Annotated in this window: 55 protein-coding genes and 3 pseudogenes (1 of these 58 running past the window's edge); 34 read left to right on the forward strand and 24 right to left on the reverse strand. The window is 55.8% G+C overall.

From position 1 onward, the window contains the following. The 5 genes and pseudogenes from DJ73_RS13350 to DJ73_RS13375 all read right to left on the reverse strand — a co-directional run. Positions 1-789, reverse strand: a pseudogene (locus tag DJ73_RS13350) (hypothetical protein); the annotation flags it as partial. A 32-nt stretch (positions 790-821) separates the two neighbouring features. Next, complete coding sequence (locus tag DJ73_RS13355; protein ID WP_094558222.1) at positions 822-1,019, reverse strand: hypothetical protein; 198 nt, start codon at positions 1,017-1,019, stop codon at positions 822-824. 782 nt (positions 1,020-1,801) lie between these two features. Continuing rightward, on the reverse strand, positions 1,802-2,218 hold the full coding sequence (locus DJ73_RS13360) for an SHOCT domain-containing protein (RefSeq protein WP_094523931.1): 417 nt from the start codon (positions 2,216-2,218) through the stop codon (positions 1,802-1,804). Between the two features lie 588 nt (positions 2,219-2,806). Continuing rightward, positions 2,807-3,286 carry a DUF3592 domain-containing protein gene (locus DJ73_RS13370; protein ID WP_094523933.1) on the reverse strand — a complete coding sequence of 160 codons (480 nt, stop codon included), beginning with the start codon at positions 3,284-3,286 and terminating at the stop codon, positions 2,807-2,809. A gap of 445 nt (positions 3,287-3,731) precedes the next feature. Then, positions 3,732-5,408, reverse strand: coding sequence for an ATP-binding protein (locus DJ73_RS13375; RefSeq protein ID WP_094558224.1), 1,677 nt, complete (start codon positions 5,406-5,408; stop codon positions 3,732-3,734). A gap of 307 nt (positions 5,409-5,715) precedes the next feature. On the opposite strand from DJ73_RS13375, the gene DJ73_RS13380 reads away from it, so the two are divergent. From DJ73_RS13380 to DJ73_RS21035, 3 genes are all read left to right on the forward strand, one after another. Further along, positions 5,716-6,687, forward strand: coding sequence for a DUF3592 domain-containing protein (locus tag DJ73_RS13380; RefSeq protein ID WP_094525985.1), 972 nt, complete (start codon positions 5,716-5,718; stop codon positions 6,685-6,687). 771 nt (positions 6,688-7,458) lie between these two features. Then, entirely contained in the window at positions 7,459-8,118 is a 660-nt protein-coding gene (locus tag DJ73_RS13395) for a hypothetical protein (RefSeq protein WP_254921661.1), read from the forward strand. A gap of 250 nt (positions 8,119-8,368) precedes the next feature. Further along, positions 8,369-8,596 (forward strand): DUF5684 domain-containing protein, encoded by a 228-nt coding sequence (locus DJ73_RS21035; protein WP_241881410.1) that lies wholly within the window; start codon positions 8,369-8,371, stop codon positions 8,594-8,596. A gap of 358 nt (positions 8,597-8,954) precedes the next feature. Here the strand turns inward: DJ73_RS21035 and DJ73_RS19855 are convergent, their stop codons facing one another. The 7 genes from DJ73_RS19855 to DJ73_RS13435 form a co-directional block, all read right to left on the reverse strand. Beyond that, on the reverse strand, positions 8,955-10,478 hold the full coding sequence (locus tag DJ73_RS19855) for a DUF6498-containing protein (protein ID WP_249269037.1): 1,524 nt from the start codon (positions 10,476-10,478) through the stop codon (positions 8,955-8,957). A gap of 993 nt (positions 10,479-11,471) precedes the next feature. Continuing rightward, entirely contained in the window at positions 11,472-12,923 is a 1,452-nt protein-coding gene (locus tag DJ73_RS13410) for an amidohydrolase family protein (protein ID WP_094558225.1), read from the reverse strand. 104 nt (positions 12,924-13,027) lie between these two features. After that, a complete protein-coding gene (locus tag DJ73_RS13415; protein ID WP_094523940.1) occupies positions 13,028-13,348 on the reverse strand; it encodes a hypothetical protein in 321 nt (106 codons plus the stop codon). Continuing rightward, the gene (locus DJ73_RS13420) at positions 13,345-13,968 is read right to left on the reverse strand and encodes a class I SAM-dependent methyltransferase (RefSeq protein ID WP_094558242.1); all 624 of its coding nucleotides are present in this window, start codon (positions 13,966-13,968) and stop codon (positions 13,345-13,347) included. Before DJ73_RS13420 ends, DJ73_RS13415 begins: the two co-directional genes overlap by 4 nt. A 278-nt stretch (positions 13,969-14,246) precedes the next feature. Further along, entirely contained in the window at positions 14,247-15,170 is a 924-nt protein-coding gene (locus DJ73_RS13425) for a helix-turn-helix domain-containing protein (protein WP_094527954.1), read from the reverse strand. A 112-nt stretch (positions 15,171-15,282) separates the two neighbouring features. Next, positions 15,283-15,555 (reverse strand): hypothetical protein, encoded by a 273-nt coding sequence (locus tag DJ73_RS13430; protein WP_394338320.1) that lies wholly within the window; start codon positions 15,553-15,555, stop codon positions 15,283-15,285. Then, entirely contained in the window at positions 15,552-17,192 is a 1,641-nt protein-coding gene (locus DJ73_RS13435; RefSeq protein ID WP_094558226.1) for an NADH-quinone oxidoreductase subunit D, read from the reverse strand. The genes DJ73_RS13430 and DJ73_RS13435 overlap by 4 nt, the downstream gene beginning before the upstream one ends. A 113-nt stretch (positions 17,193-17,305) precedes the next feature. Between DJ73_RS13435 and DJ73_RS13440 the strand changes: the two genes are divergently transcribed. The 4 genes from DJ73_RS13440 to DJ73_RS13460 all read left to right on the forward strand — a co-directional run bounded on the left by DJ73_RS13440 (position 17,306) and on the right by DJ73_RS13460 (position 20,839). Continuing rightward, positions 17,306-17,962, forward strand: coding sequence for a helix-turn-helix domain-containing protein (locus DJ73_RS13440; protein ID WP_094558227.1), 657 nt, complete (start codon positions 17,306-17,308; stop codon positions 17,960-17,962). 234 nt (positions 17,963-18,196) lie between these two features. Beyond that, positions 18,197-19,096, forward strand: coding sequence for an alpha/beta fold hydrolase (locus DJ73_RS13445; protein ID WP_094558228.1), 900 nt, complete (start codon positions 18,197-18,199; stop codon positions 19,094-19,096). Positions 19,097-19,533: 437 nt separating this feature from the next. Then, positions 19,534-19,950, forward strand: coding sequence for a hypothetical protein (locus tag DJ73_RS13455; protein WP_198948007.1), 417 nt, complete (start codon positions 19,534-19,536; stop codon positions 19,948-19,950). Between the two features lie 133 nt (positions 19,951-20,083). Further along, a complete protein-coding gene (locus DJ73_RS13460) occupies positions 20,084-20,839 on the forward strand; it encodes a transcriptional repressor (protein ID WP_094523945.1) in 756 nt (251 codons plus the stop codon). A 92-nt stretch (positions 20,840-20,931) separates the two neighbouring features. Here the strand turns inward: DJ73_RS13460 and DJ73_RS13465 are convergent, their stop codons facing one another. The 3 genes from DJ73_RS13465 to DJ73_RS13475 all read right to left on the reverse strand — a co-directional run bounded on the left by DJ73_RS13465 (position 20,932) and on the right by DJ73_RS13475 (position 23,231). After that, positions 20,932-21,498, reverse strand: a complete 567-nt coding sequence (locus DJ73_RS13465; protein ID WP_094523946.1) for a PH domain-containing protein — start codon at positions 21,496-21,498, stop codon at positions 20,932-20,934. Then, on the reverse strand, positions 21,491-22,126 hold the full coding sequence (locus DJ73_RS13470; RefSeq protein ID WP_094523947.1) for a PH domain-containing protein: 636 nt from the start codon (positions 22,124-22,126) through the stop codon (positions 21,491-21,493). Before DJ73_RS13470 ends, DJ73_RS13465 begins: the two co-directional genes overlap by 8 nt. A gap of 343 nt (positions 22,127-22,469) precedes the next feature. Then, complete coding sequence (locus DJ73_RS13475) at positions 22,470-23,231, reverse strand: CPBP family intramembrane glutamic endopeptidase (protein ID WP_094523948.1); 762 nt, start codon at positions 23,229-23,231, stop codon at positions 22,470-22,472. A gap of 252 nt (positions 23,232-23,483) precedes the next feature. Here DJ73_RS13475 and DJ73_RS13480 point away from each other — a divergent pair, with 252 nt between their 5' ends. The 3 genes from DJ73_RS13480 (at position 23,484) to DJ73_RS19860 (ending at position 26,386) form a co-directional block, all read left to right on the forward strand. Next, positions 23,484-24,245, forward strand: a complete 762-nt coding sequence (locus tag DJ73_RS13480) for an ArsR family transcriptional regulator (protein ID WP_254921663.1) — start codon at positions 23,484-23,486, stop codon at positions 24,243-24,245. 251 nt (positions 24,246-24,496) lie between these two features. Then, positions 24,497-25,759 carry an RNA-guided endonuclease TnpB family protein gene (locus DJ73_RS13485; protein ID WP_094523950.1) on the forward strand — a complete coding sequence of 421 codons (1,263 nt, stop codon included), beginning with the start codon at positions 24,497-24,499 and terminating at the stop codon, positions 25,757-25,759. 66 nt (positions 25,760-25,825) lie between these two features. After that, positions 25,826-26,386 (forward strand): hypothetical protein, encoded by a 561-nt coding sequence (locus tag DJ73_RS19860; RefSeq protein WP_141211996.1) that lies wholly within the window; start codon positions 25,826-25,828, stop codon positions 26,384-26,386. 44 nt (positions 26,387-26,430) lie between these two features. Here the strand turns inward: DJ73_RS19860 and DJ73_RS13490 are convergent, their stop codons facing one another. From DJ73_RS13490 to DJ73_RS13500, 3 genes are all read right to left on the reverse strand, one after another. Continuing rightward, positions 26,431-26,913: a hypothetical protein gene (locus DJ73_RS13490; protein WP_241881405.1), complete on the reverse strand. Its 483-nt coding sequence runs from the start codon at positions 26,911-26,913 to the stop codon at positions 26,431-26,433. A 183-nt stretch (positions 26,914-27,096) separates the two neighbouring features. Next, a complete protein-coding gene (locus tag DJ73_RS13495; protein WP_094523952.1) occupies positions 27,097-27,297 on the reverse strand; it encodes a hypothetical protein in 201 nt (66 codons plus the stop codon). After that, positions 27,297-28,037 (reverse strand): DUF4097 family beta strand repeat-containing protein, encoded by a 741-nt coding sequence (locus DJ73_RS13500; RefSeq protein ID WP_094526491.1) that lies wholly within the window; start codon positions 28,035-28,037, stop codon positions 27,297-27,299. The genes DJ73_RS13495 and DJ73_RS13500 overlap by 1 nt, the downstream gene beginning before the upstream one ends. A 383-nt stretch (positions 28,038-28,420) precedes the next feature. On the opposite strand from DJ73_RS13500, the gene DJ73_RS13505 reads away from it, so the two are divergent. Then, a complete protein-coding gene (locus tag DJ73_RS13505; RefSeq protein WP_241881403.1) occupies positions 28,421-29,164 on the forward strand; it encodes a hypothetical protein in 744 nt (247 codons plus the stop codon). Between the two features lie 103 nt (positions 29,165-29,267). On the opposite strand, the gene DJ73_RS13510 is transcribed toward DJ73_RS13505, so the two are convergent. Both DJ73_RS13510 and DJ73_RS13515 read right to left on the reverse strand, forming a co-directional pair. Beyond that, positions 29,268-32,180 carry a PAS domain S-box protein gene (locus tag DJ73_RS13510; protein ID WP_094558230.1) on the reverse strand — a complete coding sequence of 971 codons (2,913 nt, stop codon included), beginning with the start codon at positions 32,178-32,180 and terminating at the stop codon, positions 29,268-29,270. Positions 32,181-32,984: 804 nt separating this feature from the next. After that, positions 32,985-33,838: pseudogene (locus tag DJ73_RS13515) on the reverse strand (IS5 family transposase). Between the two features lie 144 nt (positions 33,839-33,982). Between DJ73_RS13515 and DJ73_RS13520 the strand changes: the two are divergent. The 8 genes and pseudogenes from DJ73_RS13520 (at position 33,983) to DJ73_RS13555 (ending at position 40,633) form a co-directional block, all read left to right on the forward strand. Continuing rightward, positions 33,983-34,279 carry a hypothetical protein gene (locus DJ73_RS13520; RefSeq protein ID WP_074796968.1) on the forward strand — a complete coding sequence of 99 codons (297 nt, stop codon included), beginning with the start codon at positions 33,983-33,985 and terminating at the stop codon, positions 34,277-34,279. Between the two features lie 523 nt (positions 34,280-34,802). Continuing rightward, positions 34,803-35,273: a hypothetical protein gene (locus tag DJ73_RS19865; protein ID WP_141212061.1), complete on the forward strand. Its 471-nt coding sequence runs from the start codon at positions 34,803-34,805 to the stop codon at positions 35,271-35,273. A gap of 3 nt (positions 35,274-35,276) precedes the next feature. Further along, positions 35,277-35,509 (forward strand): annotated as a pseudogene (locus DJ73_RS13530) (RNA-guided endonuclease TnpB family protein); the annotation flags it as partial. A gap of 140 nt (positions 35,510-35,649) precedes the next feature. Further along, a complete protein-coding gene (locus DJ73_RS20420; RefSeq protein ID WP_254921668.1) occupies positions 35,650-36,192 on the forward strand; it encodes a TlpA disulfide reductase family protein in 543 nt (180 codons plus the stop codon). A 263-nt stretch (positions 36,193-36,455) separates the two neighbouring features. Continuing rightward, positions 36,456-36,959, forward strand: coding sequence for a hypothetical protein (locus DJ73_RS13540; RefSeq protein WP_094525121.1), 504 nt, complete (start codon positions 36,456-36,458; stop codon positions 36,957-36,959). A 936-nt stretch (positions 36,960-37,895) separates the two neighbouring features. Next, positions 37,896-38,396: a hypothetical protein gene (locus DJ73_RS13545; protein ID WP_141212059.1), complete on the forward strand. Its 501-nt coding sequence runs from the start codon at positions 37,896-37,898 to the stop codon at positions 38,394-38,396. Between the two features lie 273 nt (positions 38,397-38,669). Continuing rightward, complete coding sequence (locus DJ73_RS13550; protein WP_094525119.1) at positions 38,670-39,506, forward strand: hypothetical protein; 837 nt, start codon at positions 38,670-38,672, stop codon at positions 39,504-39,506. 251 nt (positions 39,507-39,757) lie between these two features. Further along, entirely contained in the window at positions 39,758-40,633 is an 876-nt protein-coding gene (locus DJ73_RS13555; protein WP_141212965.1) for a hypothetical protein, read from the forward strand. A 305-nt stretch (positions 40,634-40,938) separates the two neighbouring features. On the opposite strand, the gene DJ73_RS13560 is transcribed toward DJ73_RS13555, so the two are convergent. Then, positions 40,939-42,627: a hypothetical protein gene (locus DJ73_RS13560; RefSeq protein ID WP_094525117.1), complete on the reverse strand. Its 1,689-nt coding sequence runs from the start codon at positions 42,625-42,627 to the stop codon at positions 40,939-40,941. 261 nt (positions 42,628-42,888) lie between these two features. Between DJ73_RS13560 and DJ73_RS13565 the strand changes: the two genes are divergently transcribed. From DJ73_RS13565 to DJ73_RS13600, 8 genes are all read left to right on the forward strand, one after another. Then, on the forward strand, positions 42,889-43,248 hold the full coding sequence (locus tag DJ73_RS13565) for a hypothetical protein (protein ID WP_094525116.1): 360 nt from the start codon (positions 42,889-42,891) through the stop codon (positions 43,246-43,248). A 131-nt stretch (positions 43,249-43,379) separates the two neighbouring features. Beyond that, entirely contained in the window at positions 43,380-43,895 is a 516-nt protein-coding gene (locus DJ73_RS13570; RefSeq protein ID WP_094525115.1) for a helix-turn-helix domain-containing protein, read from the forward strand. A gap of 6 nt (positions 43,896-43,901) precedes the next feature. After that, complete coding sequence (locus DJ73_RS13575; RefSeq protein WP_217900448.1) at positions 43,902-44,447, forward strand: hypothetical protein; 546 nt, start codon at positions 43,902-43,904, stop codon at positions 44,445-44,447. Between the two features lie 179 nt (positions 44,448-44,626). Next, a complete protein-coding gene (locus DJ73_RS13580) occupies positions 44,627-44,815 on the forward strand; it encodes a hypothetical protein (protein WP_094525114.1) in 189 nt (62 codons plus the stop codon). A 105-nt stretch (positions 44,816-44,920) separates the two neighbouring features. Beyond that, positions 44,921-45,145: a hypothetical protein gene (locus DJ73_RS13585; RefSeq protein ID WP_094525113.1), complete on the forward strand. Its 225-nt coding sequence runs from the start codon at positions 44,921-44,923 to the stop codon at positions 45,143-45,145. Continuing rightward, positions 45,145-45,864: a hypothetical protein gene (locus tag DJ73_RS13590; RefSeq protein WP_094558231.1), complete on the forward strand. Its 720-nt coding sequence runs from the start codon at positions 45,145-45,147 to the stop codon at positions 45,862-45,864. Before DJ73_RS13585 ends, DJ73_RS13590 begins: the two co-directional genes overlap by 1 nt. 37 nt (positions 45,865-45,901) lie before the next feature. Continuing rightward, the gene (locus DJ73_RS13595; RefSeq protein ID WP_094525111.1) at positions 45,902-46,741 is read left to right on the forward strand and encodes an ABC transporter ATP-binding protein; all 840 of its coding nucleotides are present in this window, start codon (positions 45,902-45,904) and stop codon (positions 46,739-46,741) included. A gap of 89 nt (positions 46,742-46,830) precedes the next feature. After that, positions 46,831-48,351, forward strand: a complete 1,521-nt coding sequence (locus DJ73_RS13600; protein ID WP_254921664.1) for a hypothetical protein — start codon at positions 46,831-46,833, stop codon at positions 48,349-48,351. A 72-nt stretch (positions 48,352-48,423) separates the two neighbouring features. On the opposite strand, the gene DJ73_RS20655 is transcribed toward DJ73_RS13600, so the two are convergent. Together DJ73_RS20655 and DJ73_RS13610 are read right to left on the reverse strand one after the other, a co-directional pair. Continuing rightward, positions 48,424-49,236: a hypothetical protein gene (locus DJ73_RS20655; protein ID WP_198947989.1), complete on the reverse strand. Its 813-nt coding sequence runs from the start codon at positions 49,234-49,236 to the stop codon at positions 48,424-48,426. Next, positions 49,233-50,333: a PQQ-binding-like beta-propeller repeat protein gene (locus DJ73_RS13610; protein ID WP_198947988.1), complete on the reverse strand. Its 1,101-nt coding sequence runs from the start codon at positions 50,331-50,333 to the stop codon at positions 49,233-49,235. Before DJ73_RS13610 ends, DJ73_RS20655 begins: the two co-directional genes overlap by 4 nt. Before the next feature lie 216 nt (positions 50,334-50,549). Here DJ73_RS13610 and DJ73_RS13615 point away from each other — a divergent pair, with 216 nt between their 5' ends. Continuing rightward, positions 50,550-51,065, forward strand: coding sequence for a hypothetical protein (locus DJ73_RS13615; RefSeq protein ID WP_094525108.1), 516 nt, complete (start codon positions 50,550-50,552; stop codon positions 51,063-51,065). Positions 51,066-51,127: 62 nt separating this feature from the next. On the opposite strand, the gene DJ73_RS13620 is transcribed toward DJ73_RS13615, so the two are convergent. Beyond that, on the reverse strand, positions 51,128-51,451 hold the full coding sequence (locus tag DJ73_RS13620; RefSeq protein WP_094525107.1) for a hypothetical protein: 324 nt from the start codon (positions 51,449-51,451) through the stop codon (positions 51,128-51,130). Between the two features lie 191 nt (positions 51,452-51,642). Here DJ73_RS13620 and DJ73_RS13625 point away from each other — a divergent pair, with 191 nt between their 5' ends. The 6 genes from DJ73_RS13625 to DJ73_RS13650 all read left to right on the forward strand — a co-directional run. Then, complete coding sequence (locus DJ73_RS13625) at positions 51,643-51,906, forward strand: AbrB/MazE/SpoVT family DNA-binding domain-containing protein (protein WP_094525106.1); 264 nt, start codon at positions 51,643-51,645, stop codon at positions 51,904-51,906. After that, positions 51,903-52,316, forward strand: coding sequence for a putative toxin-antitoxin system toxin component, PIN family (locus tag DJ73_RS13630; RefSeq protein ID WP_094527686.1), 414 nt, complete (start codon positions 51,903-51,905; stop codon positions 52,314-52,316). The genes DJ73_RS13625 and DJ73_RS13630 overlap by 4 nt, the downstream gene beginning before the upstream one ends. A gap of 426 nt (positions 52,317-52,742) precedes the next feature. Next, positions 52,743-54,200, forward strand: a complete 1,458-nt coding sequence (locus tag DJ73_RS13635) for a DUF6498-containing protein (protein WP_094525104.1) — start codon at positions 52,743-52,745, stop codon at positions 54,198-54,200. Between the two features lie 689 nt (positions 54,201-54,889). Further along, the gene (locus DJ73_RS13640; protein ID WP_254921665.1) at positions 54,890-55,753 is read left to right on the forward strand and encodes a hypothetical protein; all 864 of its coding nucleotides are present in this window, start codon (positions 54,890-54,892) and stop codon (positions 55,751-55,753) included. 245 nt (positions 55,754-55,998) lie between these two features. Beyond that, complete coding sequence (locus DJ73_RS13645; RefSeq protein WP_254921666.1) at positions 55,999-57,138, forward strand: serine hydrolase; 1,140 nt, start codon at positions 55,999-56,001, stop codon at positions 57,136-57,138. A 305-nt stretch (positions 57,139-57,443) separates the two neighbouring features. Next, a protein-coding gene (locus tag DJ73_RS13650) for a hypothetical protein (protein WP_094558232.1) crosses the window boundary here: on the forward strand, positions 57,444-57,671 show its 5' portion. 93 nt of this gene lie beyond the right edge of the window; only the first 228 of its 321 coding nucleotides appear in the window; the start codon lies at positions 57,444-57,446; its stop codon lies off the right edge, out of view.

A 57,671-nucleotide genomic window follows, 5' to 3' on the forward strand; every position in this document is an offset into this window, starting at 1 on the left:
GCGCGGGGAGGATGTCAAAAACGTTCCGGCTCCGACGACAGCGGTGATTAAACAGCCGGCAATCCACTCGGCGACGAGTTGACCAACCCGGTAGTCGGATGTGAGAACTTGAGGGCGGATCCCATGGCGAGCGGTCTGTGAACCGATTTGTGACCAGACGAAGAGCGGCCAGACCGCAACCAACGAGAGCAGCCCCCGGGCAGCCCCTTCGGTGCCACCACCAGTGAGGGCGATTCCAGTTGGCACAAGCACCAACAGACCGGCACCGAGGTACCACCAGCGCGGTTGCCCGCGGAGAAGGCGTCGGAGTTCCACTGTGAGAACGCGTCGGAATCCGACGGCATTACGACGGGTAACAGGAGGAATCGTGACATCATCACCAACGCCCGAAGTGGACACAGCCGAATCAGTCGTGTCTGTTGAGGTTTGTGGATTGGACGCTGTCTGTGTCGCAGTCTCAGGGGGAGTCTCGTCGAGGGGGAGACGCTGACGTGCCTTTGTCACAACCCCGTCGGTCGCTTGGAACCAATTAAACGGCAGTGCCGCGACCAGCGTCACAGCAAGCCCGACGACGACCGTACCCAATCGCTGAGCGAAGAACCACGCCGGCCACGGGCCTCCCTCATACCGGAACGTTTGCGCGTTGGATCCACCCGTTCCGAAGTTCGCGAAGCTACTCTCGAATCCCGGCACAGCGGCCTGTATTGATTCGAAGGTGAGATCGTACGCGAGGGTGAGCCCCACAATATCGAGCGCTTTGGCTCTGTTGAACTCCTCTCTAAGTGACATTTCTAATCCCGGGTTTGCTCAGCAGTATAGGTTTATTTCCCGTAGAGAAGATACGACAATACCAGAAATCCCACTATTGGGCCGAGAATAAATCCACCCACCGCCGCGATCTGTCCGCTGACGGATCCACCGATCCCGGCCAGAATGACTCCGATAACGACGCTACCGACAAGAAGAAACGCGCCTGTTTGCCATTCTTCCACCAGGGCTACCCCGCTTGTGTGGGACATAGAGTACGATTGAACTGCCTTCCACTTAATCAGTCCGCGTGTATACGCAGCTCTCATCAACCGGTTGTCTCACGCAAAAATATGTCTGAAGAATAGGATTTCAACAGAGCCCTCGAACCCCCCAAAGGCCCCCCGAGTACTGCTTACCGAACGATTCTATCTCAAGTCGAATGTTTGCCCTAGTGTATTGAAGTGGCATATACCCGGGTCCAATGTTTCTGGGTCAGTGACAGGGTCGACACAGATCGGCGAAGTAGTAGAATCCGTGTTTCACGTTCCGTAACGGTGACTCAACTTATTACGGACTGGACTTCCACCGTCCATACATGCCCGCAAAACAGGCTTATCGCGCTGAGCATCGCACAACCGACCACTCAGGAAACCCAGATACACGTCGGGTTAGTGGTGAGAGTCTATGCCTCAGGAATTACGACGATAGTACCCACAATGTTCACATCACAATCACCGACGACAACGGCGAAACCGCGTTCACCCGGACCGTCTCTGTCGGTCCACAAGACACCGTCAGCATCCAGACTCGTCTCGAACGCGCAGTCTACCGAGTAGACGTCCGACTGGATAACGGTGTGGGTGACCGCGCAGACTGTCTTCTCGGCAGCGATCCGAATGAGTGTGCCAAGATCGAAACTGGAAACGGAGTGGTTAGCGTCGTTGAAGGCTATTTTTGATCGGCTGGCGTGTGTGGCGGAGAGCTAGTGAGAGTTGAGAGTTAGTCTCGTTTTAAAGGACAGATGACTGGCTCTATATCGTCACCAGAGTTGTTACTTTTCCGACTCTTCCAAGACCGAATCCTCTTCCAGATGCGATGGCGCGTCATCTCTGTCGGACTCGAGGAGTCGTTCGACTGTGTCTTCAAATTCCGCATCGCTGAGCTCTCCGCTGGTATATCGCTCTTGTAGTGTTGACAGCGCATCATCCGCAGAGCCGGTGTCGTGACTGTCGCTCGGAACGTCTCCCGAAGCCGCGGCTGCCCATAGCGGGTACTGTTCCGGGTCATACTCGTCGGTATCGGGCGGTACCTCCTTAATCGTGAACTCAAGAACGCCAGACGCGACCATCCCCGCGGTCAGTGCCACGTACCACACTGCCGGAGTGAGTACATACACTCCGGCGACGGTCACAAATCCGGCCACAAGTGAGACCGGATGATCGTCCAGTTGATCGAATATGGAGGGCATCACCGTGTCGACAATTATGGGTCACGGCCAAAATACATACGGCTAAATGTTCTTGACCAGAGGCATACTACCAGCGTAGAAAACGCTGATGCCCCCCCATCCCTCCGGCCCTCGAAGGAGGTTTGTCCCCGTAAATCTGCGGAGGGCATCAGCAACTGTGTGTATGCTACTCTTTCACAAAAATCGATCGACGCTCAGGCGCTTGGTGTAGACCCTGTATAACTGAGATACGCTAATACCGAAGATACGCTCCGCTACCGATACAGATCGTAGCGATGAGTAACAATCCACCACTGAAAACATTCCTCAGCGTGCCTGAAACTCCAGGATTTGCGACAATATTGAAAGCCTGCTGAAACACAATTAGTTGGAATACTAGCAGAAGACTTCCTCCAGAAACCAACAACTGACTCTTCGAGCTTCTGTCCATAATTCAGTCAGCATCCGGCAATTGTATAGGTGTTATTCACGCTCTCTAGCTCAGAAACAGAGGCATAGTATTCGATTCTCAGGCCAAATAATTCTGATGCGCAACGTATTTAACCTGACTCACGCCCAACTTATCACCCCGAGCGCAGTTTCAGCGTGTTAGAATTTCCTTACGGCGGAAACTGCTGCGAAGAGAGTGAATACTCCACTGAGCACAATCGCGATGATCGGTGCGTTTGACGTTTGATCTTTCAAAAACGCATCTCCCGGCTGGTCGGGAGAGACATATGCGGTTGTCTGTATCCCCTGTTCGTACTCTTCAATAGCTGATTCGGCGCCTGACTGCGTTTCGTAGTTCTGTTCAATATCTGCGGGATATATTTTTGTTCCAGTATATTCATTCCCATTATAGGTGTACTCAAACTCGACCACTGAATCGAAATTCGCACCTGGATTTGATGACGTTCCGCTGTCCGTCTCGATGTCGAGTTCAGCGATAGTCGCATCAACCTCGACTGACTCTCGAACTGCCTCTGTCTGTTGAACGTAATCGTATCCCCCGTAGCTGATGATAGCAATCCCAATGAGGATGTACAGTAACGCACCTTTGAGACTATCCAATGGGACCGGCGGAGCCACAGAGGAACACCGCGTGTGGGTAGGTCGTGTCAGAGGTAGATGAAACGGCTGGTCATTGAGGGTTGCTTACTTTTTGTCCCAGTTTATTCAATCTCATACACTTGTTCGTTGATACTGTAGAACTTTCGTTCAGTATACATTCCAGAAGTATATCAGCCCACCATAGAAGATCGCACTTATAATTGCCACTAAAAGTGCTGAAAATAGTGTGCCATCGGTAATCAGATATTCGTATACCAAGACAACAACGAACCAGAGGAGACCATGTACTATCGGTTGCCGGAGTGACTGGATATTGGTGTTAGTGGAGGGCATCATTGTTAATTGAATTAGCCGAAGAAAGACCTCTGCTGATATTGTACTGACACCAACTGCGTCAGAATATACAACTTGGCGAATGTTTTAATAGAGTACATTCCTCTAGAAGTATGGCGTCAATACGCCTTCACCGATTATCACTGCCGTCTGAGTCTTGCGGCATCGACTCTTTGTTCCGATAAAAACGAACGACTACAGTAGTGCCTGTGGAACCAGTTGACTGGAACTCAAGTTCAGCGCCCAGTTGGCTTACGGCCCAATTGACGAACCAAAGTCCGACTCCAAGTCCGTGCTCGAGTTGTGTTTCGCTCGATTCGGTCAATAAGTCACGCTCTCGGTCTGGGATCCCGGGACCATTGTCCGCGATGCGGAGCTGCGGGATATCATCAGCTGTTCGTTCCACCTCGATATCGACTCGTGCGGGGTCATCTGAGTGAACGATAGCGTTCTCAACGAGTTCAGTCATGAGCCGGCGCACAACAGTTCGATAGGAGGTCAATTGCAGCCGCTCCGGTGCGGTGACTGAGATGCTGCTATCCGGATAATCATCACGTGCCGTCGCAGCGACTTCGTGGGCGACAGCAGCAATGTCGACCGTTGACGGAGCGCTAACGCTATCGGTCATAACCGCTTCAGCCTCTCGTGCCTTCCGGCTGACCGAGGCAAGCTCGCTGGCACTATTTTGAATGGCTGTCTGGTGCGTGTCGTCTTCTACGTGATCCGCATGCGCTAAGATCACGTCGAGTTTGTTCCGGGCGTTGTGTCGAAGCACTCGGTTGAGTACTGAGAGCCGCTGTTCCCGGGTTCGTTGATCGGTCACGTCTCGAAAGACAATTGTCCGCGCCACAGGCTCCTCGTCGCTGTCACCCATGTCGCGTTCGACGTCGGAGACCGTGTACTGAAACGGATGTCGGCCCTTTGTCGTCTGAAGCGAGGCGACCTCTGTGGTACCTCCTGATAGATCTACCCCGCCGAACCCGTCAACGGCCGCGTTGAGTGGTGTCCCAATCACGTCTCGTGTCGTCCACCCAAACAGGCTTTCAGCTGTCACGTTGGCATCGAGGATATTTGCTTCCCAGTCGACAACGACAACCGCCTCCTGAAGCGATTCGACGACGCGTGACCGGGCGACATAATCTGCTTTCGGGAACCCCGTCAATACCGGATAGCGTTGAATCGCAACGGCAAGTAACACTCCCGAAACTAACAACCCGCCAGTGACTCCATCGATGATCAAACTCCCGTCCAGCCAGCCCCCAATAACGTATGGTGCTGAGATTGCTCCCAGCTGGATCCCAACCTGTGTCCTTGAAACACGCCCGTGGTTCCAACCGTACCTGAGGAAGAGAAACGCTGCGTAGACGTAAATTATGAACAATAAGAATAATTCAGTACCGACGAGCGACGCGAGTGAGCGACGAATTTCCTCTCGCATTGGGTCACCCTCGAACGTGGCTGCTGCCCCAATCAGCGGGAGCGTAAGGAGAACAAACACCGCCCCTCGGAGAAGAGTAAAGCCTGTCTCTCGGCCGATATATCCAAGCACATAGACTAGCCATATTGCGGGAAGAAACACAACCGGGACAACCTGCGCGATAGCAGCCAAATTCGATCCGACCCCCCACGCGTTCGGAAATTCAGATATCAGCGAGAGGAGCGCCCACAGCAACAGACTGGCGGTTATTAGCGCAAAGGGGACCGCATTTGGGGGGGACCGATCCTTCGCAGTTTGCCACGTTACCCACGCCAGCAGGCCTACAGCAACGACATCAACGGCAACTGAGAGTCCTAATGAGAGCAGCATTGGCGGAGGGGATTCGCTTTCGGATTTTTATATGGAACAGCGTTGAACTGCTGGGCAGTTACTGGTGTCATTGCGCTCACTCACGCTGGTTGTTCAAGTGATTCATCCATAATTTCATTACACCCGTTACTGGCCCGGAAACACGGATATGTCGAGTGGTATAGCCGACTCTGAGGATAGTTGTTTCGTAAGTTTATTTCTAAGTTTGTCGGCTTCGTCCAGCGGTATAGCGATCAACTGACTGCTGTTGCTGCTGTTGAAACACTCCGTTCAGGCTTATTGGTTCCCCTAAAAATATTCAGGTGAAATGCAGTTTACTCTCCGTGGGGTGGCTGTCACGGTTACGCCGCTGATCCTTCTCGCGCTCATTCTCGGACTTGGTATCGCTGGGTATGGAGGTTATGACTACGTCCAGCAATCGAACGCTGTTGACGATGCTGTCGCTGTTGAAACAACTGTTGTTGGCACCGATATCAGCAGATCTGATGGGCGTCGCTTCTACTACCGCGTCTCAGTTGAGCACACCTACGAATATCAGGGGCGTGAATATACGAGCAAACAGGTGTTCCCAGGCTCAACGAGGCCGATATACACCGTCCAGAGCGACGCTCAGCGTATTATTGAGCCGTACGAACCGAATGAGACAGCTACAGCCTACGTTACCCCCGACAACCCTAGTGGAGCGTTTCTCAAGCGACAAACGATATTTGCTCCATTCAGATTCATTGGTTTCGGGAGTCTTCTGGCGCTCTTGACAGCACTTCATGCGATTGGGGCGCGTAATCCTGGCCAAAATACAGAGATTAGTCAAACGAGTGAGCGCGAGCCAACTCGATATAACACGGTGTTCGGGCTCAGTCGGGATACACTGTCTCGAGTTAGTAAGCGTCTCATGCTGTTTACACCAGCTGTGTTTTTTGTTTCTCTCGTAACCATAGTAGCACTTCTGTTGAATTCGGAGGGATCATCACTACAGGTCAGTGTGACTAATCCAGTCGGATTCGCGTTACTTGCGGCGCTTCTATCGGTTTTAGGATTTGTCTTTGGGCTCACACTCTATGGCATTTGGTCATTTACCGAATACAGACGACTGCGTGAACGTATTCCAGACCCACGGCCACCGAGTCCGTTCCGACATCCGTCTCGCCTCGTTACAATCATGTACTCCCGAGAAGAACTCAACGCCTATGGCCGTCGAGTGAAACTGACCGGCTTCGTGTTCACACTCATCGTGTTCCTCATCAGTGTCGTCGCGTTCGTGCTCGTGACGGCGTCGTGATAAAAAAGAATTAGCTCGATCGGTACAACGAGAGGAGAGAGCCTATAAATAGGAATGTACCGACGGCGATTAATGCGGCCCCTATTCGTGTTGACTCTGTGATTTTTATCGCTCCGACTGCCGTCATTGCGATCCCGACCACACTCAGCAGAACCTTCCATACCGCGTTTGGGACCAACTCCAGCAGTAGTTCGATAATGAACTCAAAAATGTCATCTATCATGTGTATTAATCACCACGACGTTGCTTAGTTCGTCAGTTAGCAATAGTGCTGGTTGGTACATCCATTTGCTTGTTTTTACTTCTGTGTTCAGCATTTCAACCTCTCGGCTCTGTTGAAATCCTCAGCAGTTGATACAAACAGGCTGCCGAATACAGGGCGCGAGTCTGTCACCCATCTACAGACTGGGTGGTATGACGGTTGTACAACCACCATGGAATATGGAGTACCATTGCTAAGATAACTGCCACACCAAACTCCAAGAGAACTCCATCAGTAACCTGGGACGCAAGAAAGACTGCAGCGCCAGCTATGACGGCAGTTATGAACCGACTCGGGTTCCAATTGAGGAGGGCAGACTGAAGCGCGGACATTACTTCCTTAGCCGGAAGCTACGAAGATATGTGTTCTGGAAGTCTGGGTTCGGTATGATAAACTCACCCCCTGTATCTCGCGTGGAGTTTGTATCAGAATCTAAGGATTTTAACAGAGCTAACTTCTTTTAATGTTGAGAAATTGTATCAAAACGCAAAAGTAAATTTCTGTCATCAATGGTTTCCACGATACCCTCCACGGATTCTGAGCGCTCACAAAAAGCGGTTGATGTCGCACAGCAATATCTTAGACGCGAACGTCCACTCAACGCGCTTGTCGTCGTCCTCGCGGTGTCGGTATTCCTCGGCACATATCTCCTAACAGCATTGCTACCATCTGTTCTCGTCGCAGCTATCCTCATTATTGGAGTACGACTTCCTATTTTTCAGTCAAACGGGACGTTCCGACTTCGAACTAGTGACGACCTTGATACTGTTATTGACGAATTTTCCGGGCCCCTACCGCCTGTTCTCGCACTTCAATGGGGTGTGGCTGATAAGGTCTCCATAGAGGGTGACACAGCAATATATTCCGTTTCGTACCTGTTTGGACTCCGATCGGCCGACGTGACTGTCCACACGAAAACGGATTCGACAGCAGGTGGTGGCTACCTAATTGAGTCAGAAGTCACGGTTGATGGACAACCATGGGCAACATATACGTCGACGATTAACAGCTCAAGGGAATACACAACCATCGACGTAACATACAGCTCAAATCGGCGGTTCGGACTACGACGTGTCCCACAACAGCTGATCGCGAATCGGTATCGTGACGAGGTGCTCTCGGTTCAGGGATACACTGTTGTCACACGTGAATCGCACTTCGGGATATAACTATTCTAACGGTTGTGGTTCAGTGCCTGAAACGCTGACTTGGATTTCTTATTGATATAGGAGAATCAGTTGAGTGATGCGATTAGCGTTGAGTTCATCCGTTTCGATACAAGGAGCAGGTAGTACCAATATTGAATTGTTCGTTACACTAGGACTCACTGTTTTGATTTTTGCCGGATTTTGGAAAGTATTTGAGAAAGCTGGTAAGCCGGGGTGGGCTGAGATTATTCCGATATAAAACCTCTACGTCTTGGTCAAAGTAAGCGGAAACGCATGGTACTGGTTTGCTCTGTTCTTCGTCCCGGTGATCAATTTCTTCGCCACGCTGAAGATTAGTATCGATATCGCTGGCAAATTCAATAAGGGAATCCTGTTCGGCCTCGGACTCACGTTTATTTCGTTCATCTTCTACCCACTTCTTGGGTTCGGTGGCTACCAGTATAACGATGCCACTGGCTCAACTGAGAGCGTGGCCTGACACTCAAAAAATCTGATTCAGGCCCAACTGCGCCGTGTTTCTCCCGATGAAACGCTGCTATGGGCTTGATACTATTCCCAGTATTATATACAGGTAGCCGCCGGCCGGAGGCGGTCTTGAACAAATATCCGGTCGCTGAGCCTCTCCCATCGCTCACCTCTCCCCCCGACGGATGGGAGGCTCACCACCTCCCCCGCGACGTTCCATCGATCACCCCCCGCTGGAAGGACGGCCCTCCACCCTGTCCACCAGCATTCATCTGTCAAATAGAGTATGTAGCACCGACACCTCACCAGTAGAAGTTAGTGTCACAAATTCGTGGAGCCGCAGTCTAACACTGGAGGGTCAACAGCGTTAGTTATTGTTTGATCTGATAGATGATAAGCCCGACGAGCGGAATCGCAGTGAACAAAAATACGAAGACGCCCGCTGCTACGCCGCCTTCAAACTGAGCAGCTATCACCAACGCAATCAGTGAGACGACTCCGAACAGAGCCACCGACGCAAGCGAGATACGAGGTGCTGTACCGTCTAGCCGCAGCAATTCGATGCTAACTTCCACCATAGTGTCTGGCTCGTGTGTATTCGCATTCCAATTCGCACCAGCGTCATTGTCTGCGGTACTCGCGTCGACAAGTGAGTTCGTGATTGGGGTCGTATCTTCGAGTCGTGGTAGCTTGGTCGGCCTGCCACCGCGGTCAACGAGTACCGTCGAGGTGTCCAACCACCTGTCGACGGCGTCACGTTCGATTCGGACCTCATGATCAGCTAGCGATTCGTACCGCCAAAGAGGGGTTTGAAACAGGGTATCAGTCGCAACAATGGTGTCCGAATCTAGCCGGTATTCAACACCAGCGTACCGGATCCAGTAGTCGAGATGGATGAGACCAAGCGGGACGCCGATCCCGAGAAGCATGATGCCACCCGCTATTTGGGTAGCACCATCAAATACAGCAAGTGATGCGGCGAGAAAGGCGAGTGGTGTCAGCAACCATAGTCCAGGGTGTGTCCGGAAATGTGAGGCCGTAGGCAGCAGCCGTCCCGACAGCGACGGCCGCAAAACTGTGGGATTGCCTGATAGCGTTGTCTCAATTGTCTCACGCTCCGGGGGACTGTATGCGTCTCCACGGCCGACAAGTGACCACAATCCCGCACCGAGACGGCCATCGTAGTAGTATTCTGCGAGATCGGTGAGGAGCCTAATTGAGACTACCACTGCGACAAGTGGTCCCGTCGCAACCCGTTCAACCGCACGAGAGGTCTCTCCACCCCCGCCGTTAGAGACAACCAGAGCTGCGGTGAGCAGCGCGATGATGCTTGCGAGGAGTACTGTTGCGCCTTCCGTGACAACACTCTGAAGAGCGGTTGCGACGTTGTGATCTTGGTAATCACCATCTCGAAAGTACGTAGTGGCTGTTCGCCATCCTGCTGCGATGAAAATTCCAAACGCACCAGCAATAAGCCACGACGAGATGTTGGCATCCGGATTCACACTTGCTACGGGGCCGACAACTAATGCCCCGACGAACAGCCACAGTCCGATGAGGATCGGTACCACGAACAAAAGTGTCGGAATCGTCAGTAGTCGGACGTTAGCACCGATCAGCGGGACTGAAATGGAGGTCTGTTTTGTGGCAATCGCCCCCAACAGGATTGGATCCCCGTTCCGTTCCATTGGCCGCCCGGCAAACGTCGCTCGAACAACCGCCCAAAAACAGACAACACCGAACTCAAGCCAATATAACGTCAGCAGTTCTAAAACCGACAGGTTGAAAACAACAATCCCGACAACCGGAACCAGATTCGCCACAAGGAGGGCCGATAGTTCGGGATCCGGGAGGCGACTATCTCCCGTATTGTGAGTTGTCGCTGCTGAGCTCATCTACGGATGTGGTGACAAAGCGACCCGCTGCGCGTACCCTGGGCGTGGAACACAGACCCATCAGGATCAATCACAGTTCTGTCTCGTGACTTTTGAACAGATGCTGTGGAGGGCATTCATGTACCTAACCGGTAGCGGATCTAATAGTAGTAAGCCATCGTTGCTGGAGTCAGTGTTGATCACTGAGTACGGGTTTATACCGACTGAGAGTACTTCCTATTGAGGTGAGGATGACAAAGACCCCAACCACGACGACAAGCCCTCCTAGGACCGGCTCAGATAAGTAATAAAGCAGCCAGCCTATTGCAATGTTGGTACTGGCCAGTCCGATCGGATAGAGTGTCTGTTGTAAGTACATGGCTCTCAACGCTGTCGGTACTGAGTTGCCGCAGGTAGTGCTGAAAGATCCGTACCGAGCGGGCGACAAGCAACGTGATTTCGGGAACTGGCTTTTAGATGATCTCTAGGTCGTCGGATCTGGTGGTCTATTTCCGACAACAGCCTGTCGAGGGCTCTTCCCCGCCAGTCCTTGTGGATGCTAACTTCGAGTTGCTCGTGGAACTTGTGTCTCCGAGGAATTGGATATTGAAATACGTACACCATCGTCTTCTGTAGTATCTGTGCGTTGATTCCCCCTGTAACCAAGAGCTAATAATACAGACTTGACGAGAAGCATTGGTCTAAGTATACAGAGTCACCAAGGTAGGATATCTGGTCGTTTTATGACTATAGCACCGATGGTGGAGAATATCGGTGACTCTCAATGTATCAAGTTAGGACATACAGGTCCCGACAACACTAGTGATAGTATACTCAAGAATGTGCCTCTGATGTGGTGTCCCCGTTACACCAGATCAAATTGGCTGAGATACTCAAATAAATTTAGTGATGTCATACCGCGGTTTTACTGAACACAAGGAGAATGCCCTGGTACTTGACCCCGAGGCGATTCACCTGTCTGTGTTCCCGATCCATCAGCTACTGACCTAATCTTCACAGGTATTGGTTGACAACGCCGCGGCCATACTGTTTTATCGCTCTCAATAGGAGCCGTCCAGACACGCGTCGAAGTATCGATCTGTCCGGCGGTGTACTGCCAGCGAGGGACGTTTCCCAGCCAGTACATCGCTGAAAACGTTTTCGCTCTCGGATTGCGGCTGTTTGAACGGTCTCGACATCCATAGATTTGATCGACCGGTCCTCCATCAGGATGTCACCTTCTACGACAACCGTCTCAACGTCTCCCGCAGTTACGGTGTTCATCAGTACTGAAGGAATGTTGCTGTACGGCTGATGGCGCGGCGTATTGACGTCGATGACGACGAGGTCGGCGCGTTTTCCCTGTTCGAGACTCCCGATCTTCCCGCCGAGGCCAAGTGCGCGTGCGGCATTAATGGTGAGCATTTTGAGGAGATCGTACGACAACCATTGCTGAGCACCGTATTCGAAGTTCGCCAATAACCGGGCGTGTTTGGATTCCTGAATGAGATCCCAGGAATCGAACCAGAACGGATCATCCAGGCCGATGACAACGTTCGCGCCGAACTCTTGGAGTGCGGGGAGTGGGAACCAAGTTTGTGTTCCAGCTTGGAAGTAACTGTAAACGGTTGGGCAGTGAAGCACGTGTGCGCCGGCATCGGCGATCCGCTGTGCGTCGTCTCGGCTTGCGTGTAGTAGATGGGTGAGTAATGTTCGCTCATCAAGGAGGCCGTACCGGTCGAGTAAGTCGAGTGGGTCATCGGTGCCGCTTCCCGCAGCCATCGTGTCGGCCGCGGCGGAATCATACAGATGTGTATGAAGTCGCAAGCCGGGATAGTCCGCCCGTAGCTCGGCCACACCCTCCCAGAGCGTCCGTGAACAGCCGGCTTCGCCCCCCGGTGCGATACTCGCCGTGACTCGTCCCTCGAAAGTATCGTGATAGGTTTCGATGAACCGTCGGGCGTCTACGAGCTGTTCGGCTGCGGACGCAGGGGTGAGGAAGTCAGCGAGTTCCGGTCCGATCACGCCGCGTAATCCAGTCTCACCGATCGCTTCCGCCCCGAGTTCCGGCGTGAAATCCATCGCGTTGACGGTTGTGACGCCGTGTGTGAGTTGGCGTAGGCAGGCGAGCCGCCACGCGGCCTCGAAAAAATCGTCCCCCAGAGTCGATTCGGCCGTGTGATACAACGCGAAGGCTTCCTTGAGCAATTCGTCACCGGGGAGTTCACTGAACAGTCCTTGCACAAGGGTGAAATCGGTGTGACGGTGGGCGTCGATGAGACCAGGGATCACGACCTTGCCGCTCGCATCGATCACGTGTTCCGCGGTCGATCGGCGATCTGCGGGCTCAGTCGGTTCGACCGACAAGATGGTTCCGTCGGTCACTCGAACGGAGCCATTCTCCAGTATCCGGTTTTCGTGATCCACCGTAACCACGATCGCGTCGTGAATCAGGAGATCAGTCATGATCGGCACACGGTAGCCGAACCGCGAAAGTCGTTCGGGAACGGTGACCGCTCGGCAGGGAAAGCTCCCGGCCTCCGGTCGCTGGTGCGGTCGTCAGCATCCGCTCAGGCCGTCCGTGGCGACCACGTGTTCAATCGGTAGATCATCCGCAGCACGGCCAGTACGATTCCAGCGCCGACCAAGACACCGAGATACGACGGTGGGTTCGTCACGGAGACGAGAATACCGATCGCGAACACGGCAAGGCCGACACGGAGAACGGAGTTCCCCGCAATATCCTGTACCACGTCGTCCGGAATCTCTCCAGTCTCGTCGTACCCTGCGAGGAGAAACGTCCACCCGTGGAACTTGATCAGTGCCCCCGCGAACGTCAGGAGGACACCGACTGCGAGCCACTCAAACGCGCCGGAAGACGGCTCTATCACCGGTCGTCACCCCCTCCGGGCGTGATCTCGAAGGTAGTTATCATACCGAACAATCCGGTGTCGGTCTCCTCGATCGAGAGCCCCGCTTCATCGACGATTTCGCTTGGTTCTTGCGTCCAGCGACATCCGCTCTTCGCGTAGTGGGGATCGGCGCGCCACTCTTGGAACCGGGCGATCGGCCTCACATCGCTCCGCCCGTGTTCTATGAGACGGATCGTCCCGGCCGGCTTACAGACTCGATCCATCTCCCGGAGTGCGGCAACCGGATCCGGAAACGTACACGTCGATAGCGCCGAGATCACCGCATCGAAGCTATCGTCCGGAAATGCGAGATCCTGTGCGTCCATCTCCAAGAGCGTCCCGTCTCTCCCGAGATCGGCGAGCTGTTCCTCGGCGTTCGACAGCATCTCCGGGCTGATATCGATCCCCACGAGTTCGACCGTCTCGGGCAGGTACCGAAAGTTCGTTCCGGTGCCGCAGGCGACATCTAACACTCTGCCGTCCACGTCGCTGAATCGGTGGCGGCGACGGCGTCCGATGACGATCCGATCGAGCCATTCGAGCCGACTCATCCCGTCCGCGAACTCGGCGTAGGACGCTTTGATCTCCGAGACTGACATCGGCCGGTTCGCTACCGTGCCGCGGTCAGTCCGCTTCGCTTCTCGATGTCGGTCACGTTCCGTGTGTTCTGTTGACGTCATCTCGTTGAACACCGTGTTCCACACTCGGATCGTCGCGCGGCCCACCCATAATATTTATCGAAGTATTGATATATTATTGGAACCGTTTCAAAATCGAATTTGAGCGATATAGCGCGAACACACCTATACGAGTCGAAATCCTCGATTGATGTCAGAAACGGCTCGTTTCGCTAAACGGAATTTTTGTAGTAATTCTATTACGAATTGCGTTTGCTCTGGTCTCTGCGTCGCACGCGCTCAGTGCGTGTGACGGTGGTACTCTCGTCGAGGAACAGTCGGAGCGTGGAGGTGTCACGCCGTAGCTCGACGCGATACTCGTGGGAGTTAGTGCTAACCCGTTCGGAGGTCCACCGGCCGTCGTGAAGATAACGGTTGAACTCCCACACGCCGGATCCCAGAACGTCGACGCCGTGCTCCCAGTGAAACGATATCGACTCCGGATGGTACGCCGCGGCGACGGGCAACGGGAGGCTCAGGAACCGTAAACAGTCCCGACATTCGCTCGTAGTGATGAACGAGACGGGCCGTTCGTCCGGGAACGGGATGTCCGCGGCGTCCTGTACTCCAGTTTCGATACAGCCACCGCAGTCCGGGCACACGCCGCGACGGGCCTTGAGCAGGTCACCGGCTTGCTCTCGGGTTACGGCGTCGATCAGGTCCTCTCCGGTGCGCTCGCGGACCTGGGCCGGCCTGACCCGATACGCGTTTACACCTCGATCGCAGGCCGTACAGTACACCATGAAATACTGGTCTTCAATCACCGCCCGAACCGTCGTCTCACCGCAGAACAGACAGCCACCGTCCGTCTCGATCGGGCTGATTTCAGAAGGCTGACGGTAGTTCTCAGCGAGGACGAAACGGACCAGCTGTTCCCCGGCGTGAGTGAACGCATAGCCGTCGTTATGTTTTCGAAGGAACACCCCTGTGAGTTCTCCGAGGTGGTACGATAGCTTCGACGTGCTGTCGACGTCAACGCGGTCGTAGATGTTGGAAAAAGACAGCGAAGCGATGCCCGTCCGTTTTTCCTCGTGTTGTGCGTACGCGACCGTTCGGAGGATGTCGAGTCGTATCTCGTCGGCCAAGAGGTTGAAGACCTCGTCTGCTGTTCGTTCGGTCTCCATAGGGAGTGACACGTCGCTGTGTTATTGAAACATGATCATGAGGTGTCACGACTGGCACCCGATATCCGTACAATGCGAACTCCACTGACAAGCCCACGACTTCAGTCGTGGGTCACTGACAGAACCGTCTGAGGAACGTCTCGCGGTCGACTCGTCCGGCTCCAGCCGCTAGGAGCGCCTCTTCGAGTCCGTCGCGGGTCTGGTGACAACACTCACGATCACAGGGCTTACAGAGGTACTCGAACTCCTTGCCTTCGCGGCTCCAGCGGTCGCCGTGTTTATAATACTCTCGGGCGTCCTCGCGGTCGAGCGTCGCACCGCAGGCGATACAGGTCACTTCTTGGTTGGCGTCGTCTCCCCACACCCTAGAATCGGACATCGTCATCGATCCACCTCCCCCATGATGGTGTCGAGACTTCCGAGGGTTGCGACGAGATCGGCGACATACTCTCCCTCTGCCATCGCCGGAAGTGCCGACAGGTTCGAGAACGATGGTCCCCGGATTTTGAACCGTGCGGGAGTCTCAGTGCCGTCTGCGCGGATGTAAATTCCGAGTTCACCCTTGGCACCCTCAACGGCCCTGTAGCACTCACCGGACGGTTTCAACGTCCGCGGCACGTTGGCCTGACAGGTTCGACCTGCTTCCGGCCAGTCTGTAAGGAGATCGACGCACTGTTCGACGATGGCTGCCGACTCTTCCATCTCTCGTAGCCGGACAAGCACGCGGGCAAAGTTATCACAGCCGTCCTCGGTGACGATGTCCCACTTGAGACGATCATAGTAGCCGTACGGGTCGTCTCGTCGGAGGTCGTAGTCGATACCGGAGCCGCGAGCGACTGGTCCAGTGACTCCGTACTGCTTTGCCACCTTCGCTGGAAGCTTGCCGGTGTCAACACAACGCAGTTGGAAGACCTCGTTGCTCGTCAACAGGTCGTGGTACTCTTCGAGCTTCCGTGGCAGATCGTTGGTGAAAGCGCGTACGTTCTCGAAGAACTCATCGCGTGGCTCCGGAACGTCCCAGGCAACGCCGCCGACCCGGAAGTAGTTGAACATCATCCGCTGGCCGGTCAGGTCCTCTAATAGATCCTGAACGCGGTCCCGATCTCGAAAACCGTACATAAATGTGGCATTGAACTCGCCGCTAACATCCAGCGCGTACATCGCAGTGAACAACAAGTGCGAGAGGATGCGCGACAGCTCAGCGCTCATCGTCCGGACGACCTGTGCGTACTCCGGAACTTCAATATCGGCTAGGTCTTCGATGACGCGGGCGTACGCCCACTCGTTGAGTAATCCCGCTCCGCCCCAATCCCATCGGTCGGGGTATGGCATGATCTGATGACGATAGGTTCCCCGCTGACACATCTGTTCCTCACACCGGTGGATGTACCCGATATCCGGCTCCACATCGATCACTTGCTCACCATCTAGGACTGCCTCCAGATGGAGCACGCCGTGGGTCGAGGGGTGATGTGGTCCGATGTTGAGAAACATCGTATCACCCTGACGACTGTCCTCTTTGATGGGATTGGCGTGCTCGGAAAGCGACACAATCTGGGGCTGGCTCCGATCGTAGTTCATCGACAGCGGGTGGCCCTGCCAGGTCTCCGGCAGGAGAATCCGTCGCAGGTTCATGTGCCCTTCGTACGTAATGCCGACGAGGTCGTAGGCCTCCCGTTCGTGCCACTCAGCCGTCCGATAAACCGGCGCGGCCGATTCAGACACCGGGTTATCCTTCGTTGTCGGGACGACGACGGACAGCTCGCACGTCCGGTTGTCGTAGCTGGTGAGGTGATACACTGTCTCGAAGCGGTCTTCGTACTCTTGGGCAGTCACACACGAACAGTGGTCGAACCCCACTTCTGAGCGAAGTACTGAAAGGGCCCTGCGGACCCGGTCGGCACGGATCACGACCGCGGGGGCGTTCTCGTGTACTTCACGGCTGACGACGGCGTCGTCGGGGAGGGCCGTGACCGCCTCATCCGCGAGTCGATCAGCGGTCAAGCGTTGTTGCCGTTGCATCGTCTAGCGGGTGTCAGTTCACGTCCCAGTCTGGTAGGAACGCTGCCTCACCAGTGGTGGTGTATAAATACGGAATCCATGATAATTTAGTCAAATACACTGTATCTCGGTACATGCGCTATCTCACAGTGTTAGTTAAACCAAGTGACGGTGGTGCGTTTCATCCGCTCGGAGAGAAGCTAACAGATGACCCTTCTATTAATCGGCGAGCCATTCACTACGTTGAGCTTCTCGCTGATGACACTGTGCTGTTGTTTGCCGAGGCAAGTGGTAGTCAAGAACGGTACAGACAGATTATGGAGGAGTCATTTCATGTGATCAGTTATCTGACTGCCGGAGCGGACCGTTGGATGGCTGTGAGTCAATTCGAACCGACAGAACCGGTACGACGGGCACTGGAATTACAGCGAGAATCATTTTTGGTGGTTGATACACCTATCCGCTTTACCACTGATGATTCGCTTAAGATAACGTATCTGGGGACTGATGAGATATTCAGAAAATTGTACGAGTACGTCGAGAATGTAGAATATATGTCAGTTGATGTCCTTGAAACGGGTGATTACGAAGCCGACGGATCAGCGTTTAGCAGGATGATTACGTCTCGGCAAGAAGAAATTCTGGAGACGGCGGTTGATTTAGGGTATTATAGGGAACCTCGACAAGCATCGCTTGAAGACATCAGTGAGGTCGTTGGAATCACTCCAGGAACGGTCGGTGAACATCTTCGAAAAGTCGAAGAACGTGTATTTAACGAAATCATTCAGTAACTTAAACACTGTTCTATTCTGAGGTACTGCTACGCAGTGTGAGTTAGGGCGTCTATGAGGACAATAGGTCGGTCCGTGCCAGACCCAGCCGATCATTTTCTGTATTCAAAAGTGACCTCATGGGTGCGGCAATTATCGTATTCGGTTACGTACCGTATCCTCGCTCACACGAGAGTACAATTCGATGATCGTGGGATATATTCAAAACACGGTTGGCGTTTCAACCCTCCACTGATGTCAGTCACAACAACCCCCCCGAGTACTGAGGTATCGCTACCAGCCGATCACGACCTGGAATCGACCTATCGCAGCGTTAACGACGTCCAGCTACATGTGGTGGCGGCCGGCGATCCCGATGCTCCACTCGTCGTCCTTCTTCACGGGCACCCCGATTTCTGGTACGGCTGGCGTGACCAGATTATTCCGCTGGTCGAAGCAGGTTTTCGTGTCGTCATTCCTGATCAGCGGGGCTGTAATCTGAGCGAAGCTCCCGATGGGGTTGATGCGTACCGGCTCTCGAATCTCGCATCTGATGTCTGTGAACTGATCTACAGCGAAGGTAGGGAGTCAGCCCACGTAGTCGGACACGATTTTGGTGGCTTTGTCGCTTGGAATGTCGCCCTCCGGCACCCATCGATGGTCAATCACCTCGGGATCTTGAATGTTCCCCACCCGACAGTGTATCAAGAGACCCTCCGGTCGAGCCCCCAACAGATCCTTCGGAGCTGGTATGTGTGGTTCTATCAGGTTCCGAAACTCCCCGAATGGCTTCTGGGCCGAAATGACATGGCCAACATGGTTGATTCCCTCAAAATCACGTCAAATGAGGGTACATTTGATACAGGAACGATTGAGCGCTATAAGGAAGCTTGGCAAAATACCGGCATCAAGCCACGGATCAACTGGTACCGGGGATTCCGTCGGTCAGACAATCCTCCACGCGACACAATTGCCCACCCAACGCTGATTTGCTGGGGGAAGGATGACATCGCTCTCCGCCCTATAATGGCCGAAAAGAGCCTCAATTACTGCGAGAATGGGCAACTTCGGATGTTTCCCGATACATCACACTGGGTCCACCACGAGCGGGAAGAGGTGTCTGAAGAGTTAGTCCAGCATCTCGAATCAAGATGAACGCACAATCATGCTCTCAACTCAGTCACGCCGGAAGCTACTACTGCCCGCCGGAGGCATGCCCTCGATTTCACTTGTTGGGTGTTCGTCTGTCTCGGAGTTCACCCGGGGATCGAGCCCTGTCTTTATTCGTACCCGCAAGGGACTTCGGAATGCCATCGAACGTGTTTTTTGAAAAATAGAATGACAAAATTCTCGGCTACAAATAGTTTCAGCAACGTCGCGCTAGAGACAGCTCAAGGTTGGCTGCGAGCCTTCGCTGTCTCCCACAATTCACGCCTAGCTTAATACGACTGGCTGGTGACCGCCTGGCGCGCAGCCCGTGACGCGATACCTCTGCTTTCCGGGTACAAACCCTCTTTCGTGCCCGGAAAGCCCACCTCTGTGAACGCAAAATTCTCGGCGCTGCTTTACCGGTTGCTATGCTATGTGGGTGCGTGGACATGACGCCACAAATACGCGAAATCGTACGTACGGAACTGCTACGAAGTATCGTCTGGTTCGGAGTCGGACTCGTCGGCTGGCCGCTAGTGACGATGGAAGTTAGTTGGCTCAACACGACACCCCTGACGGTCTTCGGACTTCCCGTGGTCACCTGGGCCGTGCTGACGGCAAGTGCTATCGGAATCCGGACCGTGACCGAGTCGGATCTTCGCGTCCAGACGACAGGCGGAATATCCGTAAGCCTTGCCCTCGGGATCATGCTCGGGGGTGTCGCCGCGGTGTATCTCGTCATAAGAAGTGGATACCCCGCTCGGTGGATCACCCTCGGTTACGTCGCGGTCACGGCCGTGACTTCCCTCTGGTACTGGTACGTTCACCCGACGGGCAGAGGCTCGACAGCGACTACCTGACTCTTCTGGCCAGCCTCACGGTCTCCAAAGCGGTCTCGCTTGCTGAAACAGCACCGCACCGCTCTGTGGCCCCGCCAGAGCAAAACATACAATTTGACTCGCTAAGATATTGCGCGTGACCGACCGATAACACATGGCCCTCCCACCTTGGATCGCAGAAAAGCTGCCCCAGGACAAGCGGGTAAACACCAAACTCACCCGCCGCCACGTCGTCGAAACGATGTATCGAGCAGATCGGCCGTTCTTCTCGCTCCAGCAAATTCAACAGCAGATCAAGCCAGACGTCTCAAAGGTGACTGTCCGGAACCGGTTAACGGAACTCGAGGAACACGGGGTCGTCACGACGGAGTCGTTCGCTGATTCACTGACCTTGTACTATCTCAACCATCCTGAGTCGGAGTGGCCGCTGTCGCCGGAAGGAAAACAAGCGCTGACAGCTGACGAGACTACTCCGACGCATCCCCTCCGCGAATTCCTTGACCACCCACGCGTCCGTTCAATCTTCCGAGAAGAGCTCTTGCGGAGCATTGGCTGGGCGGCACTCGGGATAGTCGGGTGGCCAATATTGCTCAGTGAGTCTCCACAGTTACCGGTCACCATATGGACAGTGTTCGGGCTCCCGGTCTTGACCTGGGCGACACTTACTGTGGCGATGATCAGCGTCCGGTTGATGACGGGGAGCGACCTCCAAGTTCAGTCACAAGAAGGGTTACATGTCGTCTCACTGTGTGGGATTCTATTAGCCGGATTCTGGGTAGCGTTCGCGATTTTTATTTTGGACTGGCCGCCACTGCCGACAGTCAGTGTGTATCTTCTCGCGACAGTCTCCTACTTGATCATCTATATACGGGTTGTCCTACCGCAAACTGATCTCCCGGTCACCACGTAATCTCTCGCCGACGCTGGTGGCGCTGACGACTCACAGTAACTGACAGCCCCCCAGACTGGCGGCGGACAATTTAAAACCCAGTATGAGTTCTTTTACTCTCGGCTTACAGGCTCGCTAGCATCTCTGGTGGGTGCCACCGTTGCGCGGATTTCACGGACAAGACTGAGGACAGATTCCCACTGCTCTCGAGACCCGGGGATTGCGTACTCTTCACTCCCCATGTACTCCGCGAGCGTTGTCTGGACGTTCTTCGGGTTATCAACCCGCCGAAACTCCAGATCGCGTCCTCCGGCGACCTCAACGGACACTTTCCCATAACCGAAAAACGAGCCTGTGACGGACTGAGAAAACGAAGTGTTCTGGATTTTATCGACATGGACACGACGAACGGTTCGTCCGAGGACGCCCCGCTTTGCCCATACTGCTCGGGTCGTCAAGAGATACTGCGTCCGTCGTACCCTGAGTAGCCCCCAACTGAGAACCGCAACGCCGATGGGCACCCCCGCGAACAACCAGAAGTCGACGCTAACAGCGCCGACAAGGGCAAACACAGAGATGGCGCTTCCGACGATTATGTCTGGAAGAGCCGCTGAGAGACGCGGGCGACCCTTCCAGACAACGCGTTCATCGTCGTGTTGATACCACCAGCTGTCACTCATCTGTGTTACTTGTGTCAGTATGGATTGCCTCGTCAGTAGACGGGGCAGTCGAATCGGCCTGGGACCCGCTCTGGTCGTCGGCGACCGCCTGCCGAATGACGCGCAGTTCCATAAGAATCGAATCAAGAACATCCTCTTTCGTCGAGTCGGACTCGGTCTGCTGTCGGCTGTCAATTTCTCTGGCGATCAGTTCCTGAACTGCTGCCGGGGCAGGGATACTCCGAAACTGAAGTTCGATCCCAGATCCGCCCGCTGTACTGACGTCAACGGAGCCGTATCCAAAGTACGAGCCGAGCGCCGACTGTGAGTACGAGATGTTTTGGACTTTGTCGAACCCAATCTGTTGGACGTCACGTGAGAGTACCCCACGTTTGCTGTAGAGGCCGCGATTGGTGACCACGTAGTTCGTATTGGTGTACTGAAGATAGGACGCAGCAACGATTGGGATGCCAATAAGGACGAGTGACAGCGGAATCCCGATGATAAACGCAGGAAGGACGCTGTACTTGTGCGGGGTACTCGACCACTGGATAGACTCGCCGTCTTCAAGCGTGAGCCAGTCGAGATCCAGCTCTGAGGAATCCGTTGAGCCGTCTTCCGATATGTCCTGGAGGGCCGTATCAGACATACATTATCCCAGATGACCGACCCTCAAAATAGTGGGGAAATCCACGGTTCGAAACGCAGTGTCGCAAGAGGTAGCTGAACGGGTATCGAGGAGACGGAACACGACGCCAAATGCCCGGCCACATCGCTGGCGCAGATCGGTCAAAAACCGCCCCAGAAGCCAGTGGAGAGCGCGAGAAATGATGGGTGATCCCACCAGACTATGCCACGGCGATGGGATATGCTCATCAGTCGGATACTTATTTGAATACCGCCTCCGACCGGCGGCTACCTCAACGGTGTACCCTTTCGAATGTTAATCCCAGAGCAGTGTTTCAATCCCCGAAACGCGAATCCACTGGATCTTAGGTGAGTAGGGGCGCGACAAAGATCACGGCATTAAAAACACCGTGAACGAGCGCAGGGGCGACGAAGGTACTGGTCCGTTCGAACACCCACCCGAATATCCCTCCCATCACGGAGTAATAAAGCGTCATATGGGCAACTGCGGCAATCGGCGGCGACAGAAGGAGGACCGGGTAGACGTGAAACAGCGCAAACACGAGGCTGGCCGTACCGATCGCGGTTCTAGCCGAGAACGACGCACGGAGTCGCTGCTGGATGACGCCCCGGAAAAAGAACTCCTCGACAGGACCGATCAACGCAAGCGACAGGACTGCCGCGATGACGAGGCCGACACCCGTCGGTGCTGCGAGATTTGTGTACTGCATGAATCCAGGAGAGAGTTCGACGCTCGGAAGAACCGCGTCAGTGCTTACAAGCGAGAGGAACGCGGTCGCGAAACTCAGCCCCAGTCCGCCGACAAGAGCAGGAACGCCGTCTCGGTCTGGAACGTGAATCGGGACTTGGAACGACGAGCGAAATGAAACGTACCCGATACCAACGAGCAGGAATGAAAGTTCGGTCGCGATGCTTCCAGCGATAAATATGAGCGTCGCTCCGGCATCGGAACCGACGGCTGAGACAGCGGCGAGTGAGGCAGCCAAGTTCAACACGACAGTGATCGGTATCGTGAAGGCGAGAAACGCCACCGCACTGGCGACACCAGTCTCATCATTAAGTTGATTCGGAACGGTCGCTTCTAGCGTGGAGGGCAAATCGACCATAGATGACGGAACGGGTGACTGGGTGGTAAGTGTTATCTGGACGACCATTAAGTTGGTTCAGTAACAAATCAAATACCCGACCGGAAACAACAGCACTATCATACACCAATGACGGGTGAGCGTGAGGCAAGTGAGTCGGCGTATGCAGCGTTGACCGACGAGACTCGGGTCCGAATCCTGCTAACTCTCGCAGGTCGGTACGACGAAGCGTGGTCGTCCGGGTGGCCAACGTTCTCCGAGTTACGAGAGCAAGTGGGCGTCGAGGACACAAGCCGATTCAGTTACCACCTGTCTGAGCTTCAAGACGGCTTCATTCAGAAGGTGGACGGGCGGTACCGTCCCCGAATAGCCGCCTTGGAAATCGTCGCCGCAATTCGGGCGGGGAGTTATAAGACACAAAATGGCGACAAACGGTACGAAATCGAAGAGCAGGAGACGGAGTATGGGTGTCCCCACTGCGATCGGAATCTCGTCGCCGCGTACCGAGAGCACTACCTATATATCGGCTGTCCGGACCACGGCGCCGCTGTGGCGTACCCGACGCCGCCGCGAGCAACTGAAAACCGGTCACTCGACGCAGTTATCGATGTCACGCTCCGAAACCACGCGTGTGATATCCGGCTCTTGCGTAACGGGGTTTGCCCGCACTGTTGGGGATCAGCGGGGTTGTCGCTCCCCCGTGACTCCGTTCCAGAGACGTATCTCCACCAAGACGTACCGTATGCCACCGCGGCATGTGACACCTGCTGGCTGTCGTATCCGATCCCGATCGCACAGACGGTCCTGGGGCATCACGCCGTTGAGGCACTGTACGCGACACACGGCCTGCGTCCGCGTGATGCGCAGATCGGACCGCACAGTCTTACGGAGGTAAGCAACGTGCGTACCGGTGACGCGGTGCCGACCGCCGCACAGGTTGTAGTCCGTCTCGCTGACGGGTCAGTCGAGTTCGATCTCGACGAAAACTGTCGCATTCGTCGCTACGACGCGAGCGATACAGGACTGACACAGTGACCACGGCGACAATACCGTTGGAAGCTTCACAGAGACACTGATTTTAGCTGAATACAGGCGGTAATCCCCCTTCCTCAACGAGCAGCGCAGTCCGCCCAAGCGGACAAGCAGCGCAGTAGGGAGAGGATACACCGCCGTCATCGTCTCTCAGACACGTGCTTGTTGCCGGGGCACAGGCCCACGGGGCGACTACTTTCACTCCGGACGGCCAGGGTTGATACGTCTGTCACGCCTCTCTCGAAGTGCGTGGAATGAACTACAACTACAGGTATCGCCTCAAGCCAACCGAGCGGCAGCGAGAAACGTTGGACTACCACCGCGATACCTGTCGACAACTCTACAACCACGCCCTGTACCGGTTCAACCAGACCCCCGAACACGAGGGCACCGTTAAACAGCGTGTGCGGAAGATTCGTGACGAACTTCCCGACCTCAAAGACTGGTGGGATGCACTCACCGACGTGTATTCGAAAGTACTTCAGCCCACAGTCATGCGGATTGCCAAGAATATCACCGCTCTCGGGAAGCTCAAAGAACAGGGCTACACCGTCGGTGAACTTCGGTGGAAGTCGCCTCGGGAGTTTCGCAGTTTCACCTACAACCAGTCTGGCTTCGAACTCGACAAGAAGGGTGGTCAGACCGTGTTGTCTCTGTCGAAACTCGCGGATATCCCCATCGAACACCACCGATCGCTGCCTGACGAAGCCACGATCAAGGAAGTCACGCTCAAACAGGAGAAAACCGGCGAGTGGTTCGCTATCTTCGGTATCGAGATGGACACAGACCCGCCGGCCAAGCCACCGTTGGAGGATGTTGGCACTGACGAGATGGTCGGGGTCGACGTGGGCATCCTGAAGTATGCCCACGACACTGACGGAACGGCAGTCGAATCGCTCGACCTCTCGGAAGAACGCGACAGACTCGAACGGGAGCAACGGAACCTCTCACGCAAAGAGTACGAGTCGAACAACTGGAAGAACCAACGTCAGCGTGTCGCTGCGTGTCACCAGAAAATCAAGCGCAAACGGCGTGATTTCCTACACAAACTCTCGAACTACTACGCTCGGGAGTACGAACTGGTGGCCGTCGAAGACCTCGATGTCAAAGGGATGCTCGAATCACCGCGAAACAGCCGCAATACGGCGTCAGCGGCGTGGAATATCTTCACCGATATGCTCGAAACGAAGTGTGAGCGTGAAGGCACGCACTTCGTGGAAGTTGAACCCGAAGGAACCTCCAAAGAGTGCGCTCAGTGTGGTGTCGAAACCGACAAGCCGCTGTCGGTGCGTGAACACTCCTGTCCTGCCTGTGGTTTCAAGGCGGACAGAGACGCAAACGCAGCGTGGAACATTCTTTCTCGCGGACTCACCAAACTAGGAGTGGGCCACTCCAAAGGAACGCCTGTGGAGACTGCGCTCCCTGCGGACACCGCGGTTGTGTCTACAAAGCGCGTCGTAGAAACAGGAAGCCCCTGCCTCAAGGAGCCGCCGAAGGCGGTGAGTAGGCAGGGGTAGTTCACCTGTGTTTCTCCGCCCGAGACACGGAACAGGAAGTATACGGGAGACGACCGATCAGCCGGTATGACAGACGACGCCTCAACGGGCGGGCCTAGCTCCAAGGTTGACCGAGCTACGTCACACTCTGACACTTACTCGGATCGGGCGTACACGTGGCTTTCACGGAACGGGCTCTACGTCTGGGCCGGGATTTCCGTAGTGGTGATGGCGCTCGCAGCACTTGCTGTCCCGCTTTTGGCCTTCGGGTCATTAGCAGCGATCGGCGGAGAAGGGTCGATACTCGCTGGCGGAACCGCCATCGTTCTCCTCTGTACTGTCTTGCTACTCGGTTTGGCAGTCGTACTACTCAGTTACGCATACTTAGAGGTAGATCGTCGGGGGATCCCGTTCGTCGGAGACCGCAGTACGCAGACGTTAGCATATGATAGCATCCGAACGATAGAGACGGTCGCGGCGGGAACGTTCGTCGGCGGACTCCTCACAATGCTCGGACTAGCGGTTTCAGTGGGTAACGTTCCAACAATACTCTCAGTTACCGTGCTAGCAGCCGCTATCGGACTCCCGATAACAGTGTTGGTACACGCAGCCGGGCGCTTTGTGTTGTTTGTTGCTGACACGGACTAGGAACCCGCTGTCGAATGCATACTCGCGAAACTGTTTTCCCCCGGTTAGCTGGTCTCGTTTGTCTGACCGAGATCCGAGAACGACTCTCCGACTCGAAGCGCGATCGGTTCACTTTGGTCGCTCGAGCCGATAGAGATGGCGACGATTTCCTCTTCAGTATTAGTAATCGAAAATCGCTGATTCAGCTGTGAAGTCCCTGCTATCACGGTATCCGCGAGCTCCAAGTCAACTTGATACTCGCCGGTGGTGGTCCATACGTCGGCGTAGGCGACGATATTACTCTCACCGTCTGACTCGGTAGAGGGAACGTCGAACGGTGTATCGAGGACCGTCTCTCCATCGGGGTCTACGACTTCGATCGACCCGCTGACCTCCTGATTCAGCTGGTTGAGGAGGTTGACCTCTTTGAAGACTCGGTTGCCGATCGCATTAAGTACTGTCGAGCAGCCGGCGGTGGACGCTACGGCGGCACTAGCACCGATTGCGAGGGCTCGCCGTCGCGTAACGGAGTCGGATGACGAACGCATGTGTCGATTCATCGTTGGAAGGCGTATTGCTATCGATGTGGTTTTAGATTAAACCCGTTCGGAGTGTCTCTGGCGGTGAAATGGTTTGATAGAGTGCCTTTAGGAAACAACACGGATTTGAACGCGTGGACCTCAGCGCTTCACAAGTTCCCCACGGGCAGTTCAGCCCTTTAGAGAGGTTATTTATCGAGTCATGGATGTGTACAGCACATGAAGAGACAGTACGAAACTCCCGGCGATTAGGCCGGCGATTCCGCCATAGAGCGGAGCGATCTCAAACGAGGGCGCTATCAAATACCCGCTAGCAAATCCTAGCGGGTCAAAGACTGCTGCGAGGATCATGAGCTGAACTGCGAAGTCCTTTGATTGGAACCATCTGATCATCAGTTTACCTCCCTACCGCGGATAGTAATATCACCGTTCATACTAGTTGCTGTAACACGGTGCGTACCGTTTCCAACCATCCGGTCGACCGCTGCCCCAGACTCAGTTGAATCCGCTTGGAATCTGTTGATTATGGTGTCGCCATTGGTTGTGTCAAACGATATTGCTGGCTCCGCAGTTGCTGGCAGGGTAATTGAGATATCACCGTTTGTCGTGTCGGTTCGGATTTCAACAGGCGCAGATGCTAAAAGTGTGATATCGCCGTTTGTCGTATCGGCGGTGACGCTCTCAGCTTCGCTAGTTTCTATATCGACATCACCGTTCGTCGCCTCAGCAGTAAGGTGTAATCCTTCAGGAACGGTCAGTGTCAGATTCATCTGTAGTGGGGACGAACCGAAGGGAAGGAAGCTGCTACCTTCCGTGTCAACAGTGAGCGACAGGCGGCCGTCGGATTGGTCGGCTTGTAGCGTGATGCGGTCAAGATCTTCCTCGCTTGCTGCCCGTTTTTTGCCGTCGAGCTGGATCGTCTCACGCTGCGCATCACGAATCGTAATGTCACCGTTTACGCCTTGGACGTTGATTTCTGAGACGTCGGTTCCGTCATACTCTCTGGTGACCGTGGTTTCAGCCTCGAGAGATCCGGACGTACATCCTGCGAGAGCGGCAGTTCCGGCAGCAATACACGAACCAAGCAGACTGCGTCTCGACAGTCTTTGCCCCGCCCAATCAGGACTGCTCATACGGGGCCCATGGCATACGCCGATGATAAATCGGCTACTCGCGTCTCAGGCTCAGAAGCACGTACCCGCAAACCGCTGGGTGGCTACTTAGCTAATCAGATCAGACACTAGGGGCACGCTTCGAGATCACCAGTAGTCATGGCAACTGACTCGTTCACGTAGCCGTCAACTCATGGTTTTATATTGAGCTGATGCTGAGAATGGCGGTGCCGTGTCAGGGGGCTTCCCTCCGTGTGGCCCGCGGATTGCTTGTGCTTCTGATATTTCCATGTGAGTCTATTTGATGTAGTGATAAAGTTCCAACACACCTCCGTGAAACGCCGAGTTTCAGAGAGTGAAACGCGTCAGTACAATGTATCAGGTCGACACGAGATGTATCTAGCGTGACACTCAACATTGGTTCATCGCTTGCTGGCGGAATCAGTCGTGTCGCGAATCGTAACGGCTTGCTGTTGATGGTCGCATATTTGATTATCGGGGCTGCGTGGCAGATCCCGTTTTATAGCGCTGTCGTCACGGGGCTTGAGCAGTCAGGTACGCCGACAGAGAACGTAGCTCTCCCGTCAATCGACGCCCCGCTTGCCGTTTCCGTGAGCGCAGCTATCCTCATGTTGCTCGGGCTTCAATGGCTCACGGTTGTCACGATTCGAACGTTTGTCGGCGGTCATACACGGACAATTCCGTCAGAGTACTACACGCGAAATATTGTGCCGGTCCTGCTAAACTCACTCGTTGGTGGGCTCATATACGGGGTTCTCATGTTCGTCGGATCAGTGCTCTTTGTTATTCCCGGGATCATCGCGTACGTCGCGTTCATCTTCATGATCGTGTATGTTGCGGTAGAGGACAAGAACTTCATCGCCGGGTTTCGAGATAGCTGGCAGCTAACGCGCGGCCATTGGCTGCGACTGTTTGGATTATTATTAGTAGTTGTCGCTGGGATTGGGCTCATCTCAGGTGTGTTAACAGCGATTACATCGTTAGTGGTCGGTGCCATTGCCGGGCAAGCAATAGGAATCCTGCTGTCAGGTATTGTCGGACTCCCGTTTTCGCTACTCATCCTTGCGACCCTAGCAGAAGCATTCACCCAACTGCGAGAGAGTGAAAAAAGGGTGGTGACATCGTAGGTTGTACTAACTGTGATCGTAGTGGAACGTGTCACCTGCTGAGAATTTCAACAAAGCAGAACGAGCCTGTTCGGAACCGGGCGTGCTGCTTCATTCACAGCCGTCAGCGCAGCACGTTTGGCAAAGAAAGGTGAACGGCAGTTCCGCCATCGGTGGGCCGCTCGAACTCGATACCGCCACCGAGTTGCCGAACACCCCAGTTGACAAGCCAGAGGCCGATCCCGTGATTGTGCTGGAACGGCGATTCACCGTCGGCTCGGAACGGAGTGAGCACGCGGTCAGGGATGCCGGGTCCGTCGTCACGCACCGTGATTCGCGTCTCATCATTAGCCGTAGACGGCGTCGTCTCAATTTCGACGTCCGGGGAGTCGCCACCGTGTTCGACGGCGTTCTCGACGAGCTCGCTTAAGACCAGCCGAAAGACAGCTGTATCAGCTGGTGCGGGAGCCTCCGCGGAGTACAGTTGAATCGTCGCTTCGTCGTGAGACTCACGGAGGTCGGCGACGACAGACTCCAGTACTGTTCCGACTCTGCGATTTTCCGGTTGGTCGTTGTCCTGAAGCATCTGACTGGCGGCACGCGCCTTACCGCTCAGTTCCAAGAGACTGTTCGCGATGTCGTGAACGCTTTCGGCGTATCCTCGGACGACCTCGTCTTCCGCCGTCTCCTCAATTGCAGCCGTGTATCCCAAGACCGCATCCATATCGTTCCGCACGTTGTGCCTCAGCACGCGGTTCAACACTTGTACCCGCTCTTCGCGGTCACGCCGTCCGGTGACGTCACGAGCGATAGTGACCACACGCTGCTCGCCGCCAATCTCTGTTAACGTCGCGTTGACCTCAAGCCATACTACCTCGCCGCTGGCGGTCCGCAGCGCCCACTCGATGTCTCTCGCCGGATCACCGGATTTGGCCACGTCGCGGACGACCTCTCCGATCGTGTCCGCATCGAATCCGAGTGCCGTCGCCGTCACCTCTTCTGGGTCCATATCGATGATCGTGTCGCGGTCATATCCCAGGAGCTCACACATGGTGTCGTTGACGTCGAGCAGCTCCGCAGTCTGCGGGTCGTAGATCCCGATCACGTCCGTCACGCCGTTGAAGACCTGTTCGAACTCTCGTTCGCGACGCTTCCGCTCCGTGATATCACGCTGGATCGACAGGACTCGCTGTTCACCACCGATCTCAGCCGTCGCCAACGTGACCTCGATCCATGATTGCTCCTCGTCCGGCGGCGCGACTTTCCACTCGATGGTCTTCGGTTCACCGGAACCGGCGACAGTCTGAATTAGTTCTTTGCCGCGTTCCGCTGTGTACCCGTCCCCAGTCGCGCTGAGACCCTCGATACCGAGTTCGCGAATGCGCTCGAGATCGTCGCACCCTACAAGCTCGTGATACGAATCGTTGACACTGGTAAAGGAGATTGTCTGCGGGTCGAAGATAGCGATAGCGTCGTTGACTCCATTGAAGATCTGCTCGTACTCCCGCTCGCGACGTTTCTGTTCTGTAATATCGCGCATCAACGAGAGGACACGTCGCTGGCCGCCTACAGTCGCGACTGTGAGGTTCGCTTCGATGAGACGGTGGTCGCCCTCGGCAGTCTCAATTCGCCACTCGACTGTTTTATCCTCCTCGTCTTCGCCGACATCGGTGATGAGCCGTCTCGCGCGCTCATCAGTGTACCCCTCTTCGGGAACACTGAGGTCGTTGATTCCTTGTTGAAGAATCGTGTCGTAGTCGTATCCGAACAGTTCGACGTAACTGTCGTTCACGTCGACCATTTCACCCGTGTCGGGGTCGTGGACTGCGATCGCAGTGGTAACGCCGTTGAATATCTGCTCGTACTCGCGCTCACGGCGCCGCGCATCGGTAACGTCTCGAATGACCCCGACGATCCGGTCAACGGCACCGCCTGGACCGCGGCTCGGATAGCCGCGTACCTCAACCCAACGTGTCTCACCGTCCACGCGGAGTCGGTGACTGAACGTGTACGGCCCCGACTCCTCCCCGCGGATGTGTTCGCTCATGGCGACGAGGTCCGAGTGGTACGCCTCGCGGTCGTCCGGATGAACGGCGTCGAGAACGGCCATCGGGTCGTCATACAGGCGTTCGACCGGTTGGTCGAACAAATCCGCGTAGGCCTCGTTGATAAAGAGAACCTCCGAGAGATCCGCACGTGCCAAATAAACGACCTCATCGATATGAGTCGAGATCTCGCGGAACTGACGGCGCTGCCGTCGACGGTCGGTCACGTCCGTGGCGGTCGCCAACACCAGTTCCTGATCGTCTATCGTGACTGTCGTCAGCGTCGCTTCGACCCAGACGTGTTCGCCGTCGGCCGTCTCAAGCGGCCATTCAATTGGACCGACGGTTCCGCTCTCCGTCGCGGAGGTGATAATCTCCATAGCAGCGGCCTGATCGTACCCGTCGATACTCGCAGTGTAATCGCCAACCTGCATCGAAATGAGCTCCGCTCGGTCATACTTCAGCAACTCACAGAGCCGCCGATTCGCGTGGATCAACTCTCCCGTCCGGGGGTCATGAAGCGTCAGTGGCTCAGAGACGTTGTCGTAGATGGTCCGATAGTCGGCGGTCGGCCGTTCCTCCGTCGCGGTAACCGCCCGCTTGAGCACTGTCGTCGGCGATTGCGCGAGCAGTTCCCACGGCAGATACTCCGTCACACCGGCCTCAAGCGCTTCGGCGATCGATGCCTCCGTAGGGGCGACGTACACCACCGGTGGGGCGGAGTCACGGGCGGCGTTCCGGACCGTCCAGTTGCTGACCTCGGTCAGTGACGCGGCTGTATCGGCGTCTGTCCGGTCGACGCTGCCCGACTCAGGCGTTACCGCGGCAACCACGCAATCGAACTCCTCGACTGAGCCGGGAGCGTCACGTCCGGCAGGTGCTATTGAAACAGCCACGTCAAGCGAATCCTGCGCGTCTTGGAGCGTCGTTTCGACCGACGCTGGCCCCACCACGCCAATTGTCGGGTGTCGTTGCGTGAAAACCTCGGGCATTCTCTCTGTGAGTTGAAGTTTATAGAACAATAACGCTACGCTCGTGCTACCGGTTGTTTGGGCCGGTAGACGGCTAATTCATCCTCTCTATAGCCGGATTGACGCCCTCCCACAGTTGAGACCGTGGAGGTCTTCCGGTGAAGGATATTGGCTATGCCGTTCCACCGAGGCAAGTTTTCCGCCGCCTGTACTCCGGTTAGTACGCTCTTGGTTGGGGTGTGCCCTATTGATGGAGTGTGGTCTCTCTGACCAGTTGCGGTCGTCCCACGTGAAGCGCACAGACCATGCCACCGGCCCGACTTCTGATTTCGAGGTGTACTGGTGGTTGCAGATGTACGTCCTCAACTCTCTGTCGCCATCTAGTTGACAGACGTTGATTCAGGCCGTCTCAAGAATTTTAGCTCTATTGAATTGACATCCTCCTCCGCCTGAAGGCTGAGGAATCCCGAGCGGTGGGAGTTTCAGGTTCGCAACCATGACTCCGCCGCTTTACGGGAGTTCACATCTAACCCAGTCGTCGTGTTCGGTGGCTGACTGGCGGTGCCAAACCGCCGATACTCCTATCCTCGACGCCGTTGATTCCATCTGTTGTTTGTGCCAGCAGGGAGTTGCTGACGCGTCGCCGGACTCGGAGTTATCTTCGGGTTGCTTGACCGACAGGCACAACGACGAACCCTCCGAGGATTCGCGTTCACCACGTCGGTGTTTCGGATACTGTCTCATTGAATGGCGGAGAGACCGCTCCCGGAGGTTGTTCGAAATCCTCTCTGTTCTGCTTTGTTGAATCCGATGACGGCGTGGGGATCACTGTTTGAGTGCCTGTTCGAGGTTGTAGACTGTGGCGGTCACCACGAGCTCGCGGAACTCGCGGTACCACGCGCGAGGGTGGACAGCGGGGCCGAACCGACGCTTGATAGCCGAAAAGGCGGTCTCGGCCATCCAGCGCTGGCCGTATAGCTCGCTGTCCAACCGTGCGTTGTGCGCGCGATCGTACAAGCAGCGAACAACCGATGACGCAGCAGGGGCCGGACGCCCTCTGATCGGAGGGCGTCCCGGAGAGATTGGTCGTCATAGCCCTTGTCGCCGGCGAGACTTTCGATTTTCTCGGTGTTACGAAGGGCGACTCGACGGCCAGTCTGGGTGTCGTGAGGCCAGTGTGCCGAGCAGTGAAGATCGAGGATGGCACACAAGTCTGTATCGACGAGTGCCGTCGTTTTGAGCGTGCTTATGTGGCGATCAGAGCGGTGTTGGTAGTGTCTCGATGCCGTTTCCCGATCGAAGAATGTGGCATCGATGGCACCGTGCGAGCCCGGATCGCAGATGGTCGCTGACTCATGAAGGAAGCCGCGCCACACTGACATGGGCACCCTCTCAAACGACCGGTACAGCGTTGAGGGTGCGGGAAATGCCGTTCGAGCGAGCTGTAACAGACCACGAACGCGATCCATCTCACTCGCCCAATCGACGACCTCGCGGTACGTCGCATCCATATGAACCCGCAAAAAGTGGAGCGTGACATGCTTCCAGCCGGGAAATCCGTTGCCAGTCGGATCACTCACCGCCGTTGGACTGGCGGCGCAGCGCTTTTGAGCCAGCGACGCGGCTTGCTTAACGAAGCGGAAGAGGAGTTTAGACGGCTCTGTTGAAATCCTCAGCAGGTGATATGTTTTTGCAGCTGTGCTGAATATAGAGCACGAGTCGGTCAGCGCCATCAGCACCGTTTCACGATCACACTATACTCGTCTCAGCGGCGGGTACGCAAACCCAGCAATATTTGAACGTCGCCGGAGACAACACGCTTGATGCCCTCCATTATCGATGAGACCGTGTTCGGCGAGCCCTCTAGAGGGGTTGGACTGGTTTTTCTCTGTGGCGCACTTCTGATAGCCGGGCAGCAAGCGTACTACGTCATTCTAAAAGGGGCGACGCTCTACTATGCCACACTATTTATTGGTGCTGGGATGGCCCTCTCCGGCATTGCCGAGTCCTTGCCAAAATCTCGACGACGGGCTTCTGGTGCCCTGCGACTCACAGCGATCGCTGTACTGGCGGGTATTCTCGTGATCGGCTTCGTCAGGCCCGAGCTCCTCTTAGTGTGATTGAGCCGGTTGGGTTGAGTTCACCGCTCTTGTAAGGAGTTCATTCGCACGGAGGACTCATTGGGAGTGACCGAAAAGACAAGGGGTGAACTTGCTACACACACCCTCTGTATCTCGCACGCCGGTCCTATCAGTTCCTAAGGATTTCAACAGAGCCGTTTAGACACATTCGGCTCTTCCGCTTCGCTCCCATCTTCAGAGCGACGCTATCCCGCCGCCTTCTGCGGATTCAACAGATCAGTCAAACAGGAAATTCACCACTTAGAGGGCCCCTGTTATGCCGATGAATAAAAATAGTACACCTAATCCGCGATAAAGCCAGACAGGGTGTTGGACTCTTCAGATTGGCTGGGCGATGAATGCCGAAGGAACTCAAATCCAACCGTGTGAATTCGCTTCGGAAGTACAATGTAGGCAAGCCCAAGGATTACAACAATGATGTATCCAACGTGCCACAGAATGTTCATATATCGTTTTTAACAGAGCCAGTAGTTATATTGTCTTCTTTGGAAACTGGTAGGGTATGCTGTCCAGACGGGATCTTCTTACCGGGATAGCTGGTGGGTTAAGTCTTTCAGCAGGCTGCCTCGGTACTGATGAAACAATCGCACGTTGTTCGAGCAGAGGTGAAGGAAGTGGGAATCAACATCTCCGGTCAGTGGCTCCGATAACCGGGGAAGAGGAAGTAGCGCTGGGAATCATGGTCTCAGAGGCCGATGTCTCGAATAAACGATTTGATGCGATCAATGTACGAAATGTAGATGGTGGCCTTATGACCCGTATTCCCCTTGAGACAAATCGTGGGATGAGTAGCCTTGATCCTGATAATCATCCGGTGCTAAGTTCGGAAAGGGGTGAACTGTATGCGGTATCGCTCAATGAACCACCAGTTCATGATGAGGTGGTGGCTTCGCTCGTGAATCCTGCAAGTGAACAAATTACTACTGCTCGATTACGATATAACTGCTACTCAGAGGATGGGAGCCTTCCCTAATTTGCGAACGCAGCGTGGAATATTCTTTCTCGCGGTCTTGACGATGTAGGAGTGGGTCACTCCAAATCAGCGTCTGTGGAGACTGCGTTCCCGTGGATACACCTGTATCTGCAAAGCGCATCGTTGAAACAGGAAGCCCCATCACCAGAAGTCTACGACTTCTGGTTAGCAGTCAGAACTTTTTGAGTTTTGACAGCACCCTCAAGGAGCGAACCGCATCAGCGGTGAGCGAGTAGGGTGGGGTAGTTCACATAAACGTCTATGGATACGTTTCTGTGGATCAAATCGCTCTTGTAGCCTTCAGCCGAATTATTACGGTTCTTTCACTATCGTACCGATGGATATGCCCTCCAATCCGCGTCGATCGTTTCTTGGGATGGTGAGTACCGCAATTGGGAGTAGTCTCGCTGGGTGTGCTAGCTTACAGTCGATCGACTCAGACACACCTAGCGACGAGACAGAATCTGCGGCCGGGACATCTGGTGAGTCCGAACCACTTGCATTGCCGTCGGTCGTGACGCGAGATAGTTTCCCTGACGGGGACGTGGTTCTCAAACCAGACGGGAAAATTGTCCTATTAAATTTTTTCACAACATGGTGTCGACCGTGTCAGGAAGAGATGCCGGAATTTCGGCGGTTGCGTGCGGAGTACGATACTGAGACGCTGCATATGGTCTCGATCACGCCGGAAGTGGACAAGAAACTCATCCAAGAGTTTTGGCGAGAGTACGACGGGAAGTGGCCAGTCGTCACTGATCCAGCCCTGATTGCGACCAACCGGTGGAACGCGAACAGCTACCCGACAAACCTAGTGTTCGATGTGGATGGGACCCCTGCGACAGGAGATAGATCAACGGTGCGAGCACGCACGTTCAAGGAGTTTACTTCGATAATCGATCCGCTTCTCACGGAATCATAACAATGACCAGTTTAACGCTTTCAGCGTTGTTCGGGCTGTCGTTTTCGGCTGGCGTCGCTACATTCTTCGCCCCGTGTGCGTTCCCGCTACTTCCTGGTTACCTTTCGTATTTTGTGAGTGATACGGTATCGGAACCCGACGGTGACCGTTCGACGCTCGGCTTCACCCACTCAAGCGCGGCTCCTGAGTCGGGTGGGTTCTTCTCACGCTTCCGCCGACCAGTTACTCGCGCAGCGCTACTGAGTTTGCTTGCCGGCGCCGGAATGACACTCGTATATGTCGGATTGGCAGGGACGACCGCGTTTTTCGGCGCGCAGGCGCTTGCAGACATCGCCATCCTCGAAGTGGTCGTTGGTGCCGTGTTCTTGATTACCGGTGGGGCGATGGTTGTCGGATGGAAGCCCGCTTGGTCGGTTGTCCGACTGCCTGAGCGGGAACGATCGCTTACCGGGTTCTTTTTGTTCGGCGTGCTGTACGCGGCGGCTGCAGCTGGATGTACGGCCCCGTTGTTCATCGCGGTTGTGTTGAAGGGAATTTCAGTCGGGCCAGTTCTCGGGATCGGTGTTGCGGTATCCTACGCGTTCGGGATGACTGCGATATTGGCCGTGGCCACGGGCCTGACGGCGCTCGGCGGTGCATCGTTCACTACTACACTGAGTGCATACACAGATCGGATTTACCGGATTGCGGGCGTGCTCCTCGCGGTATCAGGTGTCGCTGAAATCTATTATTATTTCTATGGATTTCCCAGGGTGATCCCGCAGTGATCAATCATCGCCTCACCCTCACGCTAGCTGTGTCAGTGCTGCTTCTCACTGCAGGATGCGCAGGTACCCTCAATACCGACTCAGACTTGGACTCAAACTCAGCTGAACTTACCGCTGATGATGTGGCCGACACGTCTGTACTGATCCAAGCACACACGGAGACGCTTCGGACAAACTCGTTTACTGCCCACGCTACCACAACAACGCAGGATCAGAACCGAACGTTCCGAGTCAGGGACGAGCGAACGTGGCGCGTCGATGCGAAGCCGCCGGTTCGGGTGTGGACAACCAGTCAGTCGACGATCACCGGCAATGCGCCGGAGCGGTATGAACGGGCATCTGAGAGAATGTCGGCGTGGCGGCAGGGAAACACAACGACCGTTCGCATCCAGTCAGGTAACGAGAGTCGGACCCGAAACGCGGATCTGCTTAATACGTCAGTGCGACTTAACAGCGCTTTTCACCGGCAGTTGCTTTTGCGATTCAGCGAACGACAGAACACGACCGTCGAAGAGGTAACGCGGAACGGTACTCGACTGTATCGAGTTCAAACTGACCTGAATAAAACACACGTTACCTCAAACGCGTCAATGACGCTGTTCGTCAACCCAAAAGGGTACGTCCAGCGTATTGAGACCCGACAAACGGTTAAATACCGATCTGGGCCGCGCGTCATTACTCAGACCGTACGGTTCACTCAAGTCGGAAATACGACCATCAAATCACCGGAGTGGGCGAACCAGTAATCCCCCGACATTTCCAGTAGCACGCAAAAACCGGCTCTGTTCTTCTGCCTGTCCTTTGACAAATTTAGTGTCAAAAAGACTCTCAAACGCGCTGTTTCTGGCTGAAATTGTCTTAAGAATAGGAATTCAACAGAGACGCTTCTTTGTTCTTTGTGCTTGGAATGTGGGTCTTTTTGGGTGCCCTCCTTCCATGCTTAGGTATGCCTCCACGAATCGACGTGCGGTTCTTGCTGCAGTCGGTGCAGCGTCTCTTGGCAGCATCGCGGGATGCTCGTCCCGCCAGTCCGACGAGCCACCGACTGGCAGCCTCAGAGTCATCAACAACGACGAGACCGTTCCGCACTCCATCACGATGCATGTCACGGATGTTGGCACTGCGCTGGGCGAGGAACCGTATTCAGTTATAGGCGAGACATCAGCCTCATCCGCACAGCGGAACCTTTCAGCTTCGACGACACTCGAACCCGGTGGCATCGAGACGTATGGCTCCGTCTTCAGTGAACCCGTGTGGTACGCCATTGAGTTCACGGTGGACGAGCGGCCACCGGACGATGAAGCCGGCCACGTCGTCTACTCGCCCATTCCGGACGACGAACCAATCGGGCGCATGTTAACCGGGAAGGTGGGAAGTGCCAGTGACTTCTGGTGGACGATCAGCGCAACCGAGAATGCGGGCACATTCAATCTCTAGAAAACACTGTATTAACAGGCGGAAACAATCACTCACTAACTACACTGTCTGTATCTAAGGCTCCAATCATAGTTTTCCACCTACAGGACTACCTCTGAGTTACTAGAAGGGGAAGTCTCGGAGTCGGTAATTTGTTCATTGGGCATTGTTTAGACGCTGAAGAGGCACTCGTCCCGGTGATCAACTCTATTAGGTACACTTTCCACGATAATATCCAGATCTGGCAGGTCAATGCACCAAAGCTACTTATTATGAAAGTGAGCAGCTACATCTATGAACCGTCGTTCCCTCCTCCAATCTCTCATAGCCGGAGGTACTCTACTGACAACTGGCTGTGTTGGATCGCTCTCATCCACTGCCGACCAACCGGAGGCGCCCCACGTGTTTGAGAATTATCGATTCGACGGCACAGACCTCGTCGTCAAATTCCGGGATGCCGCCGGCGTGCAGAACGCCGTTCTGTATAATTCGTCTACAGACGAAGAATACGAGACAATCAAGCAGCCACCGGGAACTATTCGGTTTCCGGTGGCATTCCCGGACCGGCTAGAGACGTACATCGCTGACTCGCTTCACGTAAAGGCCAAAACATCGGACGGTTGGGCCCGCCAGTGGATACCGGAAATCGTCCACGCACACACGGAAGATGTCGAGGTACTCCGTGATGGCCGTGCTCGATTTGAGATCGAAAATCAGGGTGAAGCCCCGCTCCTCGTCCGATTCGCCGGGATTTACGGTGATGTCCCAAATCCGACGGTTGATCCGCAGAGCGAGTCGTTCGATCGGTCGTCATTAAACTTCGGTCCAGGCGTTGTTGGTATTGGGCAGAATCGTCCTCTGTCCTCGTCTAGAACTGACCTCGTCGTGTCCCCGGGTGAGACGGCACCGTTCGAGACGACGTACGCTCCATTTGCGTTCCCCAACGGTGCAGATATAGAAGACTGCGACGGTGAGGAAAGAACCGCTAAGATTGCAATCGTTCACGCTTCCGGCGGAAGTGCTTCCTACATGTTTTCGTTCTGTCTCGACGGTGAACTAACTTCCATCGAGGGACACGCGGCAGAGGTCTGTAATAGCGCGGATGCTGAGGGAACGGAGACTAAGCCATAATTTGTTCATCAGGTTGGCTGTACCAGTGTCACTACTCATCAGGGGATAGTTTAATCTCTGTGAGGCTCTGTTGGAATTATATTCTCATCTGAAACAACTGTTCGCTAAAGCCTGCGTAGTAAGCGAAGGCTCAATTCCAGTATCTCAAATGATAACCACCTCCCAAAAACTAAGCAATTGGGTCGAATGTGGATATTATGGCTATCCGAAACGGAAAACGTCCTACTGCCCGACTAGATCCGGCGATCGCAGTGGAATGTATTATCGTAACCGTCATTTTGGTTGGCCTCTACGTGTGGCAGCGCATCCTTTCTGATGCCTTGTTGGCAGTGTTCGGTTCGCCTCCCTGGTTCGAAGAGGGTCTGATGGACGGCATGCTTTCGGGAGGGTTGTTCATCGCCGGACTTGTACTGTTTACTGCTGGGTACGTCGCCTACCGGGATGTCGATAGCGGGCTTAAGTTGCCGGAACGAACTGACGTGTCCCTAATTGGGCTCGCGGGATTGGCACCTGCTGTGCTCGTCGGACTGACCAAACTTGTTGGCTCACTCACCGGAGTTCCGTATAACTCGCTCACCATGACCTCCTACGCTGCCGACGTATCGGTGATACCAGTGCTGCTTCTCGCTGGGCTGGGAATTGGTGTTGGGGTTCCCACGCTTGTGATAGTCAGTCAGGTACTCGTTCAGGGAAGCTTCAAACAGGTTGCCGGAGGAAACACCGCTATCGTCCTGACGACGCTCATAACCGGATTCGTGATGATGGGCAATACTGGTGGGTTGGCAACAGTCCCCGACCTGGGGAAACTCGTTGGTGCCGTCCTGTTCGCCATCTCGGTAGGCGCCGGGGTCTTTGCTGTTGAGTACGTTAGCAGTGAACGACTTCACTACGTAGCGTACGCTCCGGTCCTACTAGTCGCTGCAGTCATTAGCCTCTCGGGGATCGCTGAGATCGGATCTATCGCCGGCGGCCTGTTCGTGGCCACGCATCTCGCGGTGCTTGGTATTGCCGCCTACACCTATGAACGAACCAACTCGCTTCTTGCCCCAGCACTCGCATATACTAGCCTCTCACTGGCAAACACAACAGTGGTCCTCCTCTATGAAGCAGGGATGCAAAGCTGGTGAAGACTGAAACCCTTTAAACGGCTAGCGGACTTGATAATCTGTTCGAGCTTGGGGTAATACACCCTTGGAATTAGCGTTAACTATTTTCCTGTACTGATACTGTGTGACTCGATATGTCGGGTAGATGGGACTTCAACAAAGCCATCTGTGAAAATATCGCGGGAGATCCAAGCGAACTTCTAGACTTGAATGTTGGCTTCTACCGGCAAGACATCCAGTAGCCTCTCCACTGCTCAGTTGATGCAGCCAGCTTAGTTCCTACTGATTGTGAGGGTAGTATGATTCCACTCCACGTCGTTCAGCGGCTAAACAGGGCCGCTTCCTAGCGTTCTGGTGGTCGTATTTTCTGTGTCAGTGGTGGACCTGTTTGTTGGCGTCCGGATCTCAACTGATTCGTCGTCGTACACGTTCATGGTCTCGATCACGGTTCCGTTCTCGTCGACCCGCTGGACGATGACTGCGGGCGCCTCTTCGATCTCTCCATTCGGATCCGTTTCACCGGGCGTCTCAACGGGAGTCTCACCGCCGAGGAACTGGGTGATTGTGTCGGTTTCTTCGAACGCGTCAACGTCGCCGGACCGAGCGTCGACAAACGCGACGTACGCGATCCCGCTGTTATCTTCGGGGACAACGCGTACTTGCCAGTACTCTCGGTTGTCGATAACGGTGAGGATCGGTTCGGCTGGGGCAAAGCGGTCCCAGTCCGTCTGCGGCGCTGATTGCCTGACAAGATCCGCTGCTCGCTGCGGGCCGAATAGCGAGTCGGCTGGTACGTAGCGCTCAAAGGCGCCGCTTTGGCCGTCGATCGTCCACAACTCTTGGAGCCCTTGTGCGTCACCGTAGGGTTCGACAGCGACAACGTACTGCGGGCCCGACTCAGTAAGTATAAAGAACGGCTGATCGTTTCCGTCGCCGGGCAGCGGTGCAATCTCGATTTCGTCTTCGTGGCTGGTGTAGGTGTTGAGGATCCCGTTGCGGTACTTCGTCGCTGCGACCGACTGGAGTGCGAGTTTCTCGGGGTAAAGCTGCTGATTGTCAAGAATCGGACTGGAAGCAGCCTCAGAAGGCGAGAGCGTTTCGATCGACCCGCTTGGATCGATGACGGCGACGCCTCCCCACTGAGGCGTGGTGTGCGGAAGCGGCGTCAGATGGAACTGCGGCTCCGAGTACGGGACGGCGATATACTGGGTATCGTTGTGAATGACCATCTTGGGGTCGCCGTAGTCAACGAGATACGCCTGCGATTTGAGGAGTTCCCACCGGTAGTTCCGGTGGAAGATCGTTCCGACGCCGGTTTCGAGCTCGCCATCAACGGACCGTACGTTCGCCTGCTGGGTCGTCATATCGACGAGGACGGTCCCGGCCTGTCGTTTAGTGATAGTGTTGAACAGGCCGTCCGGAGCGAGCGGTGCCGCCCAGTAGGGGGTCCCGTTCACCACGCTGATGTCCGTATCACCGACGCGGTACTGCGGCCGGTTGAGCGTGTTCGACGCGTATCGATCGGCGACCGCTCGTGTGACGATGCGTGGGTTGTCGGCATCAACATCGTCAAGTCGCTCGACTGTGGCCGTGTGGCTCATTGTTTGATCGCTTAATGTGACGCCAGCGACCGCGTTGGCGACGGGCAGCAGTGCAAACGCAGCGATCACGAGTACGACCATCCCGACACGGAGTGGCGTAATCGTGTGGTCGCTGCTGGAGAGCGCGTTGACGACGGTCTCTACTCGGTCACCCAATCGTGCGGTGACCCACGCAGCGATACTGCCGGCCAGAAGGCCAAGCAACAGTAGCGGCGTCGTGTACACTGTGTAGACGAGTCCGTGGAGCCACGGCCTGAAGAACCAGCCTATGGCAACAGCAACGATTCCAACAATTCCAAGCAATATCCACGGTTGGTTTGAATCGGGTTGACCCGAGTCGGTTGGTGGCCAGTCGGTGAGATCGTCATCAGATGGCTGATCGTCTGAATCGTCGGATGGAGGGCGTGTTGGCATTAGTCTGACCCGTGAGGAAACAATTTTGAAACTTGTACGTACCGAGTTATGAGTTCACCAACTCCGATCGACGGAGAATCAAGACAACTCGCCGATTGGGAGGGGGGACCTAATCGAACCACGAGATGGAGTCATTTCTACCAGTAAATAAGTATTGGACAAATGGTCTCGTTGGATTTTATCTTTCACCACCTACCCGGAAGGGTCAGGGGTCGTTGACACGATGGAATACTTATTGTATGCTGTAGTGACAATAGTGTAATGAGCGTTGGTCAATCGGCCGATAAGGTCTGGAACAACCTGATTGGGCGACTCTTGACCCTTCTCGTTGGTGGGGGCCTCGTAGCTGGAGCGCTGACGATGTATCCGCAGATTCTACCCGTGATCAGGTGGGCTATCCCGGTATCTTTCATCCTTTGGGGAACATCTCGGCTCTATTTCTATGGAGTAGAAGACCCTCTATCCTTGGCTGCAGGCTGTCTGTTGATACTCGGTGGATTCACCTATGCCTCGTATTTGCTCATCTCAATGGACGAACTTACCGGAGCGGTAGCTCAACTCGTTCCAGCTATCGGTATCTTTACAGAACTCTTCGCTGCCCATTACCGTAATCAAGACTGATTGCCGTAATTTGATGAATTTGCATCTTCAGTGACCAGCTATTCTGCTCCGATTACGGTCAATACAGGAAGATCTGATATAGTGCCCAGTAACAAGCTTTTTTGCGAATTGCATACAATTCGCTACTAGCAATGGCAACCAAAGAAGCAAACCGGGACACTCCTCTCGACACGGGCGGTGAAGCATTCGAACTCCTCGGAAACGCCCGCAAAGCATGGATATATACGTATATCCACCACCATCCATCAACAACAATTCAAGACATCGTCGAGACGCACGATCTTCCGCAGCGGACGGTCTACGAGTATATCGACGATCTCGAAATCGCGGGCTTCATTGACCAGTCAAACGACGGCCGCCCAGCAGAATACACGGCTCATGACATTGATCTCCAGTTGATCGATGGCGACACCAAACGGCAGATCACACCTGAGCTAGTTGAGGCGATTGCCCGTCGCACGCAAGACGAAGATATCGATACGTACATAGATCGTCACGGATTGGATGGGCTCGCCGTCGCGTTGGAATACGCTCGCGAATACGTCGATGGATCGGTTACGCATCAGATTATGGCTCGAGAACAAGAGCTCTCATCGCTTGAAGCAGGCGTTATTTTGGATGCCCTCCGACCTGTCTTTGAGGACTAACTCGGAATGAAGTACGACGAAGCTGTCGTTTTCATCGACTCGTCCGTCCTCATCAGCTGTGGTCGGCGTGAGAGTACTCGCTTTCAGGCGCTTGCTCGAGAAGCTCGCCAGCGCGAAACGGTCTTTCGTATTTCCCCACAGGTGTCTGCAGAGGTGACTGGGGATCCATCTCTGGATGAGTACACAACGGGTAATTCTGCTGTTGACAAAGCACTCCAAGAGGGATGGATGAAAGTAACTGAAAGCCCGTCCTATTCAGATTCGGATATCTCAACAGTGATGGATCAGGCACGGAGTTTCATCGCGAATGCCAGTAACCGATCAGAGGGTCTCGTAGAAAAAGCGGATACGGAAATGATCGGATTTGCGCTTGAACTGCTTCGTAATGATACTGTGGATGAGGTGATACTCGTAACGAACGACATCCCACTTGGTGAAGCGGCCGAATCGTTACTCCCACAATATGGATTCGACAATTGGCAAATCACTTGGCTTCGCGGTGGCGAACTTGCGGATGAGCTCGACGAGGATTTTGCACCCGAATTTGACTGAGTCAGTCGTATAGCCTCTTTGAACTGGCAGAACCATCACTGATCAATAAGCACTCTTCAGCGACCAGACGTTTCAGGTGATAATATCTCTGGAAAATAGGATTTCAACAGAGCCATCTCAACATAGTTGCATCCTGTTTTCTCACATACATTTATTCACCAGTGAGTCGTCTCAGACGTATGGAGACTCAATTGCGCATGTACCTGTCAGGAACTATCGCCGCAGTAGCTTCGTTTCTCTTCGTTTCTCTGGCCTTCTCAGGACAGTTCAACTTCATACACGGCGGGGTGTTCGTCGTGTTCTTCATCGTGGTGATGGTCGTCTTCGCCAACTTCGTCAAGTGGGCCGAGTCGCTCGAATCCAACTGACGGAGCTACCCGAAGAATGCGTGGTTATGCTTTTATATTGGACGCAACCAGTTTCGCTCGGATCGTACCCCCGTTTTATATGTGATTATCGTGGATACATGGAATATGGCCCTCCACAAACCCCTCCGAGAAGCCCCACGGCTCCTCCGTGAGCAACTGCTACTGTCCGTCCCGATGACGGTCGCCACCGTCCTCCAGATCCCACAGCTGTTCTTAGAGATACTTGCTCCGGCTATCTCTCTCGTTGAGGCAGACGGGAATCCTTCGCGGTCAAAGTCGACGGCCGACTGCTGCTCTAATGGGTTCGACAACCCATATCTCTCCCATTGATGTTGTACACGGTCATCGGGAGCGGCTTCGTCGCGCTCGGTCTTGCGATCGGCTGGTACGGGATCCGACCGCTTACGGTCATTCCGGGTATCCTCCGTGCTAACATTCAAGACCCAAGTGAGGTGACCAACACCGGCTCCTTCGTGGTGTGCCGCGGCGTTGCGAACGAATCGAGCAAGATCCTTACAGCTCCGTTCACGGGCTCTCAGTGTCTCGGTTTCGAGTTTGAGGTTACCGAACGTCAACCGTTCGGGATCGGGATTCCGTGGTTTCAAGCCCATCTCGACGACGGTGTGTCGACGCGTCCGTTCACCCTCGACGGTCCGATTGGCACGCTGGATGTCGTCCCATCCGCCAAACGGTTCGCGCTCGATACGGAATCGACTGTCATCACCGTCGGTGCCAGTGAAACGCCGCCCGAGCGCATCCAACGGTTCGTCGACGTGCGAGACGAACTCGACCCCGTTGCGAGATGGGCACGGATTATTCCGGGACTCGGCACGCGGCGCTACGTTGAACGTCGGATCGATTCCGGCGAGGAGTATCTTATCGCGGGACACACGGAACGCCAGCAGAATGAAGTCGTCCTCGCAGGCAATCTCGTCATCACCGATCGCTCCCCGAGACGGTTCGCGTTCGCACGGCTCTGGAAGGCGGTGTTCCCGACGGTGGTCGCGCTGACGTTCGTCGCTGTCGGAGTCGGAGGTATCGCCCTATGACCGACTGCGGTACGAACCTGACTATCCATCCGTCACAATGACACGAGACAGAGACGCCATCGAGACGCGTGAACTGAGGAAACAGTTCGGAACAGAGATCGCCGTCGACGGGCTCGGTCTCACCGTCGAACACGGAACAGTGTACGGCTTCCTTGGACCGAACGGGGCCGGAAAAACGACGACGATGCGGATGTTGACATCGCTGACGCGGCCCACCGACGGCGAGGCGTGGATCGACGGGAACCCCGTTTCTGATCGTGACGCGATCAGGGCATCGATAGGGTATCTTCCCGAGGAACCGCCGGTCTTCGACGAACTCACCGGCCGTGAACAGCTCGAATACTTCGGTCGGCTTCGAGACCTCCCCGCCGCCGAGATGGAGACCCAGATTACAGAGTGGTTAGATCGATTCGATCTCACGGACGACGCCGACAAGCGGATCGACGATTACTCGAAGGGCATGCGCCAGAAGATCGGCCTGATTCAGGCGCTGTTACACGAGCCTGATGTCGTATTCCTCGACGAGCCGACCAGCGGACTTGACCCGCGGGCGGCTCGGACCGTCCTCGACGTCATCGCAGATCTGACCGACGATGGCCACACGGTGTTCCTCTCGACGCATATTCTCTCGGTCGTCGAGGAACTCGCAGACGTCGTCGGCGTCCTCTATGAGGGTGACCTCGTTACCGAAGGCTCACCCACGGAACTGACGGCACGGATGGAAGCTGAGGAGGGAACAACCCTTGAGGACGTGTTCCTCTCGGTCACCGCCGAACACGGACCGACAGCTTCCGAATCGGCTCCCAGGAACACTGGAGACGTCACCGACCGACAAGACGGACGAGTTGAGGACGACGGACGGATTGAGGAGCGATGAGGCGTGCAAAACGGCCGCGGCTCATTGCCCGGACCGAACTCCGGCGGCGCTGGCGGACGATGAAGGGGAATACGACGCAGCTGCTGGCGATGGCGTTCGCAGCCGTCATGTTACTCCCTTTCTCGCTTGGCGGCGTGTTCGGGGCATATCTCGCCGGTGGGTTCGTCGCCGGAAGTGAGACCGAACCACTCATCGAATGGGCCCGGATGGCGTTCGTCTACGGATGGATCTTCGTGGTCGGGTTCGGTGGATATCGCGCGTACGCTGTGGCACTTCGGCCAGACAATCTCGACGGCTTGTTGACGACAGTCTCACACCGGGACGTGATCGGTGGCCTCGTCCTCGCTGAGTTCATGCTTTGGTCTGCGTTCTTCGTCACAGTTGGAAGCGCCGCCACAGTTGCGTTCGCCGTCGGTGCCGGCTCACTACTCACGATTCCTGCCCTGTTGCTCACACTGTGTCTCCTCCTCGTGACCGGGATCCCGGCTGGCTTCATCCTTGCGCTGGCTGTGCGGAACGCCGGCGTTCGATCGCGGCTGCTCAGTCGCCTCCGAACGCTGTTTCTCGCTCTGCTTGGTATCGGGTATTTCGCACTGATCTTCACGAACGCATTCGCATCAGTTCTCGAACCGATCTATCGGGTGCTTGCGCCGACACCGATCGACTGGTTCGGCGATCTCGCCGCATTGGGGCTCGGGATCGGTGCGTCACCGCTCCGAGCGATTGGCGCAATGGGATTCACAGGAGTGTTCGTCGTCATCGCGGTTGCGTCGCTGTACCGACTCGCAGCGTGGCTCTGGTACGCCGACGGCGTTCACATCACCCACGAAGTCGAGCGATCGGTTGATAGATCATCCCGGTTGGGCGGGCTCTCACGAATTCTCTCACAGCCAGTCTTCGGGGTTGTCGCAGTCGATTGGAAACGCGCTCGTCGGTCACCGATCTCGCTATCGTTCGCGCTGTATCCCCTGATCGTCCTCGCCGGTCCGATTGTCACGGCCGTCCAGACAGGGGAGATCGGAACGGGGCTTCCGTTGTGGATTTTACTCAGTGGAACGTGGGTTGCCGGGTCGTTGTTCGCGCTCAACGTGGTGGGTCAGGAGGGCGCAGCGCTCCCTGTCACACTGCTCTCGGATGCCCCCGAGCGCTCGCTGGTTATCGGCCACGTCGTCTCTGGAGCGCTTCTCATAGCGCCCGTGACCGTCGCGGCAACCGTTATTACAGGCCTCCTCAGTCCGCACTCGGTGCCGGTCGTCATGAGTCTCGGGGCGGCAGCTCTTGTGTTGTCAATCGGGTCGGGCGCGATCGCGACCGGCGTCGGGATCGGGTTCCCACGCTTTGAGGCGGTTAGCGTCTCTCGAAGCACGAAAGCGATCGTCCCGAGCGCTCTCGCGTTCGTCACCTATTCGATTATGGTGCTCGTCGTTGCGCTCCCGACCGGTCTCGCTCACTCTGGTATTACTGGTCACGCGCTCGCCTCGGTCGTCGGTATTAATCAATTCGTGATCGGTCTTAGTGGGACCCTTGTTTCGGCCGTACTCGCGTGTCTCGTCGGTCTCATCTCAATGTACATCGCACGAGATCGTGTTCGCAACTATCGTCTCGGGTGAGCGATCCGTCACGAGTCTCGTGGAGTCGGAGTGTGAGTTCTGTGTCCGTTTTCCGCGTCTCTAGTGAAACTCTCAACTGTACAACTCGTACAACGTTGTGAGTGCTACCGCGTGGACCGTTCCGACAGTCATCACACTGAGTACGACGCCAACGTACGGGATCGCTACCAGCCATCCCGACGTCAACCCTATCCCTACGATCAGCGCAAACAACGGGACACCGTGGCCACGAGAGCGTCGCCAACTCTCCACTGGGGCACTCCGTAGTGGTTCAGCGAACAGGACAGCGACCGGGAGCAAGAACAATCGAACGGCGACAAACGCCAACACTGCGAACGCACCGAGCGCGACGAGGAGTGAGTTTACAGAAACATCGAGATCGATCGCCGTTCCCAAGTGGGTGATGAGGTACACCACCGAGATCCCTCCCGTATAAACGAGAAACCGCCGCCGTGAGACCATTCGGTCGCTTGCCCGTACCATCGTGATCCCCCCGGCGGTAGCAATGGCTCCGATCGCGAGGAGTTCGAGTCCGACGGCATACAGAAGCACGTCCAGTGGGAGATTGATCAGCGCGTCGAGTGAGCGACTGGTCGCCGTCGTCCCTGTCGGATACACCGTATATACGATCTGGAGAGTCGACCCCGACACGGGGGGCTCAACCGGTAGCGGGTCACGTATCCGGAATCGACCGATCACCGTCAGCACACAGCCAGCCACGAGAAACGGGAGCCAGAGCGTCGGCATCGATCGGAGCGTCCGGACGATCTCTGCACCCCCTGACGCCGAATCGCCCCCACGAGACCTCTGGTCGTCGGATGGGTGCTTCGAGAAGTCGTTCGGTGCTCTGTCGTCTCCAGCCTCCATATCTGGGTTCTGAGTCATGACTGCTCCCCCAGTGCCAGCACACGACGGCGATTGGTTACGTACAGGCGACCGTCGCCGATGATCGGCGGAGAGAGTGGAACTTGCTCCGGTTCGTAGCTGAACCGTTCGATTCCGCTATCGACGTCGAACGCACGGAGTCTCCTCTTCTCTTCCACGACATAGACAGTCCCATCGGCAACCACCGGCTTCGACTCACCGACAAACTCACGTGACCAGTACGACTCGCCGGTATCGAGATCGAGCGCGTGGAACGTGTCGTTCCCGTCGCTCAGGAGTACCCTGTCGTCTGTTACGGCCGCCGTACCTTCAGTCGCGTTCCCGTCAAGATCACGCTCCCAGAGCGGCTCGCCGTCCTCGTTGTCGAGTAACGCGACGTCATTTCGCGATGTGACGATCACTCCCGCGTCCGTTACCGGCGTACACAACTGCATCTGATCGTCACGATCCCGGTTCCAGCGCTGCGTTCCATCCTTGATGTCGTACGCCGAGACCTGTCCCGGCCAGTTCGCAACAAATAGCGTGCCATCCTTGATCGTTGGCCGTCCAAACTCGGCGGAGATGACCTCGTCCTCTTGGACAGTCACGCGCCATTCGACGGAGCCGTCGCTGGCGTTCATCGCGGCGATGTCGTTTGTTCCGACGACGGGTGTATACACCATCCCGTCGTGGACGACCGGGTTCGTAGTCGGCGTATGGCTGACAGTGGGTCGATACTCCCCGTATGGCGGTCCATGCCATCGTTCACTACCAATTCCCCGATCGATTCCGGGGATCCCGATCCCGCCGGTGGCGTTGAGACCGTACGTGCCGCCCGTCGACGTGACTGCGAGCGTTGGTGACCGGTACGGCTTCGCGTTGGCGGCGGCCAAACTGGACGTGTACGGACCGCGTCGAACGAACTGTTCAGTTCCGTCTTCGACACGGAGCGCGACCATCCCTCTCCCGGTGGCATAGAGCGTGTCCCCAATTCTGATCGGAGAGCTCGCCCCGTGAAACCATGATGGTGTGTCGTAGATCCAGACGGGTTCAACGTCAGTTACGGGACCCGAGACGGCGGAGTTGTATCGGGTTCCTGCCGGATCGTACCCAGCCATCGGCCACGCTTGGTCCGCGGCAGCGGTCTCCACAGCTGAGCCAGTGATGGCCGTACAACTACTGCCGGCAAGGAGTGCGGTGGCTCCCACTAGTACGCGTCTTCTGGAGGGCATCCCGGTGTGAATTTCAGAAATCAGCCAATACAATTGATTGTACCGGTCCGTAGCTCGAGGCTGGAGGATTGGGATTTTAACTTACGAGTCGAAAGTGTGTGTATGGTCCCCCGCCGATCACTCCTCATCGGAGGCCTCCTGCTCGTTGGTCTCCTTCTTGTTGGAAGTGCGTTCGCAGTCGGTACGCCAGAACCCACAGTCACACTTGAAAATCAGGACAATGAGACTCACTATGTGACGGTGTATACAGTCTCAGACGAAGACCTCGCAGGATACGTTAATTTTGAGGTGACGACCGACGACGGCGATCGGAAACATGTCACATATTCTGACCTCGTCTGGCCCGGCGACTACGAGAATGTGACGCTCGTAGATGACGAGATTGAAACAATGACATTCGTCGTCGAACCCGGAGAAACGGTCGATGGTACGGTTACGAGTTGGTCGAAGGGAGACGTAACCGTGTATATCGCGGAACGAGGGCCAAACCGAGAACACGCGTCATCTCAGATCGTCACTTGTGGAACTCGCGGCCAGACACACTCGTTCACACTACAGGAATTGGGAGGTGGTGGCACAACGACGTGTGGCGGTGGATATAGCTGGATATTTCGATAGAGAATAGACCCACTGTCACAGTTCCGTTGTTCTATCTTCCCATCCGATGTGTCTGACTGTATTCACAGCCACTCGTAGACTGGCGGAATGAGCTCAAGTGAGGTGGCTGCGAGGTAAAGCCCTGTTACCACAAATCCAAGGCCGACCACGATCCCGAGCGTCGATGTGGCCGCGAAGAGTGCCTGACCACCGGCGACCACGAGCACAAAGGCGATACCGACGAGCAACAGCGTCCCAATCACGTCGAGAAGGGCATCTTTGACTGCGGCGTGAACGACCCTGTAGAGAGCAGCCTCGTCAAATCCTGACGCCATTTCACTGTCGGATCCCGACACCGACTCGGAGGCAGGGCTGTCCGGGTCCGAAGAGCGTGAATCGGAGACCATGCATTCCCAATACCTACAGGTACGGCGTAATTGTTCTCACCCTCCTCCGAGCGAATCGAGAGGAATACTAGCGGCCGACTCTGTTGATGTCTTGTCCATCAGACATAACATAGCGTGAAACAGCCGGTCGTTGAAGAGTGCGAATTGACCGGTAGATTCAACCCTTTGCGTAAGGAATCCTTACGCATACAATGGCATCTGATGAACCTGAAGTAACCACAGTAACCTCGAAGGGACAGATCACGATCCCGAGTAAACTCAGAGACCAATTCGGACTCGAACAGGGGACGAAGCTCATGGTTGTCCCGACGGAGTATGGTCTCGTGTTAAAGAAAGTCGACCTCCCATCGATCGAGGAGTTTCAACAGCGTGTTGAAAACCGGACAGACGCGGGCGAAACGTCTCTCGACGAGGTCACTCGACTCGTCCACGAGGCGCGGGACAGCGACGAATGAGGGCGGTGCTGGATACGAACGTCCTCATCTCGGGCGTCATCGCAACCGGCGTGCCACACGAACTTCTCGTCAAGGGATTCGAACGCGAGTACCAGATCGTCGTTTCGGTGGAAACGCTCACCGAGTTCCGTGAAACGCTGCTCAAGTACCCAGAGCGCTTTCACATGAGCGAACACGAGGTACAACAGGAGGTCGAACTGGTCCGATACTATTCGGAGTTCGTCGATCCGCAGGAAGACATTACGGCGGTTGAGGCGGACCCCGACGACGACAAGTTACTTGAAGCGGCCGTCGCCGGTGACGTCGATTACCTTGTCTCCGCCGACGGACACCTGCTCGATCTCGACTCGTTCCGTGGGATCGATATCGTCGAACCGAGGACGTTCTATGATCGACTCGACGCGTCGTGAATATCCAGTACGAGCGATCTGTTCTCAGTCTGTACTGAGCGTTCTGTGAGTCCCCTGTATCGATCGTAATCGGAGCAGAATGTATCATCAGCTAAGAATTCAGCAGAGCCTAGCGGCCAACATTTTACGATATACACATGCGGTATACACAAACTGACTAGTGAAATCTGCCCTGTATTAAGGGATTTAACAGAGTCGCATCTCGATGAATGCCGGGTCGACCTCGTCGTAGACGAGCAGCGAGACACTATCCACGATCGAGGATGTAACCGCAAATCTGTAGTCGGGATTGAACGCGAAGATCTCGGCGTAGACGACGAACCAACGGTCAGTTGGACGGAACGCGGCAACGTCCTCACGGAGCGGATCGACCTGCGTTCACCGATCCTTATGAGCACGGCCGATCGTTTCAGGAAACAACGACGGATGCCCTCCATCGCTCACCGCAGTCGTCAAAATCTTTCCGGAGCCACTGGGTTCCTCCCTGTCCTACTCGCCAACCTGATCCCGCTCGTCGGTGTACTCCGTCTCGGCTGGGACCCCGCGACGCTCGCCGCGGTGTACGCGGTCGAAGTCGTGCTGTCGATCCCGCTGGCGGGCGCGAAGGCGCTGTTCGCAGCCCGACCGCCACCGGAAGACCGCGATGCGGGCGTAATAAGCGTCACCGAGGCGCCGCTGTCGAGCAAACGCGGCACAATTCACTCGATTTCGTGGCTGCCTCCCATTTACCTTCGGAATGTCCCGTTTGCGGCGGCCGTCTGCGGTGCGGTTGCGTGGATCGCACTGGTCGTTGGCGTCGCGTTCTCGCAGGTGTTCGACGTCCCGGCCCTGCTCGGTCGTCCGGGGGTACTCGCGTCGGCGCTCGCGCTGGTTGCGGGCGAGACGATCGACGTTGCCCGGGACTACTTGGGTCGGCGACGGTACGCAGAGACCTCACCGTATGCGGTTGTGGAGACGCCGACGAGGCGCGCGTTCTTCCTCGTGTTTGCCCTGTTCGCGCTCCCGGTGCTTGACGCGGCCGCGGGCGGTGTCGCCGTGCTCGCCGCGTTTGTCGCCGTGAAGCTGCTCGTCGAGTGGTCAGCGTTCCGGGCGACTCACGGAAATGACGCTTCCAGCGGTGGTCGGATCACCAGCTGGCTCGCCGGCCCGACTGACTCGCCGGAACCGCCAGAGCCGATCGCGATCCCCGACGTCGAGCCCGATGTCCGGGTCTCGGCTCATCGCCGAACTACCGTCGTCACCGCGGTCCTGAAGACGCTCACTCGCGTCGCCCCAATATACGCGACCGGCTTCTTCGTCGTCTGGCTCGTCGGTCTCGGGCTGTTCGTCGGTGACGCCTCCGGCGCAGTCGTCGTTGGATCCGGAATCGCTGTCCTCGCGCTGTACCTCGGTGCGCTCGCTGTGAACATCGCGGGGTTCGCGCTCACCTACGCACCGATCGAGTACCGGCGGTACGGGTGCCAGCTGATCGCGTACGACACGTGGCTTGACGAGCCGCAGTGGGCGACCTCCGTCGATCACCTTCGTGACGCAAGCGTAGTCCACACCCGGCTCCCGGATCGTACGTTTGGCACGCGAACTATCGAGCTGACCACCGGGTTCGGTGATAATGAGACAGAGCGGTTCGTCGGCCCGGTTGGCGACGGTGAGGCACTCGTCTCGGCGTTCGACGTACCAATTCAGTCCACCGATCTGCCGCCGATGAACCGACGAATCGCCGCGATCGCGATCGGTATCGGACTCGTCGTCGGTGTCGGTGCAGTCGCGTGGCTCGCCGGGCCATGGGGATCTACGGGCGAGCTCGTGCAGAGCCTTGTTCTGTTGCCGTTCCTCGTCTGGCCGACATGGTTGCTGTGGCGGCGAGCGTACACCGAACCGGAATGAGCGGTCCTGTTGGAACTCTCAGGAAGGGACATATTCTTGTCTGAAACACCCGGTTACTGAAGAGAGCATTCTGGTCGTCCCGAATTCTTATACGAACTCAAGGAGAATACCTGCTGCTTTAGCCGCAGGATGAATACGACAACGTGGGATCAATCCACGTTCGACGGCCTAGTTCGAATTTCCGATGCGTACTTTGAAGTTCCAAAACCACTATACGATAGTAAGGTTAGGTCGGAACTGAGCGGATGCCGAACGACCTTCGGAGGCGGTCTCCCCGCCGCTCAATGAGACAGTATCCGAAACACCGACGCGGTGAACGCAAATCCTCGAAGGGTTCGTCGTTGTGTCTGTCGGTCGAGCAAGCCGAAGATAACTCCGAGTCCGGCGACGTATCAGCGACTCCCTGCTGGCAAAAACAACAGATGGGAGTCAATGACGCCGAGGATAGGAGTACCGGCGGTTTGGCACCGCCAGTCAGCCACCGAACACGACGACTGGGTTAGATGCGAACTCCCGTGAAGTGGCGGAGTCATGGTTGCGAACCTGAAACTCCCACCGCTCGGGATTCCCCCGCCTGAAGGCGGAGGAGGATGTCAAGTGTCGGTTAGTGCTACGACACTAATCGAGACGTGGTCGCTGTCGAAATTGCCACCACCACACCTAATTCGACGTCTCGTGAGTGGTTCGATATGTCCTCCAAGAGTACCGCACGACCAGAGGCAAACAGTAGCTGGAAGACGACCCTCCACGGAATTCGTCACCTTCCGCATCGGATGGCGGCGTTCATCGTCACGATGCACCCCGTGATCTGGGCCGGCTTTTTTATCGTGCTACCGCTTGTGGTCCTCGGGTCGATAGCTCTCTTCGGCTCTCGGGCGACCGTTGCCTACGTGATCGCGTTTGCGTGTCTGTGGTTGATGATCTGGTTTTCGAGTGCGGGGTTCAAGACGAACTACTACCGGCTCACTCCCGAGAATCGCATCTTAGTGATCGAACCCGAGTTCGACGACCCCGAGACCGAACAGTTCGCAGTAGCGACCGGTACTGACGAGCAGATAATCGACCTCACTGAGGTGGACTCTCTGCAGTTGATTCCGCTTGGTCCGATCGTTGCTGCACGACTCCACTACCGGTCGCTCACTGTCACGAAGCCAGAAGGGCTCCTCATACCGCGTGGACAGCTCCGTCAAATCGCCGCCAGCTTTCGATCGTGTGGCGTGTCGGTCCCCGAACTGGTAGCTGGCGACCCTCCGGCGCTGCAGCGTCGACCGATCCGGGCTATGGCTCGGATCGCAGCAACGCCGATACTGATCGGCGTGCTCCCAATCTACATCGTACAGGTTCAACTCGACATCGACGTGTGGCCGTTTCTGTTCGGGTTCGTGCTCGTCACTTGGGTCGTGATCGTTCGCAACCTCTCAGTCCGGTTCGGGATTCATCCGGAGGGGAGCCGGGCACGTGACTGGCTGCTTCGGTGGGGGATCGACCTCTTTGTCGCGGCATCAGGGTTGGTGGCCGCGCTCGGAGTGCTCGCACTCGTCGGGTCGGTGTGAGACCGATCGTGCGGGATAAAATTCATGTGGGATAGCTAATGTGTGTTTGACACCATCGCACCCGAGACAGAGAAGCGGGGGTGAGCAAGCCGTGGGTACCACCGAGGCGCGTATGGCATTGTCGGCGTGTCGACCCGAGGTATCCGGCTGTTCGCCTTCACCGCTCACAACTCCGCCACGAGCTCAACCGGACGAGTCGTCCCGCCCTCCACGGCGTGAAATCTCTCTCAGACACACCTCTACCGATGCCCTCCACACTCTCACGACGCCGTTTCCTGTCGCAGTCCGCTACCGTCGGTGCTGGCACCGCCATCGCGGCCAGTGGTCTTGCGAGCGGATCGACCGAACCGACACAAACGACCAGCGTGGATACGCTTATCGACGACGCGGCCACCCGCGCGTTGGCAGAACACGACGCGGGCGGACTGACAGTTGCCGTCGTCGACGACGACGAGGTCCACACCGGCGGCTACGGTTACGCCTTTCAGAGTGAAGACATCCCGGTTCGAGCGGACGAGACGCTCTTTCGTGTCGGCTCCGTCTCGAAAGTGCTCACGTGGACGGCCGCGATGCAGATTGTCGATCGCGGTCAGATCGCACCATTCGACGCCGTGGACGGCCACCTTGAGGCCGTCGACCTCCCGGAAACGTTCGACGAACCGATCACGCTCGAACACCTCGCCACCCACACGCCGGGATTCGAGGTCCGAGCGCGCGGCGATTCGGTGAGCAATCCTACGCATGTCCGTCCGCTCGCCGAGTCGGTCTCAACAGACGTACCGACGCGTGTCCGTCCCCCCGGTGAACTCTACCAGTACACCAACTACGCCGCCGCACTAACCGGACAGCTGATCGCGGACATCTCCGGGCAGCAATTCGACTCGTTCGTCACGGAGAACGTGTTCGCGCCGCTCGGGATGTCAAACAGCACGTTCCAAGCGGCTCCGTCCGGACTCGTACCTGCCGATGGAACGGCGGTTGACGAGGTCGTGAGTTTCTACTCCGACGTATCGCCGGCGTCCGGCCTCCATACGACCGCCGCGGATATGGCACGGCTGCTGCAAGCGCATCTCAACGACGGCGTCGTCGACGGCGAACGAATCCTTTCTGAGAGCGCGGTCGACACGATGCACCAGCAGTGGTTCACACCGCACGAACGGATCGACGGCATGGCGTTCGGGCTTTTTGAGCGACCCCGGGGGGATACCCGGATCGTCCGTCACGGTGGCGGTGTCCCGCAGTTCGCCACTGAGTTCGCCCTGCTCCCTGAGGAGGACGTTGGCCTGTTCGTCGTGGCCCACGGTAGCAGTACTGTCCAGTTTAGGTCTATGTTGGAGATATATAACATACGTGTCAATTCAGAGAATTTGAGGCGAACGGGCTAATACACCCGGGTGAGAAACACCCCCTGATGGGTTTCGAGCGCGACGATCTCTACAGCAGTGACCCCCCCTCAATACCCTGACGGCATCGATCCACATCCTGACCCCCTTGATCCGTATACTCCCACACCTACCTACGACGTCGACCGGTGGGAGGAGAAAAACCAACTCGTGGAACTCGGGGGTGACACTGAGTACGACAAAGATACTAAAAAACGCTTTGGGCGCTCCGGCATTTCGACCTGCGGATAGCCCCCAAGTGTGATGAGATCGACGACTGGGACGGTCTCGACCGCCGGACACAACGGATGTATCGGGCCGGTGTTCTGAAGGAGTTCGTCGGGGGATATCGTGAACTCCAACAGATTCTGGAGAAGGGGGGTCCTGTCGCTCGCGAAGCCTGCTTCACCTCCGGTGATGGCACGCACTACTCGAAACTTTCGAGCGCCATCAGTGAATTCGACGCCGACTTTCTATCTGAAGCCGCCGAGTACAGTCACAACGCCGCGCTCTATGCGCTGACCCCCCGAGGACCC

Source organism: Halorubrum sp. Ea1 (genome assembly GCF_002252965.1).
Taxonomy (GTDB): Archaea; Halobacteriota; Halobacteria; order Halobacteriales; family Haloferacaceae; genus Halorubrum.

Coding starts and splice junctions, on each gene's coding strand:
- DJ73_RS13355 (WP_094558222.1), bottom strand. CDS start 1,019: ATGTCCCACACAAGCGGGGTAGCCCTGGTGGAAGAATGGCAAACAGGC.
- DJ73_RS13360 (WP_094523931.1), bottom strand. CDS start 2,218: ATGCCCTCCATATTCGATCAACTGGACGATCATCCGGTCTCACTTGTG.
- DJ73_RS13375 (WP_094558224.1), bottom strand. CDS start 5,408: ATGCTGCTCTCATTAGGACTCTCAGTTGCCGTTGATGTCGTTGCTGTA.
- DJ73_RS13380 (WP_094525985.1), top strand. CDS start 5,716: ATGCAGTTTACTCTCCGTGGGGTGGCTGTCACGGTTACGCCGCTGATC.
- DJ73_RS13395 (WP_254921661.1), top strand. CDS start 7,459: ATGGTTTCCACGATACCCTCCACGGATTCTGAGCGCTCACAAAAAGCG.
- DJ73_RS19855 (WP_249269037.1), bottom strand. CDS start 10,478: ATGAGCTCAGCAGCGACAACTCACAATACGGGAGATAGTCGCCTCCCG.
- DJ73_RS13410 (WP_094558225.1), bottom strand. CDS start 12,923: ATGACTGATCTCCTGATTCACGACGCGATCGTGGTTACGGTGGATCAC.
- DJ73_RS13420 (WP_094558242.1), bottom strand. CDS start 13,968: ATGTCAGTCTCGGAGATCAAAGCGTCCTACGCCGAGTTCGCGGACGGG.
- DJ73_RS13425 (WP_094527954.1), bottom strand. CDS start 15,170: ATGGAGACCGAACGAACAGCAGACGAGGTCTTCAACCTCTTGGCCGAC.
- DJ73_RS13430 (WP_394338320.1), bottom strand. CDS start 15,555: ATGACGATGTCCGATTCTAGGGTGTGGGGAGACGACGCCAACCAAGAA.
- DJ73_RS13435 (WP_094558226.1), bottom strand. CDS start 17,192: ATGCAACGGCAACAACGCTTGACCGCTGATCGACTCGCGGATGAGGCG.
- DJ73_RS13440 (WP_094558227.1), top strand. CDS start 17,306: ATGCGCTATCTCACAGTGTTAGTTAAACCAAGTGACGGTGGTGCGTTT.
- DJ73_RS13445 (WP_094558228.1), top strand. CDS start 18,197: ATGTCAGTCACAACAACCCCCCCGAGTACTGAGGTATCGCTACCAGCC.
- DJ73_RS13460 (WP_094523945.1), top strand. CDS start 20,084: ATGGCCCTCCCACCTTGGATCGCAGAAAAGCTGCCCCAGGACAAGCGG.
- DJ73_RS13465 (WP_094523946.1), bottom strand. CDS start 21,498: ATGAGTGACAGCTGGTGGTATCAACACGACGATGAACGCGTTGTCTGG.
- DJ73_RS13470 (WP_094523947.1), bottom strand. CDS start 22,126: ATGTCTGATACGGCCCTCCAGGACATATCGGAAGACGGCTCAACGGAT.
- DJ73_RS13475 (WP_094523948.1), bottom strand. CDS start 23,231: ATGGTCGATTTGCCCTCCACGCTAGAAGCGACCGTTCCGAATCAACTT.
- DJ73_RS13485 (WP_094523950.1), top strand. CDS start 24,497: ATGAACTACAACTACAGGTATCGCCTCAAGCCAACCGAGCGGCAGCGA.
- DJ73_RS19860 (WP_141211996.1), top strand. CDS start 25,826: ATGACAGACGACGCCTCAACGGGCGGGCCTAGCTCCAAGGTTGACCGA.
- DJ73_RS13490 (WP_241881405.1), bottom strand. CDS start 26,913: ATGCGTTCGTCATCCGACTCCGTTACGCGACGGCGAGCCCTCGCAATC.
- DJ73_RS13495 (WP_094523952.1), bottom strand. CDS start 27,297: ATGATCAGATGGTTCCAATCAAAGGACTTCGCAGTTCAGCTCATGATC.
- DJ73_RS13500 (WP_094526491.1), bottom strand. CDS start 28,037: ATGAGCAGTCCTGATTGGGCGGGGCAAAGACTGTCGAGACGCAGTCTG.
- DJ73_RS13510 (WP_094558230.1), bottom strand. CDS start 32,180: ATGCCCGAGGTTTTCACGCAACGACACCCGACAATTGGCGTGGTGGGG.
- DJ73_RS13520 (WP_074796968.1), top strand. CDS start 33,983: ATGCCCTCCATTATCGATGAGACCGTGTTCGGCGAGCCCTCTAGAGGG.
- DJ73_RS19865 (WP_141212061.1), top strand. CDS start 34,803: ATGCTGTCCAGACGGGATCTTCTTACCGGGATAGCTGGTGGGTTAAGT.
- DJ73_RS20420 (WP_254921668.1), top strand. CDS start 35,650: ATGGTGAGTACCGCAATTGGGAGTAGTCTCGCTGGGTGTGCTAGCTTA.
- DJ73_RS13540 (WP_094525121.1), top strand. CDS start 36,456: ATGACACTCGTATATGTCGGATTGGCAGGGACGACCGCGTTTTTCGGC.
- DJ73_RS13545 (WP_141212059.1), top strand. CDS start 37,896: ATGCTTAGGTATGCCTCCACGAATCGACGTGCGGTTCTTGCTGCAGTC.
- DJ73_RS13550 (WP_094525119.1), top strand. CDS start 38,670: ATGAACCGTCGTTCCCTCCTCCAATCTCTCATAGCCGGAGGTACTCTA.
- DJ73_RS13560 (WP_094525117.1), bottom strand. CDS start 42,627: ATGCCAACACGCCCTCCATCCGACGATTCAGACGATCAGCCATCTGAT.
- DJ73_RS13565 (WP_094525116.1), top strand. CDS start 42,889: ATGAGCGTTGGTCAATCGGCCGATAAGGTCTGGAACAACCTGATTGGG.
- DJ73_RS13570 (WP_094525115.1), top strand. CDS start 43,380: ATGGCAACCAAAGAAGCAAACCGGGACACTCCTCTCGACACGGGCGGT.
- DJ73_RS13575 (WP_217900448.1), top strand. CDS start 43,902: ATGAAGTACGACGAAGCTGTCGTTTTCATCGACTCGTCCGTCCTCATC.
- DJ73_RS13580 (WP_094525114.1), top strand. CDS start 44,627: ATGGAGACTCAATTGCGCATGTACCTGTCAGGAACTATCGCCGCAGTA.
- DJ73_RS13585 (WP_094525113.1), top strand. CDS start 44,921: ATGGCCCTCCACAAACCCCTCCGAGAAGCCCCACGGCTCCTCCGTGAG.
- DJ73_RS13590 (WP_094558231.1), top strand. CDS start 45,145: ATGTTGTACACGGTCATCGGGAGCGGCTTCGTCGCGCTCGGTCTTGCG.
- DJ73_RS13595 (WP_094525111.1), top strand. CDS start 45,902: ATGACACGAGACAGAGACGCCATCGAGACGCGTGAACTGAGGAAACAG.
- DJ73_RS13600 (WP_254921664.1), top strand. CDS start 46,831: ATGGCGTTCGCAGCCGTCATGTTACTCCCTTTCTCGCTTGGCGGCGTG.
- DJ73_RS20655 (WP_198947989.1), bottom strand. CDS start 49,236: ATGACTCAGAACCCAGATATGGAGGCTGGAGACGACAGAGCACCGAAC.
- DJ73_RS13610 (WP_198947988.1), bottom strand. CDS start 50,333: ATGGCTGGGTACGATCCGGCAGGAACCCGATACAACTCCGCCGTCTCG.
- DJ73_RS13615 (WP_094525108.1), top strand. CDS start 50,550: ATGGTCCCCCGCCGATCACTCCTCATCGGAGGCCTCCTGCTCGTTGGT.
- DJ73_RS13620 (WP_094525107.1), bottom strand. CDS start 51,451: ATGGTCTCCGATTCACGCTCTTCGGACCCGGACAGCCCTGCCTCCGAG.
- DJ73_RS13625 (WP_094525106.1), top strand. CDS start 51,643: ATGGCATCTGATGAACCTGAAGTAACCACAGTAACCTCGAAGGGACAG.
- DJ73_RS13630 (WP_094527686.1), top strand. CDS start 51,903: ATGAGGGCGGTGCTGGATACGAACGTCCTCATCTCGGGCGTCATCGCA.
- DJ73_RS13635 (WP_094525104.1), top strand. CDS start 52,743: ATGCCCTCCATCGCTCACCGCAGTCGTCAAAATCTTTCCGGAGCCACT.
- DJ73_RS13640 (WP_254921665.1), top strand. CDS start 54,890: ATGTCCTCCAAGAGTACCGCACGACCAGAGGCAAACAGTAGCTGGAAG.
- DJ73_RS13645 (WP_254921666.1), top strand. CDS start 55,999: ATGCCCTCCACACTCTCACGACGCCGTTTCCTGTCGCAGTCCGCTACC.